This window comes from Geminicoccus harenae, assembly GCF_019800005.1.
Lineage (GTDB): Bacteria > Pseudomonadota > Alphaproteobacteria > Geminicoccales > Geminicoccaceae > Geminicoccus > Geminicoccus harenae.
Window position 1 is genome coordinate 115,179 of record NZ_JABGCL010000002.1, and the last position, 55,182, is coordinate 170,360.

Genomic DNA, 55,182 nt, shown 5'->3' on the forward strand with positions numbered 1-55,182 from the left:
GGCTTGTAGCCGCGGGCGCGGGCTTCCGGCAGGCCGGCGAACCAGTCGCGGATCGGGCCGAAGGCACCGGTATAGGTGGCCGGATTGGAGCGCGGCGTGCGGCCGATCGGCGACTGGTCGATCTCCACCACCTTGTCGAGCAGCTCGATTCCGCTCAGCTCCTCATGGGCGGCCGGCGCCTTGCGGGCGCCGTTCAGCCGGCGAGCCAGTGCTGGGTAGAGCGTGTCGATGATCAGGCTGGACTTGCCCGAGCCGGACACGCCGGTGACGCAGACGAAGGCGCCCAGCGGGAAGCTCGCCGTAGCACCCTGCAGATTGTTGGCGGTGGCGTTGACCAGGCGGAGCATTCGCTCCGGATCAACCGGCCGGCGCCGCTCCGGCACGGCGATCTGCCGCCGGCCGGACAGATACTGGCCGGTCAGGCTGGCCGGGTCGTGCATGACCGCCTCGGGCGTGCCCTGCGACACGACCATGCCGCCATTCACGCCGGCACCCGGGCCCATGTCGATCAGGTGGTCGGCCGCGCGGATCGCGTCCTCGTCATGCTCGACCACGATCACGGTGTTGCCCAGGTCGCGCAGGCCCACCAGGCTGGCGAGCAGCCGGTCGTTGTCGCGCTGGTGCAGGCCGATCGAGGGCTCGTCCAGCACGTAGAGCACGCCGGTCAGCCCGCTGCCGACCTGGGAGGCCAGGCGGATGCGCTGGCTTTCGCCGCCGGACAGGGTGCCGGAATCGCGGGCGAGCGTCAGGTAGCCCAGGCCGACATCGTTCAGGAAGCGTAGCCGGTCGCGGATCTCCTTGAGGATCCGCACGGCGATCTCGCGCTGCCGCTCGGTCAGGCGCTCGTCCAGCGCCGCGAACCAGCGATCGGCGTCCTGCACCGACTTGTCGGTGACCTGGCCGATATGATGGTCGGCGATCTTGACCGAGAGCGCCTCGGGCTTGAGCCGCCAGCCCTTGCAGGCGGTGCACGGCGCGGAGCTCAGATACTCAGACAGCTCGTCGCGCATCCAGGCGCTGTCGGTCTCGCGCCAGCGGCGCTGCAGGTTGGTGACCACGCCCTCGAATGGCTTCTTGGTCTCGTACGCGCGCAGCCCGTCGGCATAGCGCATGGTGACCGCCTCGCTGCCCGAGCCGTGCAGGACCGCGTTGCGGGCCTTTTCCGGCAGCTTCTTCCAGGGCGTGGTGAGGTCGAAGCCGTAATGGCGGGCGAGGCTGGCGAGGGTCTGCGGGTACCAGGAGGAGGAACTGTCCGCCCAAGGCTCGATGGCACCCTCAGCGAGCGACAGGTCCGGGTTCGGCACCACCAGGTCCGGGTCCATGAACATGGTGCGGCCCAGGCCGTCGCAGGCCGGGCAGGCGCCGTGCGGGCTGTTGAATGAGAACAGGCGCGGCTCGATCTCGGCGATGGTGAAGCCGGAGACCGGGCAGGCGAACTTGGCCGACAGGAGCTGGCGTTCGCCCGAATCGGCGTCCTCCACGATCAGCAGGCCGTCGGACAGCTCGACCGCGGTCTCGACGCTGTCGGCCAGCCGCGTGGCCAGGTCCGGGGCGACCACGATCCGGTCGACCACCACCTCGATGTCGTGCTTGAGCTTCTTGTCGAGGGCGGGTGCTTCCTCGATGTCGTAGAGCTCGCCGTCGATCTTGACCCGCTGGAAGCCCCGGCGCTGCAGGTCGAGCAGCTCTTTGCGGTACTCGCCCTTGCGGCCGCGCACGATCGGCGCCAGCAAATAGAGGCGGCTGCCTTCGGGCCGCTCCAGGACGCGGTCGACCATCTGCGGCACGGTCTGGCTCTCGATCGGCAGGCCGGTGGCGGGCGAATAAGGCACGCCGACCCGGGCATAGAGCAGGCGCAGATAGTCGTAGATCTCGGTGACGGTGGCGACGGTGGAGCGCGGGTTCTTCGACGTAGTCTTCTGCTCGATCGCAATCGCGGGCGAAAGCCCGCTGATCTGGTCGACGTCCGGCTTCTGCATCATCTCCAGGAACTGCCGGGCATAGGCCGAGAGCGATTCCACGTAGCGCCGCTGGCCCTCGGCATAGATCGTGTCGAAGGCGAGCGAGGACTTGCCCGAGCCGGACAGGCCGGTGATCACCACCAGCTTGTTGCGCGGAATGTCGACGTCGACGGACTTCAGGTTGTGCTCGCGCGCACCACGAATGCGGATCATGTCGTCCATGAGCTGTCCGGCCGGTGGCCTGCCCGCAACAAGGGGCAGCGATAGGGAACGAAACAAGTACACCGGTGGGCATTGATGGGCCAATGCCGTACGGCTTACAAGCGGTCACCGGGTTGCGGCTGCGTCATGCGCCGAACTGCCGATCAGTGCGCCTCGTCGGCGCAGCGATCTGCCGCTATGATCCGGCACATCATCCGAACCCCCGTCCGGCACACGGGCGGGGGCCAGTCGAGGACGGTATATGGCCGGCAGTGTCAACAAGGTGATCCTGATGGGTAATCTGGGGAGGGACCCCGAGGTCCGCTACACCCAGAACAACCAGAAGATCGTCCATCTCTCGATCGCGACCTCCGAGCGCTGGTCGGACCGGCAGAGCGGCGAGCGCAAGGAGCGGACCGAGTGGCACCGGGTCGTGATCCTGAACGAGAACCTGGCCGACATCGCGGAGAAATATCTGGCCAAGGGCCGCACCGTCTATGTCGAGGGCCAGCTCCAGACCCGGGACTGGCAGGATCAGTCCGGGCAGAAGCGCTACACCACCGAGATCGTGCTGTCCCGGTTCAAGGGCGAGCTGGTGCTGGTGGGCGGTGGCGGTGATGCCGGTGGCGGCCGGTTCGGCGGTCCGCCGGAGGATGCCTATGGCGACGAGGAGCGCGGTGGCGCCCCGGCGCGCGGCGGGGCCGGCGGCGGTGCTGGTGGCGGTGCTGGTGGCGGCGGCTTCGAACGGCAGGGGCCGCGCGGCGGCGGCAGTGGCGGGCGCCCGGCGCCGGCCAGCGACCTCGATGACGACATCCCGTTCTGAGCAGGCATCACGGTCGGTACTGGCCGCCAGTCGAGCTGGCGGCCCGTCGACTTGGCGTGATTGCTGCGACAGCCGGTGGCAGGGACGGCGCAGCGAAGTGAATGTCACAGCGGCCGCACATGAGAACCGCTTGATTCTCGCCAAGTCGCCCTTATTATCATGTCGTAGCGCCTCCCGAGCATCACGCTAATTTTGCACTGGTTCTTGTTGCGTCGCATCATTGCCCGCACGCCGGCACGCGGGACTTGATGAGGACGGGGAACCGGGGCGCGAACGGCGATTTACCTGAACCACCAGCCAAGCAGTGATCGCTTGCGGCCCAGAAGGCGGGGCCGTCCCTTCGGGTGGACGGCCGCAATGGACTGGACGGCGAGGGGGCATGTCGGCGAGCCGCATCATGGTCTCGCGATAACAGCAGGCGAAGGCGCCGCGGCGACAAGGCCCGCGGCCGGCCTGCCATCGAGCAGAAGAGGAATATGTTTCCCTACCGACGCAACGTGAAGAAGCGGGGCAAGAACGGCCCGCAGCAGCGCAAGGGCGCCCAGCACGGCGGCCAGGGCCAGCGTATTCCGGGCTCGGCGCGCGACGTGCTGCGGCTCTTGCAGCCCGCCACCAAGGCGCTGGCTCAGCTCCTGGCCGGCAACACCCGGCCGTCCGGGCAGGTCAATCATGCCCGCCATGTGCTGGACCAGGCACAGTGGCTGGTGGACGAGCGCCAGGTCGACCGGCTGGCGCCGCAAGAGCGCGAGGAGTTCCTGGAGCAGCTGGCCCGCCTGAAGCTGACCCTGGCTGACGTACGCGACCAGGAGCAGGAGCAAGACGAGGCGGACGCGATGGAGCCCCGTCCGGCCAAGCCAGCTGTGGCGCCGGAGCGGCTGCGCGAGATGGCCCTGGCCCTGGCATCGACGGGTCCGGCTGCACCGGCGGCCCATGTGCCGCCGCAGCCGGCGGTCGATGAAGTGGCGGAGGAGCAGGAGACTGCGGCGGAGCCGGCGCTGCCGGAGCCCGAGCCAGCGGCCGAGCCGGAAGAGGAGGCCCGTTCCGGCCCGCGCGGCCAGCGGCTGCGGCTGCGGCGGACTACGCCCCTGGCAGCCTCGATCGGCTGACTTTCCCCCCGGCGTTCATGCTCCTCCTTCCCCATCCCGGTAGCGACCTATGCTGCGCTCGATCCTGATCGCGTTGGACGGGGTGACCCCGGACGCCGCCGCCCTGTTCTGCGCCAGCGAGTTGGCCGGGGCACAGAACGCGGCGCTGCGGGTGGTGATCTGTCCGAACCGCGGCGACTTCGAGGGCGGCGAGGCCCATGGGATCGGCGGGAGCAGCTTTGCCCAGCGGCGCGACACCGTCCTGATCCAGCGGCTGCAGGAGCGGCTCCAGGCGGAGCGCACCGGCCTGGCCGAACTGCTGACCCAGTCCGAGATCGTGCCGGATATCGTCGAGACCACAGGCGACCCGGCGAGCGTCGTGGCCGCCGCCAGCGAATCCGCCGACCTGGTCGTGCTGCCCCACGGCCGGCCCCGGGCCCGGGCGGAGGACGCTACCGAAACGGGCTTCGCCCTGCCGGTCTCGGGCATCCTCCAGGAACTGGTGCGCCCGGCCCTGCTGGTGGCGGACAAGGCGATCGGCGAGGGGCCAGTGGTGGTCGCCTATGACGGCAGCCCGCTGCCCAGCGGGCACTGCATACCGGCCTCCTGTCCGGCATGTTCGGCCAGCGCGAGGTCGTCGTCCTGTCGGTGGGCTATGGCGCGTCCGCGGCGGAGGCCATGGCGACACCTGCGACGGAGCTGATACGGCATCACGGTCATGCGGTGCGGGTCGAGGCACTGGCCGGGCAAGGCGACACGGCGGGCGTGATTCTGGGCCGGCTCGAGGGCCTGGCGCCGGCCCTGTTCGTATCGGGCTCCTTCGGTGGGCAGGGGCTGCTGGAATGGCTGTTCGGCGGCACCACCGAGCACCTGCTGCCGGCGGTCCAGGTCCCCTGGCTGGTGCAGCGCTAGGAACGGGTTCCCGACGGAGGGCGGCTTTGCGCCTTTCCGCTCGCTTACCGCGGCAGATGGCGCATACTGGCCGTCGTAAAGGTTTCGGGCGCGCGCGAGCGGCGGCCGGATCGGCCTGTCGCAGCGCGCGGAGCAGCCCGGGCCCATGGAGGACCGAGCATGGCCGCCAACAACCACATCCGCAATCCGATCGAATGGGGCTCCGACCAGCTGAGGAATGCCAACGTGGCACTCGGCCGGACCGGCCACGCCGTCGTCGGCGACGATATCGTCCGGCATGGCGCGCCGCCGGCCGTCCGCCGGATCGGCATGGATGACCTGCGCGATGCGCTGCGCCGCGGGATCGACGATTTCGGAGCCTATCGCACCGACGTCATCTTCGTCTGCCTGATCTACCCGATTGCCGGCTTGATCCTGGCGCAGCTGGCGTTCGGCGCCGAGATGCTGCCGATCCTGTTCCCGCTCGCCTCCGGCTTCGCCTTGGTGGGCCCGGTTGCGGCGGTCGGCCTCTACGAAATGAGCCGGCGGCGGGAGCTGGGCGAGCAGGTGGGCTGGGCGGATGCGTTCGCCGTGCTGCGCTCGCCCGCGTTCGGCGCGATCCTGGTGCTCGGCATCATCCTGTTCCTGATCCTGGCGATCTGGCTCGGCACCGCCTATGCCATCTACGACGCGACCATGGGCCCGGAGCCGCCGGCCTCGCTCGGCAGCTTCATCAGCGACGTGTTCACGACGAGCGCCGGCTGGCAGATGATCGTCTGGGGGATCGGGGTGGGCTTCCTGTTCGCCCTGCTCGTCCTGACCATCAGCGTGGTGTCCTTCCCGATGCTGCTCGACCGGGATGTCGGCCTGGCGACCGCCATGGCGACTTCGGCGAAGGCGGTCTGGACCAACCCGGTGCCGATGGCGGCCTGGGGCCTGATCGTGGCCGGCGCCCTGGTGCTGGGGTCGATTCCGGCCCTGCTCGGCCTCATCTTCGTGATGCCGATCCTGGGCCACGCGACCTGGCACCTGTATCGCAAGCTGGTCGCTCCCCCGTATTGACCGTCCGCCGGTCGCGCCCGGCACAGGCCTGGGCCTCCAGCCGGGCGCGCAGCGAGCCGAAGGGCGGGCCGGCCAGCGATCAGGGATCGGTGCCGAGATAGGTCAGGCGGGTGGCGAGGGTGTAGTCCGATTCCAGCGCCATCAGCGCCACGAACACCAGCACCATCACGCCCGGCAGCAGGATGGCGTAGACTAGGGCCAGCCGTTCCCATGCCATGTGCATGAAGACTGCGATGATCAGGCCGGCCTTGAGGATCATAAACAGCAGGATCAGGGACCAGCGCAGGTAGCCCTGCAGCTGGAGATAGTCCACCGCGTAGGAACAGGCGCTGAGGATGAACAGCCAGACCCACACCACGAGGTAGAGGCGGACCGGATGCTGCTGGCCTTCGTCGTGCCCGTCCGCCATCGATGGCTGTGCCATGGCCGGTTCCTCACCACAGATAGAAGAAGGCGAAGATGAACACCCAGACCAGATCGACGAAGTGCCAGTACAGGCCGGTGATCTCGACGATCTCGTAGCGGCCGCTGCGGCTGGTGAAGAAGCCCTTGGCACCCCGGTCGAAGTCGCCGCGCCAGACCTTGCGGGCGATGATCAGCAGGAAGATCACGCCGATGGTGACGTGGGTGCCGTGAAAGCCGGTGATCATGAAGAAGGTGGCGCCGAACTGCGGAGCACCCCAGGGATTGCCCCAGGGCCGCACCCCCTCCTCGATCAGCTTGGTCCACTCGAAAGCCTGCATGCCGACGAAGCCGGCACCCAGCAGGGCGGTCACCAGCATCAGGATGGCGGTGCGCCGGCGGTCGCGCCGGTAGGCGAAGTTGACCGCCATCGCCATGGTGCCGCTGCTGGTGATCAGGACGAAGGTCATGATCGCGATCAGGATCAGCGGGATCTCGGCGCCGCCGATGGTGAGCGCGAACACCTCGCTCGGGTTCGGCCAGGGCTCCACCGTCGACATGCGCGCGGTCATGTAGGACAGGAGGAAGCAGCCGAACACGAAGGTGTCGCTCAGGAGAAACACCCACATCATCGCCTTGCCCCAGGACACGCCCTTGAAGGCGCGCTGGTCGGAGCTCCAGTCGGCGATCATGCCGCGCCAGCGGGCCTGCCGCGGGAGCGCTGTCTGGGTGGGAGCCATGGCTGCCCGGGCCATCCTTGCCTCCTTCAGCTCAGGACCTGACGGCAGATCTCGGCGAAGTCGTTGGCCCAGCCGGCCAGAAGGCCGAACAGGACCAGCCAGACCAGCAGCAGGAAATGCCAGTAGGTGGCGCACAGCTCGACCAGGACCCGCGCCCGAGCGCTGCCGGGGTCGCGCCAGGCCCGTGGCATCGTCCGGCCGAGCGCCACCAGGCCGCCCGCCACATGCAGGCCGTGCACGCCGCTCAGCACATAGAAGAAGCTCGCGGCCGGGTTGCCGGCAAGGCCGTGGCCGAGGGCCAGCAACTCATGCCAGGCCAGGATCTGGCCTAGCAGGAAGGCCAGCGCCGCGGCCCCGCCCAGCAGCAGCCCGTGCCGCATGACAGCCGGGTGGCCATGCCGTGCCGCCACCTGCGCGCCGTGCAGCCCGAGGCTGCCGACCACCAGCAGGCCGGTATTGATCCAGAGGATCCGCGGCACGGGCAGCGCCCACCAGTCGGCGGCACCCATACGCATCAGGTAGGCGCTGACGAACAGGGCGAACAGCGACCCGGCCACGGCCAGGAACACCACCAGCCCGGCCTTCGCCCGCCGCACCGGCCCGGCCTCCTCCGCAAAGGCGGAACCCGGAGCCACCGGTGCCGGCAGTCCCGGCTCCAGCCAGGGCTTGGCCATGATGCCGTGCCGGGCCAGCCACCATCCGGCCACCGCGGCGACCAGTGCCAGGAAGGCCAGGGCCGCGCTCATGTCGCCGCTTCCCTGCGCTCGGTGGGGGAGGGCGGCTGGTTCTGCGGGATGAAGTCCTCCGCGGCACCTGGCACGCTGTAGTCATAGGCCCAGCGATAGACCACCGGCAGCTCGCGGCCCCAGTTGCCATGGGCCGGGGGCGTCTGCGGGGTCTGCCATTCCAGCGTGGTGGCGCGCCAGGGATTGCCGCCGGCCGGCCGGCCATGGCGCAGGCTCCAGAACATGTTGAACAGGAACAGGAACTGGGCGGCACCCACCACCAGCGCGGTGATCGTGATGAACTCGTTCAGCGTGACGGTGGAGGCCGGGACGAAGGCGGTCTCACCCATCTCGTAGTAGCGGCGGGGGATGCCGAGCAGGCCCAGATAATGCATCGGGAAGAAGATCAGGTAGGCGCCCAGGAAGGTGACCCAGAAATGGAGCTTGGCCAGTAGGTCGTTGAACATCCGGCCGGTGATCTTCGGGTACCAGTGATAGATGGCGCCGAAGATGACCAGGATCGGCGCCACGCCCATCACCATGTGGAAGTGGGCGACCACGAACATCGTGTCCGAGAGCGGCACGTCGACCACCACGTTGCCCAGGAACATGCCGGTCAGCCCGCCGTTCAGGAAGGTGACGATGAAGCCGATCGCGAACAGCATGGGCGGGGTGAAGTGGATGTCGCCCCGCCAAAGGGTCAGCACCCAGTTATAGACCTTGATGGCCGTGGGCACGGCGATGATCAGTGTCGTGGTGGCGAAGAAGAACCCGAAATAGGGGTTCATGCCGCTGACATACATGTGGTGTGCCCACACGATGAAGCTGAGCGCGCCGATGATCACGATCGCCCAGACCATCATCCGGTAGCCGAAGATGTTCTTGCGCGCATGAGTGGCGATCAGGTCGGACACGATGCCGAACGCGGGCAGGGCCACGATGTAGACTTCGGGGTGGCCGAAGAACCAGAACAGGTGCTGGAACAGGATCGGGCTGCCGCCGCCATAGCTGAGCTGCTCGCCCATCTGGACGATCGCCGGCATGAAGAAGCTGGTGCCGAGCAGCCGGTCGAACAGCATCATCACCGCACCCACGAACAGGGCGGGGAAGGCCAGCAGCGCCATGACCGTGGCGGTGAAGATCCCCCAGATCGTGAGCGGCATGCGCATGAGCGTCATCCCGCGGGCCCGGCCCTGCAGCACGGTCACCACATAGTTCAGCCCACCCATGGTGAAGCCGATGATGAACAGGGCCAGGGAGACCAGCATCAGCACGATGCCCAGGTCCTGGCCGGGCGTGTTGGGCAGGATCGCCTGGGGCGGGTAGAGCGTCCAGCCGGCACCGGTCGGGCCGTCGGAGGTGAAGAAGCTCGCGACCAGGACCAGGACGGCCAGGAGATAGATCCAGTAGCTCAGCATGTTGGCGTAGGGGAACGCCATGTCCCTGGCCCCCAGCATCAACGGGATCAGATAGTTGCCGAAGCCGCCGAGAAAGAGGGCGGTAAGCAGGTAGACCACCATGATCATGCCGTGCATGGTGATATACTGGTAGTAGGCGTCGGCATCGATGAACTCGAGCGCGCCGGGAAAGGCCAGTTGCAGCCGCATCAGCCAGGACAGGAACAGGGCGACGAAGCCGATCGCCATGGCAGTCAGCGAGTACTGGATCGCGATGACCTTGGCGTCCTGGGAGAAGACGTAGCGGGTGATCCAGCTATGCGGGTGGTAGAGCTCGACGTCCGCCGTCTCTGCCGGCGGCACCGTTTCCGCTGGGCCATGACCATGGATCGTGGTGGCCATCAACCTGCTCCCCGCTGGCGGTTCTGGCGGGTCATGGCGCGGCGTCCGCGCGCGCAGCACCCCCGGTCAGAGATGCGAAACTGGTCTGCTGCCCGAGCCAGGCCTGGTAGTCCTGCTCGGTGTCGACCACGACATAGCCGCGCATGAAGGCATGGCCGACGCCGCAGAGCTCGGCGCAGAGGATCTCGAAGGTGCCGGTCCGGGTCGGGGTGAACCAGAAATAGGTGACCGCCCCCGGGATCATGTCCATCTTGGCGCGGAACTCCGGCACGTAGAAATCGTGCAGCACGTCCACCGAGCGCAGCACGACCTTCACCGGCCGGTCGACCGGGAGGTGGAGATCGGCTGCCTCGACAATTACGTCGTCCTGGCCGCTCGGGTCGTGCGGGCTGATCCCGAGCGGGTTCTCCGGGGTGATCAGCCTGGTATCGGCCCGCCCGAGGCGACCGTCCTCGCCGGGCAGGCGGTAGCTCCACTGCCATTGCTGGCCCACGACCTCGACCTCGGCCGCATCCTCCGGCACCTGGACGAACTGTGCCCATACCACGAGGCCGGGCGCCAGCATGGCCGCCACGCCCACGGCGGTGCCGACCGTCAGCACCAGCTCCAGCCGTCGGTTCTCGGGCTCATAGGCGGCCCGGCGACCCGGCTGGTGACGGAACCGCAGGAGGCAGTAGGCGACGAACAGCACGACCGCGGTGAACACCGCGCCGGTGATCCAGAAGGTCACGATCAGGGTCGTGTCGATATAGCCCCAGTTGGAAGCGATCGGCGTCCACCACCACGGGCTCAGGAAGTGGAACAGGAGCGAGCCCAGCACGATCAGAACCAGGACGGCGGCGATCAGCATCGCACATCGAGCCCCTGAAGGTGGTCGAGGTCAAGGTCGCGCCGATGTTCCCCCGGGTGGTCGGCTAGTATCTGCTGGTCGGAACTGGCCAGAGCACCGGCATGAAAATACCGCCCGCCCATGAGCCAAGCAGTCTACCTCCCCGTCGACTGGCGCGGCCATCCCGGATGGGCCGATATGATCTCCTGAGCAGACTTCATGGAGATCCGGATCAGCATCTTCTCTTCTGACATCTGTGCAGGCCATTGTCAACGCGACCACGCCCGTCATCGCGCGGGGGCGATGGCGGGAGACTGAGTCCCGGCAGCGGACCCGGCTCTGCTTCATGTCCACAGCAAGCTGAAAGAATTCTCCCTTGTCGAAGCCCGGCATCACTTAGCAGAATCGAAAAGATCCTAGCGGAGGCACTGCAAAATTCGACAAATGCCTCGACATGATCACGTTAAATCTGGATTATACTCGATGTTATTCTGGAATTCCGCGAGGATGAAGCTAGCAGTTGCTCGTGGAGGCTGCCGCAGGTGCGGTGGCGGCTCCGGAACAGGGCAAGCAGCGCCATGGCTTCATTGGACAGCGTCGCGCGCCGGATCATGCGCGGCACGATGATTTTCGCCGTCCTGGTCTCGGCCGGCCCCGGCATCTCCCGCCCGGCCATGGCGGACGGGGCATCGGTGCGCCTGCAGGAGCGCGTGCTGATGCAGCGCAACGGCCCGAGGGGCCTAGAATATGTCCCGACCGCCGCCGCCACCGGCAGCACGAAGGGCAAGAGCAGCCTGAAGGTCGACGTCCTGCGCAGGATCGAGCTGGATGGCGCCGCCCTCGACAACACCTATTCCAGCCTGCTGCCGCTCGACAGCGACCGGGACGGCACCTACGAGTTCGTCCACTGGAACGGCCACCAGGTGATGCGCGTCTACGGCCAGAGCGACAGGAAGCTCTGGCAGGTCACCAACAGCGGCGCGCGCAAGGTGGGGGACCGAAGCTTCATCCATCGCGACGGTGCCGCCGTCCTGGACCTGGACGGCGACGGCAAGGACGACGTGCTGCATTGCTGGCAGTCCGGCTCGACCAGGCGGCTGGTCGCCCGCGACGGCGCCACCGGCAAGGAGATCCGCCATGCCAGCCTGAGCGGCCAGAGCAATTCCACCGGCAGCCTGTGCCGGATCGCGGTGTACCGCACGGAGCCGAGCGGGGCGCCCGTGGTCCTGGTGGCGCACAGCCAGCCCGGCGGCAGTGCCATGTGCGGCAAGCGCAACTGGGTCGACAACTGGACCCGCGTGGTCGCGTTCGACACCAGGCTGAAGCGGCTCTGGCATGTCGACACCTGCGATGCCGGGCACCAGACCGCCGGCGTCGACGGGAATGGCGACGGCGAGATGGAGTATTTCTTCGCCGGGAAATACGCGATCGACTTCAAGGGCAAGATCCGCTGCACGCTGGCCGGCTGGAGCAGGACCGACCATGTGGACGCGATCCGCGTGGCCGGATTGGACGGCAATCGCTCCAGGCTGCAGGCGGTGGCGATCGGCCGTACCGGCGGCGACGCGTTCGATGCCGGCAACTGCAAGCGGCTCTGGAGCCTGCCTGCTGCCGTGAAGAACCCGCAGGAACTGGCGGTCGGCCAGTTCGAGCCGGCCCCTGCGCCGCTGGGGGTGATGGTCACCGAGCGCGGCAACACGGGCAAGTCGAGCAGCTTCGTCCTGAACAACCGCGGCAAGCTGGTCCGCACGATCAAGAACCGCCGGGTGATGGCCATGCAGAACGCCGAGCTGGACGGCAACCGCCGCACCGACGAGGTGGTGGCGATCTTCGGCGAGGTGTTCGACGGCAAGGGCCAGAAGATCCTGTCGAGGAACTGGTACTGGAACCTCAAGGGCAGCAAGGTGAAGGAAAAGAAGACCAGCAACGTCTATGATCGCTGGGTAGCCTTCCCGGTGCTGTTCGACGTGGACGGCGACGGCAGGGACGAGCTGGTGACCTGGGGACAGAGCCTGATCGTGGTCGGCCGGCCGCGCTGATCCGCGGGGTCGGGGGCCATGGCGCCAAATCGGTGCGTGATCGCCAGCGCCTTCAATTGGCCGCCGGAAAAGCGGGCACGGGCTTGCCGATAAAATTATCACACTTGTTTATCGGCGGCAGATGGCCAATTTCTGTTCATGGCAAATAAATGACCTGACCGGCAGATGAGCATCTGTGGACATGTCGTTTGTGGGCTGCCAATGGTCCGCATCCTCGCGGGCCAGTCGTGCCTATCTCGAATGGATCTTCTATGACTACCGGAACCGTCAAGTGGTTCAACCCCGACAAGGGCTTTGGTTTCATCGCCCCGGACGAAGGGGGCAATGACGCGTTCGTTCACATCAGCGCCGTCCAGCGCTCCGGCATCGGTGATCTGCGCGAGGGCCAGAAAGTCGAGTACGAACTCGTGCAGGATCGTCGGAGTGGCAAGCTCTCGGCCGAGAACCTGCGCATCGTCGGGTAGTCTTCCGTCCGGCCGGCGCCACGCCCGGCAGTGACAGGCAGCGGCCTTGGGCCGCCGCTGGTCACGGCGGGGTGCTGGCAGAGGACGGACCGCCGACCCTCGATCGAGTTGGCCCTGCGCCTGAACAAGGTTGCAGGGCTTTCGCGTTTTCTGGGGCCGGTGCAGCCCGGCCTAGAGGAAGAACAGGACGGCCAGCAGCACGAACACCGGCAGCAGGATCGCGGCCGACCAGCCGACATAGCCGAAGAAGCTGGGCATCCGGATGCCCATCTCGTCGGCAATCGCGCGCACCATGAAGTTCGGCGCGTTGCCGATATAGGTGTTCGCACCCATGAACACGGCACCTACCGAGATCGCGGTGAGCGTGGCCGCCTGGCTGGTGGTCATGACCAGCGGGTCGCCGCCGGCCAGGTTGAAGAACACCAGATAGGTCGGCGCGTTGTCCAGGAACGAGCTGAGGATGCCGGTCACCCAGAAATAGGCGGCAGGGATGGGCGCCCCGCTGGGATCGCTCACCGCCTGCACCAGCGGGGCGAACGGGCCAGAGAGGCCTGCCTTCAGCATGGCCAGCACCGGCACGATCGTCACGAAGATGGCGGCGAACAGCTTGGCCACCTCCAGGATCGGCCCCCAGCCGAACTCGTTGGCGAGCCTGGCGCTCTTCGGCGTGAGCGCCAGCGAGGCCAGCGTGATCGCGACCAGCGCCAGGTCGCGCACGAGGGCCTGCGCCCCGAGTTCGATGCCGAGGAACGAGACCACGACCGGCCCCTGCCAGATGCCACTGAACAGCACGGCGGCCACGATGGCCCCCAGCAGGAACAGGTTGGCCTTCCCCTCGAAGACCCGCTGCCCCTTGGGTGGTGGCGCGCCGTCGACGATCGCGAGCCGCCGGTCCAGGAGGTAGTAGCCGCCGAGCAGCAGGCCGGCGGCCAGCAGCATCGGCAAGAACAGGTGCACGGTCGGCCAGAAGAACGGGACGCCCTTGAGGAAGCCCAGGAACAAGGGCGGGTCGCCCATGGGCGTCAGCGAGCCGCCGATGTTCGCGACCAGGAAGATGAAGAACACCATGGTGTGGACCCGGCGGGTCCGCCAGGCGTTCGCCCGGATCAGGGGGCGCACCAGCAGCATGGCCGCCCCGGTCGTGCCGGTGAAGCTGGCCAGCAGCGTGCCCACGGCCAGCGACGCGGTGTTGGAAGCCGGGCTCCCGTCGAAATAGCCATCCAGCCGCAGGCCGCCCGCCGCTGTGAACAGGGCCAGGAGCAGGAGGATGAAGGGCAGGTATTCCAGCAGGCCGACATGGGCCAGCTCGTAGAGGCTGCCGTCCAGGCCTAGGGTCGGCAGCATCGGCAGGATCACCAGCGCCGCCCAGCCGAGCGCGATCTTGCCGTAGTGGTGGTGCCACAGGTCCGGGGCCAGCAGCGGCATCAGGGCGATCGACAGGAGCAGCCCCGCGAACGGCACCGCCCACCAGCCCGCCAGTTCCGCGCCGACGAAGCCGTGCCCGCCCACGTCCGCCGCGAACGCCGGGCTGCCGGCAGCGATGACGGCCAACAAGGCCAGGAGCGGCAGGGCGATGACCCTGCGACAGGCAGGGAGCGGACGAGACGGCATCCCGGTTCCAGCCAGGGTGGGCCGCATCGTCGCGGCGCGGCGGTGCTACAACACGGTTCCCGGAATGGCCAAGGGTGGCCAGAGGATGACGAAGCGGTGCCACGACCCCATATGCTACTCGATGCAGCCGGATGACGCCCGCATGCCGCTTCGAACAAAGCCGAATTGCAGAGGCTGCAGGGCGATTGTCCTCAGCCGGCAACGGAGGGTATGGTTCGGACGGACCGGAGCACCTCGGGTCTCCTCGGACCCCGAGCAGGTGGCATCGAACCTGAGGCGTGGGACTGTGAGACGACCATCGCGATGAGCGACAGAGACCAGGATCGGGGCATCATCGAGCGCGGCGGGGTGGCGACCAAGACCCACACCCGCACCGAGAAGCCGTCCCTCTACAAGGTGCTGCTCCTCAACGACGACTACACACCGATGGAGTTCGTCGTGCACGTGCTGGAGCGCTTCTTCCGCAAGAGCGAGGAAGAGGCGGTGCAGATCATGCTGCACGTCCACCAGAAGGGCGTCGGCGTCTGCGGCGTCTACACGTTCGAAGTGGCCGAGACGAAAGTGATGCAGGTCATCGACTTTGCCCGGCAGAACCAGCATCCTCTCCAGTGCACGATGGAAAAGGAATGATGAGCGTCATGGCGATCGACGTCCGGTCGATCGGCCAGATCCCGGCCATCCGGCCGGTGACCCGAGGGGTCATGGCATGGGCAGGCGGCCCCTCAGCCCTTCTTGCCGTCCGCCCACCCCAGCAAGGCGAGTGACCCGAACATGCTGTCGCGCAATCTCGAAAAGTCGCTGAGGCGGGCACTGGCTCTGGCCAATGCCAAGCAGCACGAATATGCCACGCTCGAGCACCTGCTCATGGCGCTCACCGAGGACCCGGACGCGATGGCGGTCATGAAGGCCTGCGCCGTCGACCTCGACCGCCTGCGCCTCGTGCTCAGCCAGTATCTCGAGCACGAAATGAGCGGGCTGATCGTGGAGGCCGGCACCGACGCCAAGCCCACGGCCGGCCTGCAGCGTGTGATCCAGCGCGCGGCGATCCACGTCCAGTCGTCCGGCCGGCACGAGGTGACGGGCGCGAACGTGCTGGTGGCGCTGTTCTCCGAGCGTGAATGCCACGCCGTGTTCTTCCTGCAGGAGCAGAACTGCTCGCGGCTGGACGCGGTCAACTACATCAGCCACGGTATCTCGAAGAAGCCCGGCATGTCCGAGGATCGTCGCCCGCGCGGTGCGGACGAACGGGATGAGGAGGGTGCTCCCACGGCACAGAAGAAGGACGAGAAGGACGCGCTGTCCCAGTACTGCGTCCACCTGAACAAGAAGGCCGCGGAAGGCAAGATCGACATCTTGATCGGCCGCGACAACGAGATCGAGCGCACGATCCAGATCCTGTGCCGGCGCTCGAAGAACAACCCGTTGTTCGTGGGCGATCCGGGCGTGGGCAAGACGGCCATCGCCGAGGGCCTGGCACTGCGGATCGTCCAGGGCAACGTGCCGGAAATCCTGAAGAACTGCGTGATCTACTCGCTCGACATGGGGGCGCTGCTGGCCGGCACGCGCTACCGTGGCGATTTCGAGGAGCGGCTCAAGAGCGTCATCAGCGAGCTCGAGAACGACAGCCGCGCGATCCTGTTCATCGACGAGATCCACACCGTTATCGGTGCGGGCGCCACGTCCGGCGGCTCGCTGGATGCTTCCAACCTCCTCAAGCCGGCTTTGGCTTCCGGTGGGCTGCGCTGCATCGGCAGCACGACCTACAAGGAGTTCCGCAACTATTTCGAGAAGGACCGGGCGCTGGTCCGGCGCTTCCAGAAGATCGACATCCCGGAGCCGACCGAGGACGAGAGCGTCAAGATCCTGCATGGCCTGAAGCCGAGCTTCGAGGAGCACCACCAGGTCAAGTACACCAACAACGCCATCAAGGCGGCGGTGAAGCTGGCGGTGCGCTACATCCACGACCGCAAGCTGCCCGACAAGGCGATCGACATCATCGACGAGGTCGGTGCGGCGCAGATGATCAAGCCGGAAGGCCAGCGCAAGAAGACCATCGGTGCCAAGGAGGTCGAGGAGATCGTGGCCCGGATCGCCCGGGTGCCGATCAAGGCGGTCTCGGCGCGCGACAAGGAATCGCTCAAGCACCTGGATGCCGACCTCAAGGGCGCGGTCTATGGCCAGGACAGCGCGATCTCGGCCCTTTCCTCGGCGATCAAGCTCAGCCGTGCCGGCCTGCGCGATCCGATGAAGCCGATCGGCTGCTACCTGTTCAGCGGCCCCACCGGAGTCGGCAAGACCGAGGCGGCCCGCCAGCTCGCCAAGACCATGGGCATCGAGCTGATCCGCTTCGACATGTCGGAATACATGGAGCGCCATGCCGTAAGCCGCCTGATCGGCGCACCTCCCGGCTATGTCGGCTTCGACCAGGGCGGCCTGCTGACCGACAGCATCGACCAGCACCCGCACGCCGTCCTCCTGCTGGACGAGATCGAGAAGGCGCACCCCGACGTCTTCAACATCCTCCTGCAGGTGATGGACTACGGCAAGCTCACCGACAACAACGGCAAGACCGTCGACTTCCGCAACGTGGTCCTGATCATGACCACCAACGCGGGCGCCGCGGACATGGCGAAGCCCGCCATGGGCTTCGGCAGCTCGGTGCGCGAGAACGAGGACAAGGAAGCGATCAACCGCCTCTTCACGCCTGAGTTCCGCAACCGGCTGGACGCGGTCATCCCGTTCGCGGGCCTGACCCCGGCGATCGTGCGCAACGTGGTCGACAAGTTCGTCAAGGAGCTGGGCGCGCAGCTCGCCGACCGGCGGGTCTCGATCGAGGTCGACGAGCTGGCGCGCGACTGGCTGGCGGAGAAGGGCTACGAGCCGCTGTTCGGCGCCCGGCCGCTGGCCCGGCTGATCCAGGAGAAGATCAAGCGGCCGCTGGCCGACGAGCTCCTGTTCGGCCGGCTGGTCAAGGGCGGCAAGGTCGTGGTGACGATCGAGGAGGGCGAGCCCGCCTTCCAGATCACGCCCACCGGCGGCGGCCCGGCGCTCCTGCCCAAGCCGGGCCCTGCTGCAGACGATGACGAGGAGGAAGAGGACGACCAGCAGCTGACGGTCGACGCCTGATCCTTCAAGGCTGATCCCCGGGGTCCGATCCGAAGGGCCTCGGGGATCAGGCCGCCGGCTCCGGCCGCGTGGCATAGGGCAGGGCGGCTTCCAGCTCTGCCCGCTCCGCCTGGATCGCCCGCCGCTCCCTGGCCAGAAACCGGGCTATCGCGTCACGCAGGCCCGGATGGGTGATCCGGTGTGCGCTGTAGGTCAGGACTGGGGCATAACCGCGCTGGACCTTGTGCACGCCCTGCGCACCCGCCTCGACCCGGGGCAGGCCCTGCGCGATCGCCCATTCGATCGCCCGGTAGTAGCAGAGCTCGAAATGGAGGAAGCGATACTCCTCCAGGCTGCCCCAGATCCGGCCATAGAGCGCGTCCTGGCCCACCAGGTTCAGGGCCACCGCCACCGTCCGCCTGCCGTCCCGCGCCCGCATTAGCACGACCCGGTCCGCCATGGTTCGGCCGAGCCGGCGGAACAGGTCGCGGGTGAGGTAGGCATTGCCCCAGCGCTTCTCGACCGTGGCCAGGTAGAACGGCCAGAAGTCGTCCAGCACGGTTTCGCCCAGCTCGGCTCCGGTCAGGGTCTCGATCACCAGCCCGGAACTGGCCACCGCTTCACGCTCCTTGCGGATCATCTTGCGCTTGGAGCTGCGCAGCGTGCCCAGGAAGTCCTGGAAGTCGCGATAGCCGGGGTTGCTCAGGTGGTATTGCAGGCCCAGCCGCTGGAGGAAGCCGGCCTGGCCCAGCGCCGTCCATTCCGCCTCGCTGCAGAAGGTGACGTGGAGGGAGGACAGGCCGGTCGCCTGGAGCATGTCGTCCAGCCCGCGCACCAGCAGGTCCCGCGCCTCCGCTGAAGCCGCCGGGAGGCGGCTGCCAGGCACCGGGGTGAACGGCACGGTCACCTGGAGCTTGGGATAGTAGCTGCCGCCGGCGCGCTCGAATGCGTCCGCCCAGCCATGGTCGAACACATACTCGCCCCAGCTATGGCTCTTGGCATAGACGGGGGCCGCAGCCAGCAGCGTGTCGCCGTCCTCGACTACGGCCGCCAGCGGCTGCCAGCCCGTATCGGTGGCAGCCGAGCCGGACTGCTCCATGGCCGAGAGATAGGCATGGCTCATGAACGGGTCGCCCGAGCCGGCCAGCCGGTTCCAGGCACCAGCATCTAGCGAGGCGACGCCGTCGCTTACCCGAAAGCGCAAGGGCAGCTCAGTCGATCAGGAACACGGCGTCGACCTCGACCGCGCAGTTCAGCGGCAGGGACGGCGAGCCGATGGCGCAGCGCGCATGGCGGCCGACCTCGCCCAGGACCTGGACGAACAGGTCCGAAGCACCGTTGATGACCTTGGGATGCTCGAAGAAGTCCGGGGTGCAGGCCACCCAGCCGGTCACCTTCAGCGTCGCCTTGATCCGGCCGAGATCGCCATCGAGTGCGGCCTTGGCCTGGGCCAGCACGTTCAGTGCGCACTGGCGGGCCGCCTTCTGGCCGTCCTCCACCGACACGCCGCCGCCGAGCTTGCCCTCGACCAGGATCCGCCCGTCGCGGAACGGCACCTGCCCGGCGATCCAGAGCGTCCCAGCACCGAGCCGCGCGGGAATATAGTTGAACTGCACCGCCGGTGGGGTCGGCAGCTCGATGCCGAGCTCCTTCAGCCGTGCCTCGATCGCCGCGCTCTGGCTCATGTCCCTGGTTCTCCGCTGGGCGTTCCTCGCAGGCGCAACCTAGGCGTCCGGCAGGCTTTGGGCCAGGGGGCGGGGCGCCGTTGCGCACCGCGATGACATCGGGCACGATCCGCGCAGTGGGGATTGCCGGGTTGGGAAATTCATTGAGCACGCCGCGCGACGATGGCTTCTTCATGCCGGCGGAATGGGCGCCGCACCGCCGCTGCTGGATGGCGTGGCCCTGCAATGCGCAGGTCTGGGGCGACCGGCTGCAGGCGGCACGTGACATCTATGCCGAGATCGCCGATGCCATCGCCCAGTTCGAGCCGGTCACCATGATCGTGCGGCCGGACCTGATGACCACCGCCTCGCTGGTCACCTCCAAGAACATCTCGATCCTGCCGATGGCGCAGTCCGACAGCTGGACCCGCGACACCTGCCCGAGCTTCCTGATCGACGGCAAGGGCAACGCTGCGGGCGTCGCCTGGCGGTTCAACGGCTGGGGCGGCGTGCACCAGGATTTCGAGGAGGATGCGGCGATGGCGGCGCGGGTGCTGGAGCACCTGAACCTGCCGGCCTACCAGAGCGAGCTGGTGGCCGAGGGCGGCGCCATCCACGTGGACGGCGAGGGCACCTGCCTGCTCTGCGAGACGGCCATCCTGGACCCCGCGCGCAATCCCGGCCTCGGGCGCGAGGAGGTCGAGGCCGAGCTGCGCGCCATGCTGGGCGTCAGCAGCTTCATCTGGCTGGAGGCGGGGCTCACTGATGACGAGACCAACGGCCATGTCGACAACATCGCCTGCTTCGCCCGGCCGGGCGTGGTCATCACCATGCAGTGCGACGATGTCGACGACCCGGACTACGTGATCCTGCGCCGCAACCTCGAGACGCTGCGGGCGGCGCGCGACGCCAAGGACCGGGCACTGGAGATCGTCACCCTGCCCAAGCCGAAGACCCGGCTGAAGGATGACGGGACCCGGCTGACCCTGTCCTATGTGAACTTCTACATCGCCAATGGCGGGATCATCATGCCGGGCTTCGGCGATTCCGCCGACAAGGTCGCGTACCGGACCCTGGAGGCGGCGTTCCCGGACCGGGAGGTGGTGCAGATCCCGTGCCTCGACCTGCTGCATGGGGGCGGCGGCATCCACTGCATCACCCAGCAGCAGCCCGCGGCCGAGCCGCCCGCCTGATGGCGGCGGCCGCCGTCAGCCGACGGCGAGGAGATCGCGGAAGGCGTCGCCCAGCGTCGCATTGGCCGCCATCACCGTGCCTTCTTCCCAAGGCCGGTCGTCGCCCTCCAGCCGGGCGGCCTTGCCGCCGGCCTCGCGGACCAGCAGCATCCCGGCCGCATAGTCCCAGGGCTTGATGCCGTATTCCCAGTAGGCATCGAGCCGCCCGCAGGCGACATAGGCGAGGTCCAGCGAGGCGGCACCCATGCGGCGCAGGCCCGCCACCTTGTCGGCCACCCTCTCATACTGGCCGGGGAAGCTCTTGCGCCCCTTCCAGTCACGTACCGGCAGGCCGCAGCCGACCAGGGCGCGGTCGAGATCGGCGGTGCGCGAGACGCGGATCCGCTGGTCGTTCATGTAGGCGCCGTTGCCCTTGTCGGCGGCGAACAGCTCGTTGCGCACCGGGTCGTAGATGCAGCCGGCGGTCACCTCGCCATGCTGCTCCAGCGCCACCGAGATCGCCCAGTGGGGCATGGCGTGCAGATAGTTGGTGGTGCCGTCGAGCGGGTCGATGATGAAGCGGTGCTCGGGGAACCGGCCCTCACGCAGCCCGCCTTCCTCGGTCAGGATCGAGAAGTCGGGGCGGGCGCGGTGCAGGTCCTGGACCAGGATCTGCTCGGCCCGGCGATCCGCCGCGGAAACGAAGTCGGCCGGCCCCTTGACCGACCATTGCAGTTGCTCGACCTCGCCGTAATCGCGCGCCAGCCCGCGGGCGGCGTGCACGACGGCACGGACCATGACTTCGAGATGAGGCGAACGACGGGGCACGGATCGGAACTCGCTTAAAGGACGGCGTCCGGGTCGGCCGCGGCGACCGCCTGGTCGAGATCGCTGAGCAGGCGGATCGGGTCGGCCGACTGCCAGCAGGACGGCCCCGGCAGCGCGAAGGCGATCTTCGCGCTTACCAGGGTAGCCATGTGGGACGGCTCGATAAGCCCGGTGACGCCACAAGGCAAGACGAACAGTTCGGTCCACCAGGCGGCCAGCTCGATCGCGCGCTCCGGCTCCCGGTCTGCCCGGCCGAACAGGAGCCAGTCGGCGCCCGCCTCCCCGACCTCCATCGCCTCGTGGCGGTCCAGGCTGCACAGGACGCCCAGCACCTTGTCCGGGGGCAGGGCGGCGCGCATCTCGGCCGTCCGCTCCGGCTCGGTCAGCAGGAGCCCGTCCAGCGCGCGCGCCTGCTGCAGGTCGTCGCGCGCGAACACCGCGACCCCGTGCGCCTGGCCGAGCCGGCGGGCCGGCGCCGGGTCCGCCCCGGGCGGCAGCAGGAGGGCAGCCACCCGCCCGCCGGCCAGCACCGGTGCCAGCGCCGCCGTCTCGCCGTCCCGGGCCAGGGGGATGATCAGCCGGAGCCGATCATCCTCGATGCCGTCGCCCGCCTGGGTCCCGTCCGGCTGGCTCACGCGTCGCCACGATAGACGTCGACGATCCGGCCGAGCAGTTCCAGCGCCTCGGCCTTGGGCCGCTGGAAGGCGTTGCGGCCGACGATCGAGCCGGAGCCGCCGCCCGCCTTGATCTGCCGGATCTCCTCGACCAGGGCATCGGCACCCTTGGCCTCGCCGCCCGAGAACACCACGAGACGGCGGCCGTTGAAGCTCGCCTGCATGACGTGGGTGATCCGCTCGGACAGGGTCGCGCGCGGGATCTGCTTTTCCTCGTAGACCTTCTTGGCGGCTTCCAGGTCGAGCGCGTCGGTGGGCGGCTTCACCTTGATGATGTTGGCGCCCATCAGGGCCGCCATGTGCGCGGCATAGGCCACGATGTCGATCGCGGTCTCGCCGGCCTTGGTGACCATGCCGCCGCGCGGGTAGGACCAGACCACGGTCGCCAGGCCGCTGGCCTTGGCCTCGAGGGTCAGCTCGCGCAGCTCCTCCATCATCCCGTAATTGTAGTCGGAGCCGGGATACATGGTGAAGCCGATGGCGACGCAGCCCAGACGCAGCGCGTCGCGCACGCTGCCGGTGACCGCCTGGTCGCCGATGCCCTTGGCCAGCGAGTTGGCGCTGTTGACCTTGAGGATCAGCGGCAGCTCGCCGGCGAACGTGTCCGCACCGGCCTCGAGTGAGCCGAGCGGTGCTGCATAGCCGGACAGGCCGGCTTCCAGGGCCAGCTCGAACAGGTAGTGCGGGTCATAGGCGGCAGGGTTGGCGGCGAAGCTGCGGGCGGGCCCGTGCTCGTAGCCCTGGTCGACCGGCAGGATCACGAGCTTCCCGGTGCCCGCCAGCTTGCCCTGCATCATCAGCCGGGCCAGGTTCGACTTCACCCCGGGATTCTCGCTCTCGTAGTACGAGAGGATCTTTCTTACCGCCGGCGTAACGCGCATCGTCAGCATCCTTCTTTGCCTTTGGACCCCGTGCTCGGACCGCACGCGGGTTAAGAACACGGCATAGGTCGCGCCGTCAAACGGGCTGGGAGGCTCCCGGTGCCGCACGACGCCAGGCCCGGCAGCGCGCGGCCAGATCATCGGCCGAATCGATGGCGAGGAGGGGCAGGCCGATCTCCTGGCGCAGCTCGCCACCCAGTGCCCGCGCGATCGCCGCCAGCCGTTCGTGGCGCTCCGCCGGGCCGCCATGGCGCAGGAGGCGCAGGCCGCTGCGCAGGCAGGCCAGCACGTCGCCGGCGCGCTCCCCGCAATCTGCCAGGATCCGGCGCCCGTGCAGGCGCTCCAGCTCGGCGAAGAAGCCGGGCCCGGCATAGGCCACCGCACCCGGCGGGCTCACCGGCAGGATGGCCAGCTTCAGCGCGCACTCCACCGCCGCCACGGCCGCCAGATGCCGGCCGTGATGGACGGTGACGGCCAGTGCGGTCAGCGTGCCAGGGCCGCCACGCCCGGCAGGTCCTTGCCCTCGATGAACTCGAGGAAGGCGCCGCCGGCGGTCGAGACGTAGGAGAATTCCTCCAGCACCCCGGCATGGGCCAACGCCGCCACCGTGTCGCCGCCACCGGCGACCGACTGGAGCCTGCCCTCCCGGGTAAGCTTGGCCGCGGCCTTGGCCACCGCATTGGTCCCTTCGTCGAATGGCGCCACCTCGAAGGCGCCCATCGGCCCGTTCCACAGAAGTGTCTTGCAGCCGGCCAGTGCTTCCTCCACGGCGGCGACACTCATGGGCCCCACATCCAGGATCATCTCCTCGGGCCTGACCTTATCCAGCCCTGTCACCCGGTGCGGCGCGTTCGCCTCGAACTGCGTCGCGACCACCGCGTCGACCGGCAGGACGATCCGGACGTTCCTGGCCTTGGCCTTGGCGGCGATCTCCCGGGCGTTGCCGGCCAGGTCCTTCTCGCACAGCGACTTGCCGATCTCGACGCCGTCCGCGAACAGGAAGGTGTTGGCCATGCCGCCGCCGATGACCAGCACGTCGACCTTGTCAAGCAGGTGGCCCAGCACGTCGAGCTTGGTCGAGACCTTGGCACCGCCGATGAGCGCCGCTACCGGCCGGTCGGCGTCGCCGACCGCAGCACCCAGCGCCTTCAACTCGGCCTCCATCAGCCTGCCGGCAAAAGCCGGCAGGCGCTCGGCCAGCCCGGTCACCGAGGCGTGCGCCCGGTGCGAGGCGGAAAACGCGTCGTTCACGTAGACGTCGCCCAGGGCCGCCAGGGCGTCGGCGAAGTCCTTATGGTTCTTCTCCTCGCCGGCGTGGAAGCGCAGGTTCTCGAGCAGCGCGATCCCGCCTTCCTCGACCTTCGCGACCGCGGCTTCGGCCTCCGGACCCACGCAGTCCTTGCCGAACACCACGTCTACCCCGCCCAGTGCCTGGCCCAGCGCCCGGGCGATCGGCTCCAGCGACATGGCCGGCTCGACCTTGCCCTTCGGCCGGCCGAAATGGGACAGGGCGATGACTCTGGCACCCTTGCCCATCAGCTCCTTCAGCGTCACCGCAGCCCGCTCGATCCGGGTCGCGTCGGTGATCTCGCCGTCCTGCATCGGCACGTTGAAATCGACGCGGACGAGCACCCGCTTCCCCTTCGGGTCGAACTGGTCGATGGATTCGAAGCGGGCCATGGGATCCTCCCTCCGTGCTGCGGGTTCGAGGAGCTAGCACGGGTCATCACGGGCATGAACCCTAGGCACGCGGTCGAGGAGGCGACATGAACACGGGCGATCTCATCGGGCAGATCCTTCAGTCCGGCATGGCGCGCGGCGCCCATACACGGATGCAGCGAGGTGCCGGCAGCCAGCCCGGCCTGGGCGGGCTGCTGGGTGGCTTGCTCGGCGGCGGTGGCGGCGGCCTGGGCGACCTGCTGGGCGGCCGGAGCGGCAGTCACGGCAGCAGCGGCGGGGGCCTGGGCGGCCTTCTCGGCGGCAGTCGCGGCAGCAGCGGCGGCGGCCTGGGTGGCCTCGCCGGGATGGCGAGCGACTATCTGTCCGGTGGCGGGCGCGGCCGTTCCTCCCATCCGCAGGGTGGCGGCATGTATGGCGGCGGCAGCCTGGGCGGCCTGGTCGGCTCGATGCTGGGCGGCAGGCGCTCCAGCGGGATGCTGGGCGGTGCCGCCATGGGCGTGATCGGCATGATCGCCATGAACGCGCTGCGCAATTTCGGCCAGTCCCAGGCGGCAACGCCAGCCGCCCAGGCGCCCCAGGCAGCATCGGCGGTCCAGCCCGGTCAGGCGGCAGCGGCAGAGGTGAGCCCAGACGACATCCCGGCGCCCAGCGAGTCCACCCAGCGGCTCATGCTGATGGCGATGATCTCGGCTGCCAAGGCGGACGGCCATGTCGACGATGCCGAGATGAACAACATCGTCGGCAAGCTGAAGGAGAACGGCGCGGACGCGGAGGAGCGCGACTGGGTGCTGCGCGAGCTGGCCAAGCCCATGGACCTGGACGTGCTGGTGGCCGCCGTGCCGAGCATCGAGGTGGCTGCCCAGGTCTATGCCGCCTCCGCCCTGGCGATCACGCCGGACACGCCGCAGGAGCAGGACTATCTGAACCAGCTCTCGGCCAAGCTGGGCCTGCAACCGGCAGTGCGCGCCTATATCCATCAGGCGCTGGGCCTGCCGGCACCGGCGTGAGCCAGCGTGAGGCCACGCGGCCGGTCAGAAGCGCATGATCTCGGCGTAGCGGTCGGCCGGCGGGCGATGCTCCAACCGGCCACGCCCTGCCGCCGCCAGGGCCCGAAGATGGTGCGCGACCTCCGGCCCGGGCGGAGCGCCTAGCGCAAAGCTGGTGGCGGGCGAGGCCATTGCCCTCCAGGCAATGAGTGCCTGGAGGAGATGCAGAATCAGGTGAAGACGATCTGTCGGCCGCCGGAAGGCGGTTTCAGGACCGGACGATCTGGGTGCCGAAGCCGCCTTCGGTGAACAGTTCCAGGATGATCGCGTGCGCGACCCGGCCGTCCAGGATTACCGCGGCGTCCACGCCCTGCGCCACGGCGGCCAGGCAGGTCTCGACCTTGGGGATCATGCCGCCGGCGATTACGCCGTCCTGGACGAGCTGGCGGGCATGGTCGGCGGACAGGCTCGGGATCAGCTCCTTCTGCTTGTCCAGCACGCCGCGCACGTCGGTCAGCATCAGCAGCTTGCGTGCGGCGAGCGCACCCGCCACCGCGCCCGCGGCGGTATCGGCGTTGATGTTGTAGGTCTCGCCCTCGGCACCCACCCCGATCGGGGCGATCACCGGGATGATGTCGGTGCCCATGAACACGTCGAGCACGGTCCGGTCGACGAAGCTGGGCTCGCCGACAAAGCCCAGGTCCAGCACCTGCTCGATCTGGCTGTCCGGGTCGCGCCGGGTGCGGGTCAGCCTGGTCGCCTGAATCAGCCGGCCGTCCTTGCCGGACAGGCCAACCGCCCGGCCGCCGGCCGCCTGGATCGCGTTCACGATCTCCTTGTTGATCTTGCCGGCCAGGACCATCTCGACGACCTCGACCGTGGCGGCATCGGTCACCCGGAGCCCGTCCACGAACTCCGAGCGGATCGCCAGGCGGTCGAGCATCGCCTTGATCTGCGGGCCGCCGCCATGGACCACGACCGGATTGATGCCCACCTGCTTGAGCAGCACCACGTCGCGGGCGAAGTCCCGCGCCGCCGCCGTGTCGCCCATGGCATGGCCGCCATATTTGATGACCATGACCGCATCCTGGTAGCGCCGCATATAGGGCAGCGCCTCGATCAGCGTGGCGGCGAGCTGGTGGATGTCGGTCGTCATCGGCTCAACGTCTCCGGGTGCCGCGGCTCGGCAGGCGGGCGGGCGAGGGCGGCCAGTTCGGCGCGCAGCTCAGGGATGCCGGTGCCGTCCTGGGAGCTGGTCAGGAGCGGGGTGGGCAGGGCACCGATCCGGCGTGCCAGGGCATCGGTGACCTCGGCCAGCCGGTCGGTGACCATGGAGCCACGGATCTGGTCGGCCTTGGTGAGCACCACCTGGTAGGGGACCGCCGCCTTGGCGAGGGTCTCCATGGTGGCCGTGTCCACGTCCTTCAGGCCATGGCGGCTGTCGACCAGCACGCAGACCCTGGCCAGCGGTGCCCGCCCGGCCAGGAACCGGGTCACCAGCCGCTTCCACGCATCCACGGTGCGCTTGGGCGCTGCGGCATAGCCGTAGCCCGGCAGGTCCACCAGCACGAGCCGCCCGGCCAGGTCGAAGAAGTTCAGCTCCTGGGTACGGCCGGGCGTGTTGGAGGCCCGGGCGATGTCCTTGCGGTTGACCAGCGCGTTGATCAGGCTGGACTTGCCGACATTGGAGCGGCCGGCGAACGCGACCTCGGGCAGGTCGGCCGGCGGGAGCTGGGCGAGGTCGGCCACCCCGCGCATGAAGGTGATCGGCTGGGCGAACAGCAGGCGGCCCGCCTCCAGGCGGGCCGCTGCTTCGTCGTCGGGGCCGGTGGCGCCGCTCATGTCTTGGCGGGCGCCGGGCTCGGCTTGCCGTGGCGCTTCATGATGTACCACTGCTGCAGGACCGACAGCGTGTTGTTCCACGCCCAGTAGATCACCAGGCCCGCCGGGAAGGTGGCGAACATGAAGATGAAGATCAGCGGCAGGTACTGCATCAGCTTGGCCTGCAGCGGGTCGGGCGGCTGCGGGTTCAGCTTCTGCTGGATGAACATCGTGGCACCCATGATGAGCGGCCAGATGCCGATCATCAGGAAAGCCGGGGGATCCCACGGGATCAGGCCGAACAGGTTGAAGATCGTGGTCGGGTCGGGCGCGGACAGGTCCCGGATCCAGCCGAAGAACGGCGCGTGGCGCATCTCGATCGAGACGAACAGCACCTTGTAGAGCGCGAAGAAGACCGGGATCTGCACCAGGATCGGCAGGCAGCCCGACACCGGGTTGACCTTCTCGCGCTTGTAGAGCGCCATCAGCTCGACCTGCATCTTCTGCCGGTCGTCGGAAAAGCGCTCGCGCAGCTTCTCCATCTCGGGCTGGAGCGCCTTCATGGCGCTCATCGACTTGTACGACTTGTTGGCCAGCGGGAAGAGGACGATCTTGACCAGCAGGGTCAGGCCCAGGATCGCGATGCCGTAATTGCCGGTCGCGTGGAAGAGCCAGTTCAGGATATGGAAGAACGGCTTGGTCAGGAAGTAGAACCAGCCGAAGTCCACGGCCCGGTCGAACAGCGGGATGTTCAGCTCCTCGCTGTAGCGATCGAGGAGATTGACCTCCTTGGCGCCGACGAACAGGTGCTCGGTCATCTCGAAGGTCTGGCCGGGCTGGATCGTGACCGGCTCGCCCAGATAGTCGGCCTGGTACTTGTCGAGCCCGTTGTCCTGCACGTGGCGGAACGTGGCCTTCACCGGCTTGTCCTGCGCCGGCACCAGCGAGGTCAGCCAGTACTTGTCGGTGAAGCCCAGCCAGCCGCCCGTGGTGTCGTACTGGTGCGCCTCCTCGACGACATCTGAGTAGTTCGGCTCCTCCAGGCGCTCCTGGAAGACCCCGATCGGCCCCTCGTGGAGGATGTAGTAGCCGAGCGTTTGCGGCGTGCCCCAGCGGCCGATCAGGCCGTAGGGATGCAGCGTCACCGGCTGGTCGGTGTCGTTGCGCACCGACCGGCCGACCTTGAACATGAAGTCGTTGTCGAGGGCCAGCGTCTTGCCGAAGGTCAGGCCCTGGCCGTTGTCCCAGGTCATGGTGACCGGCTTGCCGGCACCCACCGCCTCGCCATCGGCCCGCCACATCGTCTCGGCACCGGGCACGGCGACCGGATTGGCCTGGTCGGGGACCCAGCCGAACTCGGCGAAATAGGCGCCGGGGCCGCGCACGGGATCCAATAGGCGGATCTCGGGCGAGGTCGGCTCCACCGTTTCCCGGTAGTCGGCGAGCTGGATGTCGTCGATCCGGCCGCCCCTCAGCGACAGGCTGCCGTCGATCCGGCCATTGTCGATCTGGACGCGCGGCGCATCCTCGGCCACGGCGCCGGCCGTGGGTGCAGCACCGGGTGCGGCCTGGTTGGCCGGCTGGTTCCTCGCCAGTTCCTCGACGCTCTGTGCGGCCTGCTGCTGCTCCTGTGCCTGGCGCAGGCGCGGCAGCTCGTAGAAATACTGGAAGCCCAGGATGATCGCGACCGAGAAGACGATGGCCACGATGAGATTACGCTGGTCGCCCATATGAGCTCGATCTCCAGGCGATCAGACTTTCTGCCCGGCCGAACAGGCCGGGCGCTGCCGCCGAGGCGGGACGGGGTCGAAGCCGAAGCCACCCCAGGGATGGCACCGGCACAGGCGCACGACGCCCAGGCGCAGGCCGCGCAGCGGCCCATGGGTGTCGATCGCCTGCTGCATGTAGCGCGAGCAACTGGGCTCGAAGCGGCAGGCAGGCCCAAGTAGGGGCGAAACCAGCAACCGCCAAGCGCCGAACAGCGAAGCCGTGACGATCCGCGCCGCCCTCACTGCCGGGCGTTCCCGGTAGTACCGGCCCGGATCTTGGCCAGGGCCTGCGTCAGGTCCTCGCGGAGCACGCCAAAGGGCAGCGTCGGGGTCTGCGGCCGGGCGATCAGGACCAGGTCGAGACCGGCGGGAGCCATCGTGGGAACCAACTCCCGCACCAAGGCGCGCAGGCGCCGCTTGGCGCGGTTGCGGACCACCGCACCGCCGACCTTGCGGCTGGCGGTGAAGCCGATGCCGGTACGCTCGTCGGGCACGACCCGCGCCGCATACTGCACGACCATGCCGCTGCCGTGCCACCGCCGGCCCTTGGCGACCCGCAGGAAATCGGGCCGCTTCTTCAGGATCTCGGTCGCTGCCACGCCGCCTCCGGGCTCAGGCCGACAGGCGCTTCCTGCCGCGGGCGCGACGACGCGCGATCACCTTGCGGCCGCCGACCGTCTCCATGCGGGCACGGAAGCCATGGCGGCGCTTCCGCACGATCTTGCTGGGCTGATAAGTCCGCTTCACGAGCGTTACTCGACATCTGAGAGGGGTGACAGGCGCCGCATCGAATTCGACGCAACCAGCGTCGTCGGCAGCCGCCGGCGACGTCGGGGCTGCTGATAGGGGTGTTGGCGCGCATTTGTCAAATGTGCGTGTCACCTTTAGACGTCGGCGGGGATGTGTTTCGGCCGGCCGGCCTTGCGTCCGCACACAGTGGGCCTATCCTGTCGGGCTGGCCGGTCCGGGCGGGTGCGCCGCCGTAGCGGACGCGATCGGAAGAAGCAGATTGTACGACGCGGCAAAGCAGTTGCAGCCGGCCAGGCGCAGCCTGAAGACCAAGATCATCGTCCTGGTGATCGCGATCCTGGTCTGCGTCGAGCTGGCCGTGCTCACCTGGTCGGTGGCGACCTACCGCTATGAGCGGCTGGAACGCCAGATGACCCAGGACATGCTGGTGGCCGACGCGATCGCGATCATGCGCCCGTTCGCGCCCGACGGCACCGACACTTCCACGCCGGACGAGATCCTGAACCTGATGCGCAGCCTGCGCAGCAACGGGCTGATCGTCCGCTCGGACAACACGGAGTGGCGGGTCGGCACGATCTTCGAGCGCAGCGAGATCGACGGCGTGTTCGATCTCGACCAGCCGCCGGGCATCGCCACCAAGATCGCGCAGGCCTTCGACCTGCTGCTGTTCGGCGGCGGGCGGGAGATCGTGCTGGTGCAGCGCTCGCCCGTCCAGGTGGGCTCGCTGGTCGAGGTGTTCACCAGCGACGACGAGTTGCGCGCCCAGACGCTCCGCCACGCCCTGGACATGGCGCTGGTGTCGCTGCTGGTGACCCTGGCCCTGGGCTGGGCGCTGGTCGTGACCCTGGACCGCTGGATCGTGGCGCCGATCATCCGGATCTCGCAGGAGGTGATGGCGTTCCACGCCAATCCCGAGGACGAGAGCCTGGATCATCCGCCGAGCGGGCGGGACGACGAGATCGGTGGGCTGGAGCGGGTGGTCGACGAGATGCGGACCGAGGTGCGCGCGGCCCTGCGCCAGCAGACCCGGCTGGCGACGCTGGGCGCTGCGGTCAGCCGGGTGAACCACGACCTGCGCAACATGCTCTCCACCGCCGTCCTCTTGTCCGACACGCTCGAGCGCAGCCAGGACCCCGAGGTGCGCCGGATCGCCCCCCGGCTGATCGACAGCCTGGAGCGGGCGACCCGCCTGTGCACCGACGTGCTGCGCTTTGCCCGGGACGAGAAGCCACGCCTGGTCGAGACCGACTTCGCCCTGATCCGGCTGGCCGAGGAGGTGGACGACGCCACGCCGCCGCTCAGCGCCTCGCCGGTGCGCCTGAGCATCGACATGGCCGAGGATCTCATCGTCCATGCCGACCGGGACCAGATGTTCCGGGCGCTGCAGAATCTGGTGCGCAACGCATACGAGGCGCTCGCCGGCCGGACCGACGGACAGGTCGCGATCCGGGCCGGCCGCGCCGAGGGTCATGTCTGGATCGACGTCGCCGACAACGGCCCGGGCGTCTCCGAGGGCACGCTGCAATGGCTGTTCCACCCGTTCCGGGCCAAGGAGAAGCTGGGCGGCAGCGGCCTGGGCCTGGCGATCGTGCGCGAGATCATGCGTGGCCATGGCGGCGAGATCGAGCTGGCGGAAACCGGCCCCGCCGGCACGACGTTTCGTCTGCGCCTGCCGCAGCGCCGCCAGTCGGCCCCGCGCCCGGCGGCCAGGGAGACGGCGCTATGAACCGCGAGTTCCACTCTTCTCATCGCCGCCGGGCCGGCAGGGCGTGCAAGGTTTTGGGCCTGGGCCTGGCGCTCCTGCTCATGGGCTGCGCGGCCGCACGGGACCTCGGACCCTATACCGACCTGCGCTGGAAGATCGAGAGCTACTATCGCGACCATGCCTGGGAGGAGGGTGCACGCTGCGTCCTGCCCCGCATGTCGATCACCCAGTGGGAGGTCCTGGAGGAGACGCCGGACAAGCTGGTGATCGGCGTCCGCTATGCCTGGGCGGACGACCGCAACTCCGGCTTCGACCCGGAGCTCGGCCGCAGCCAGGCCGGCACCTGCCAGGGCTTCAATTCCCGGGTGTTCACGGTCGTGCGCGGCCCGGCCGGCATGCAGGTGGAGTCGATGACGGGCGAGCAACGACGGCGATGAGATGGTGACGACGAGGTGGACGTGCGGCCTGGCCTCCCTGGCGGGTCTCCTGCTGATAGGCTGTGCCACGGGCGGCCCGCTGCCCGACCATCCGGGGCTGGCGGTGGCACTGGAGCGCTATTACGCGCGGCACGGCATCGAGGAGGACGGGCGCTGCCCGCTGCCCGAGATGCGGCTGACGGATGCCGAGATCACCGGCGAGCAGGGCGGCCGGATGACGGTGGTGGCCGACTATCGCTGGGTGGACCGGCGCCGCGGCGGCGGGGTAGCGCAGTCCTGCCTGGGCACCGGCACCCGCACCTTCATGCTCTACCAGGGACGGGTGATGTCGATGAGCGGCGAGCAGCGCTGACCGGTGCCGACGGGCCGGCTCAAAGCTCGGAGAACGCCTCGTCACCGATCCGCTGGAGCTGGTCGGTCAGGTAGCTGAGCACGGTGCGGCGCCCGACCTCGATCTCGACGTCGACCAGCATGCCCGGCTGGATCCTGGGGCCGTGCGCCGCCGCCTCCGCTGCCGTCACCACCGTCACCGCATAGACCGGCGGCCCGTCCGGCCGCTCGCGCCTGGCATCCGGCGCGATCTTGTCCAGCCGGCCGTCCAGCGCGCCGTAGCGCACGAAGTCGAAGGCGTGGACCTTCACCCGGGCGGTCATGCCTTCCTTCAGGTGGCCGATATCCTCGTTGCGGATCCGCGCCGCCACGACCAGCCCCTCGCCGGACGGGACCAGCTTCATGATCGGCTGGTTCGCCGCGACCGACTGGCCGGTGGCGCTCACCTGGATGTCCTGGACGAAGCCCGCCACCGGTGCGGTCACCGCCAGGCCGCGCAGCAGCGCCTCCTGGTTCTGCAGCTGCCGGGCCAGGCGGTCGCGCTCGGCCACCACCGTGGCCAGCTCGCCCAGCGTGCGCGAGCGCCGCTCGCTGTCGATCGAGCCCGCGCGGTTGCGGGTCTCCTCCAGCTCGGCGCGGGCGCTGACGAGCTGCTGCTCGGCCTTGGCTAGCTCGCCCGCCAGCTCGGCCACCTGCTGCTCGACCGCCACCAGCTTCATGCGCGGGTAGAGCTCGCGCGCCGCCAGCTCGCGCACCGCATCGAGCTGCTGGCGTTGCAGGGCCAGGCTGTCGCGCAGCCGGGCGATCTCCGCGGCCGCGGCCCGGGTCTCGGCAGTTTTGGCCCGGACCTGCTCGGCCAGGACCTGCTTTTCCCCCGCCAGCGCCTCGATGCGGGCGCGGGCCAGCCGGAGCTGGTCCTGGAGCAGGGCCGGATCGGCACTGCCGGCAAGGCCGGTGAAATCCGGCTCCCGCCCGTCCGCTTCGGCCTGCAGCCGGATTGCCGCCGCGGTCGCCTCGGCCAGCCGCGCTGCCACGTCCAGCCATTCGCCGTTGCGGATCTCCGGGTCGAAGCGGACCAGCACCGCACCCGCCTCGACGTGCTGGCCCTCCTCCACCAGGATCTCGGCGATCCGACCGCCACTCGGGTGGTTGATCACCTTGGCCCGCCCGACCGGCTCGACCTGCCCCTCGGCCCGGACCACCTGCTCGACCTGCGCCCAGGCCATCCAGCCGACCAGAGTGGCGAACAGGGCGGAGATCGTCACCACCAGCACCCGCGCCAGCGGCGAGGCGCGCCGCTCGATCAGGCCCTGGGCATCGGGGAGGAAGTCGGCCCAGCTCGTGAGCAGCGCCATGGGAGCCTCCGGCAGGTCAGGAAACGGCGTGGAGGTTGGCGCGCTGGGCGCGGCCGGAGAGCTGGGCCACCATCTCGGCAGCGGGGCCCTGGCGGATGATCTTGCCATGCCCCAGCACCACCACCTGGTCGCACATGGCGAGCGCGGCGATCCGGTGGGTCACCAGCACGACCGTCCGCCCGGCCGCGGCCCGGCGCAGATTGGCGAGGAACAGTTCCTCGGTGGCGGCATCCAGGGCGCTGGTGGCCTCGTCCAGCACCAGGATGCGCGGGTTGCGCACCAGGGCCCGGGCGATCGCGACGAGCTGGCGCTGGCCGGTGGAGAGGCCGGTGCCACGCTCGCCCAGGCGCGTGTCGTACCCCTCGGCCATGCGCTGGACCGCCTCGTGCAGGCCCACGAAGCGGGCGGCCGCGATCACCCGGGCAAAGCTCTTGTCGGGTGCGCCCAGCGTGATGTTCTCCGCGATCGTCCCGGCGAACAGCTGCACGTCCTGCGGGACCACGCCGATCTGGGAGCGGTAGACGGCGGGGCTCAGCCGGCGCACGTCGAAATCGTCGATCAGCACCCGCCCAGCCGTCGGCTGTTCCACGCCCAGGAGCAGCTTGACCAGCGTGCTCTTGCCCGAGCCCGGCGCCCCGGTGATGCCGACGATCCGGCCGGGCTCGACGGTGAGCGTCACGTCGTCCACCGCGGCGCGGCCGTCACCGTGATAGCCGAAGCTCACCCCGTCGAGCTGCAGGCGGCCCTCCAGCCGGACATCGCCCTGGCCGCGCGCCTCGCTGCCCTCGATCGGCTCACCCATCAGCGTGTCCAGCCGCGCGAACGCCTCGCGGACCGTCTGCAGCTCCCGCCAAGCACCGAAGATCTGGCGCAGCGGGGCGAGCGCGCGAGCCCCCAGGATGCTGGCGGCGACCAGCGCGCCGATGGTGAGCTCGCCCGCCACGATCAGGCGGGCGCCGACATAGACCAGGGCCAGTGCCGCCGCCTGCTGCAGGCCGAGGCCCAGGGCCGCCGCCAGGCCGGACAGCTCGCCGGCGCGAAACCCGGTCCAGGCGCTCTCGGCCAGCCGCTTCTCGAACCGGCGCTCCATCTCCGGCTCCAGGCCCAGATATTTGACGGTGAGCGCGTTCAGCACGGTCTCCCCCATGGCGGCGGCCTTGGCGGCCTGGGCGCGGAAATGGGCGCGCAGCAGCCGGCCCTGGCCCCGGTGCGTCCACCAGGAAATCAGGAAGAAGGGCGGGATCGCCAGCAGCACGGTCAGCCCGAGCCGCAGGTCGAGTGCCATCACCGCGCCCAGGAACAGGAGGGAGAAGGCCAGGTCCACCAGGACCAACGGCATCTGCGAGGTGAAGAAGCTGCGGATCGGCTCGAGCTGGCGCAGCCGCTCCACCATCTGGCCGGCCGACATCTGCTCGAACACGCGAAACGGCAGGCGCACGATATGGTGCATGACCTCGGCGCCCAGCGCGGCATCGAGGCGGGCGCCGGCATGGGCGGCGATGTGGGCGCGCACCGCGCGCAGCACCAGCTCGAACAGGACGAGGCTGACCATGCCCACGGTGAGCACGTCGAGCGTGCCGAGCGCCGCCTGGCCCACGACCTTGTTGTAGACCACCATCATGAACAAGGGTGCGGCCAGTGCTATCAGGTTGACCACCACCGAGGCCAGGACCAGCTCGGCCAGCACCGGGCGTAGCCGGCCGAGCAGGACGCTGCGCCAGGAGCCGGCCTCGCCTGCGTCACGCTCGGCCGGCCGGAGCAGGAGGATTTCCGCTGCGATCTCTGGCAACTGGGCCAGGTCCACGGTCCGCGGCTGCCCGCCCTGGCCATCCGTCAGCACCACGCCGGCAGCGCTTGCCCCGGTGGCGATCCAGGCTTGGCCCGGATCCCTGCCCAGCACGAGGAAGGGGGTCGGCAGGCCCGGGACGCGCCGGGGCCTGGGTGCGGTCACCGCCACGTCGAAGCCCAGCCGGTGGGCGAGGCGGGCCAGGTGGCGGCGGTCCACCGGCCCATCGGGGGAGGGAGCGGTCGCCAGGATCTCGGCCATGGCAACCGGCCGCTCGAGCAGCACGGTGAGCCGTGCGAAGGCGCTCAGGAGCGGGTCGGTGCCGCCAGGATCCTTCTCGACCGCAGGAGCACGTAGCTTGCTCGTGGACATGGCGGGCAATCACCCATCAGGAGCATGGCAAGACGCCATATCACCAGATAGAAGATAAGCCCGACATTTTGCAACACTGACGGTTGCAATAGATCCCGATCAGTCCAGCGCCCAGACCAGGAACTTCAGGTACACGGTCTCGACCAGGGCCGGGTGGATCGGGTGGTCGACATTGGCGCCGGCGCGATGGACGACGCGGCCGCCGCGCCCGGCTTCCCGGATGCCCGCCCAGATCTCGCTCAGGAACGCCTCGGTATCGACATTGTGCGAGCAGCAGGACACCAGGAAAAAGCCCTGCTCGGCGGTGAGCGCCGCCGCGGCGCGCGCCAGCTTGCGATAGCCCTTGAGCCCGGCCTTCAGGTCCTTGCGCGACTTCACAAAGGCGGGCGGGTCGCACATCACTAGGCCGAACCGGCGCCCTTCCTTGCCCAGCCGGTCCATGGCGTCGAACGCGTCGGCACGCTGGAAGCTGCAGCGGCCAGCGACGCCCTGCAGTTCGGCGCTGGCGGCAGCCAGGTCGAGTGCCGCCTGCGAACGGTCGACCATCAGCACCGAGGCAGCACCGCCAGCGGCGGCCGCCAGGCCGAAGCCACCGCCATAGCTGTAGACATCCAGCACCTCGCGCCCGGCTGCCAGACGTGCGGCGAAGGCGTGGTTGGCGCGCTGGTCGTAGAACCAGCCGGTCTTCTGGCCGCCCACGGGGTCGACCTGGAAGCGGCGGCCGTCCTCCTCGACGAAGGTCGGGGCCTCGGGGTCGCCCTTGACCACCCGCACGTCCTCGGCGAGGCCCTCCAGCGCCCGGACCGGGGCATCGCCGCGGAACACGATCCGTGCGGGCTTGAGCAGCCGGTCCAGTGCCTGGAGCCAGTCTTCCTGCGCCCGGTCCATGCCGGCGGTGTTGACCTGCGCCGCCACCGTGTCGCCGTAGCGGTCCACGATCAGGCCGGGCAGGCCATCCGCCTCGCCATGGGCCAGCCGGTAATAGGGCTGGTCGAACAGCATTTCACGCAAGGCCAGGGCCCGGGCCAGGCGCCGCTCGAAAAAGGCCGGGCCGATCTCCACGTCGCGCGAGCGGGTGAGGATGCGCGCGGCGATCAGGGAGTGCGGGTTGTAGTGGGCCAGGCCATAGGCCTTGCCATCGGCGAAGGCCACCTTGACCAGCGAGCCCGGCTCCAGGCTGCGCAGCGCCGCCTCCGGGCGGATCTCGTTGCTGTAGAGCCAGGGCGAGCCACTGCGCAGGCGGCGCTCGTGGTCGGGCAGGACATGGATGATCGGCAGGGACATGGACGGCTCGGTCGGCAGGACGGTGGGACGGGTCGGGGTGGCGGCTGGTCAGTGCGGCTCGGGCAGTGCGGCCGGCATGGCGCCGCCGATGCGCACCGGCTCGATCCGGCGGGCGAGGCCGGTCGCGTCGTCGGTCTCGATCAGCACGGCGCACAAGGTGGCCTCGCCCTGGGCCGGCTCCATCTTCTTGCCCGGCAAGGGCGAGCGCCACCGCTCCAGCGAGGCCTGCTTGTCCATGCCGATCACGCTGTCATAGTCGCCGGTCATGCCCACATCGGTGATGAAGGCAGTGCCGCCGGCGAGCACGCGATGATCGGCGGTGGGCACATGGGTGTGGGTTCCGACCACGGCGCTCACCCGCCCATCGAAGCCATGGCCATGCGCCAGCTTCTCGCTGGTGGCCTCGGCATGGACGTCGATCAGGATGGCATCCACCGTGCCGGGCAGCGACAGGCTGGCGAGCTCGGCCTCCACGGCGCGCATCGGGTCATCGGCCAGCCCCATGAACAGCCGGCCCAGCACCTGGAGCACGACGAACCGCCGCCCGTCGGGCAGGCGCAGCTCGCCGATCCCGCGGCCGGGCGTGCCCGGCATCATGTTGAGCGGGCGGACGATGCGCGGCTCGTTCTCGATATGGGTCAAAAGCTCGCGCTGGTCCCAGGCATGGTTGCCGAGCGTGATCAGGTCGGTGCCGAGCTCGAACAGGCGCTGCGCGATCTTGGCGGTCAGCCCGTAGCCGCCCGCCGCGTTCTCGGCATTGACCACCACCACATCCAGCGCCAGCCGACGGCGCAGGTCCGGCAGGTGCCGCTCGATGGCCGCCCGGCCGGAGCGGCCGACCACATCGCCCACGAACAAGATGCGCAAAGCGGAATACTCCAGAAGGTCGGCGCCAGCCGGTCAGCCAATATGCCTATAGCCGGTCTCGGTCACCACCATGTCGAGCGGTTCGTCGAACGGCTCGGTCGGTACTTGGCCCACTTCCTGGCAGGCGAAAGCATAGCCGACGCAAAGCGGCCGGTGCCCGGCCTGGCGAAGCCTGGCGATGGTCCGGTCGTAGAAGCCGCCACCCCAGCCGAGCCGGAAGCCCCGGGCATCGAAGGCCAGGAGCGGCGTGAGGATGACCGCGGGCACGAGCTCGGGCGCGTCGGCGGGGGGTTCCTCCACGCGGAACGGCCCGGTCACCAGCGGCTCGCCCGGATGCCAGCGGTGAAAGCGCAAGGGCTCCGAGCGGCCGGTGATGCGGGGCAGGGCAGTGGGCACCCCCAGCTCATGGAGTGCGCGCAGCAGCGGCCTCGTATCGATCTCGTCCTGGAGCGGCCAGAACAGCGCCACCGCATGCATCTGGCTGGGTTCCACCGCACGCAGGAAATGCAGCCCGGCCATGCGGCTCGCGGCCTGGGCGTCCGCCACTGCCAAGGCCGCGCGCGCCGCCAGCACCTGGTTGCGCAGCAGCGCCTTTTCGGCGGGAGCGGATGGAGCAACGGCCAACGCGGCTAGCCTTCACGGCACCGCGAAGCGCCGCGGGCGCGGGAGGAGGTTGAAAGCGGCGGACGCCACCCTGGCCGTCGTGATCCGACTGTTCCTGGGACCTGCTACGCAGGTGGGTGCCATGTAACGTGACCACGGTCACATCAGGGACAGCTCCCGATTGGAACGAAGGCCCAGGCGCATATGATGGACACTAACGAACCGGGCAGCGCCGCCATGCAGAATCTAGGTGCGGGGTGCCGGTTCGGCAAGGTGACAGGCGTCCGCCAGGCGCTCGATCTGCTCGGCGACCCGCTGCAGCTCCTCGCTGAGCCGCTGTTCGCCCGTCTTGCTGGTCTCGGCGAGCGAGGCGCGCAGCCGCTTGATCTCGTCATAGGCGTCCGACAGCTCGTCGGCGATGATCAGGCTGGTCAGCACCAGGAGGCGCAGGTCGCCGATCTGGCCATTGGCTCCGCCCAGCTCGCGCACCCGTCCGTCCACATACTGGGCCAGGCGCCGCAGCCGGGTTTCCTGGCCGTCGTCGCACTGTACCGTGTGGGTACGGCCATTGACCGTGACATCGACCATGCCCATCGGGGTCAGCCTTCCATCAGACGCTCGACGCGCAGGATCGCGTCGTTCAGGCGCCGGCCCAGCTCGTCGGCGGTGTGTGCCAGATCGGCCATGCGCTGCTCGGCGGCTTCGAGACGTGCTGCGAGCCCGTCGCGCTCCTGGCGCAGCGCCTGATACTCGCGCAGCAGCGCGTCATAGTCTGCCCGCTCCACGAACTCGACCTGCCGGGTGGCCTGCGCGGAACTGGCGGCCACGCCCTCGGTCAGTCGTGCCAGCGCGTGATCCAGTCTCGCCCTGGCGGCATCAAGTGAGGTCATGTGCCGCGCGCCGGCCCCCATCGCAAATCGGGCAACGCCATGGTCTTGCCCAGGCCCGGGCGCGGCGTCAACGGCCAGGGCGCCACGGTCGGCGCCAAGAAGGTGTTGATTTTTCGGGATCGACAGGGGATGCCCACCGCGCAGGACGGAGTTTCCGTCACCGCCAGCCACCTCCACCTGACGACTGCCGCTGATGACCGACGTTGCTACCCTCGATCTCGCCAATGCGATCCGGTTCCTTGCGGTGGATGCCGTCGAGCAGGCGAATTCCGGCCATCCCGGCATGCCGATGGGCATGGCGGAGGTGGCCACCGTGCTGTTCACCCGGCACATGAAGTTCGACGCGCGCGACCCGAGATGGCCGGACCGCGACCGGTTCGTGCTCTCGGCCGGCCACGGCTCGATGCTGCTCTATGCCCTGCTCTACCTGACGGGCGTCGAGGACGTGGAGATCGAGGACATCCGCAACTTCCGCCAGTACGGTGCGCGGACGGCGGGCCATCCGGAATACGGCCACGCGCCGGGCATCGAGACCACCACCGGCCCGCTGGGTCAGGGCTTTGCCAACGCGGTGGGCATGGCGATCGCCGAGGCGCATCTGGCCGCCCGGTTCGGCAAGGAGCTGGTGGACCACCACACCTATGTGATCGCCGGTGATGGCTGCCTGATGGAAGGCATCAGCCACGAGGCGGGCGCCCTGGCCGGCCATCTGAAGCTGAACAAGCTGATCGTGCTCTGGGACGACAACGGCATCTCGATCGACGGCAAGGTGTCGATGGCGTCGTCCGAGGACGTGGCCGCGCGCTTTGCCGCTTATGGCTGGGCGACCGACGCGGTGGACGGCCACGACCCGGACGCGGTGGATGCCGCCATCCGGCGGGCCAAGACCAATGACCGGCCGACGCTGATCGCCTGCCGCACCATTATCGGCAAGGGTGCCCCCACCAAGGCCGGCGGCCATGGCGTCCATGGCTCGCCGCTGGGCAAGGACGAGGCCCAGGCGACCAGGCTGGCGCTGAATTGGGCGCACCAGCCGTTCGAGCTGCCCGAGGCGACGCTTTCCGCCTGGCGCGAGGTCGGCAAGAAGGGGGCGCGCCTCCATGCCGAGTGGCGCGAGCGGCTGGCGGCCTCCAGCCATGGCGAGGCCTTCCGCACCGCCATGGCGGCCAAGCCCTCCGACGCGGCCCGGCTGGCGATGCAGGCCTACAAGGCCAAGCTGGTGGAGGAGCAGCCGAACTGGGCGACGCGCAAGTCGTCCGAGGAGGCGCTCAAAGTCCTGACCGCCCAGATCCCGGAGCTGATCGGCGGCTCGGCCGATCTCACCGGCTCGAACAACACCAAGACGCCGTCTACCGTCTCGATCACACCCGACGACCTGTCCGGCCGCTACATCCATTACGGCGTGCGCGAGCACGGCATGATGGCGGCGATGAACGGCATCGCCCTCCATGGCGGGCTGATCCCCTATGGCGGCACCTTCCTGGTGTTCACCGACTATTGCCGCCCGTCGATCCGGCTGGCCGCGCTGATGGGCATCCGCTCGATCATGGTCGGCACTCACGATTCCATCGGTCTCGGCGAGGACGGGCCGACCCACCAGCCGGTCGAGCATCTGGCAGCGCTCCGGGCGATCCCGAACCTGCTGGTGCTGCGCCCGGCGGATGCGGTCGAGACCGCGGAATGCTGGGAGATCGCGATCGAGACGGTGAACAAGCCGTCGGTGCTGGCTCTGTCCCGGCAGAACCTGCCGGCGGTCCGCACCAGCGACAGTGCCCAGAACCTGTGCGCCAAGGGCGCCTATGTGCTGGCCGAGGCGTCGGGCGAGCGGGCGGTCACCATCCTCGCGACCGGCTCGGAAGTGCATGTGGCCCTCGAAGCGCGCCGGCGCCTGGAAGAGGCCGGCACGCCGGCCTCCGTGGTTTCAATGCCGTCCTGGGAACTCTTCGCCCAGCAGAACGCTGCTTATCGAGGGCTGGTGCTGGGCACCGCGCCGCGCGTGGCGATCGAGGCGGCATCGCCATTCGGCTGGACCCGCTTCGTGGAAAGCGAGGACGATGTCGTCGGCATGCGTGGCTTCGGCGCGTCGGGGCCGGCGCCGACCCTCTACCGGGAGTTCGGCATCACCGCGGAGGCGGTCGTAGCCCTGGTCGAGCGCAAGCTCGCCGCCTGAGCGCGGCTCGACGGCTTGCCAGCAAGTGGCCGGTGCTCTCCTGCACCGGCATTCATGATCGGATGGGAGCAACCATGGTCGTCAGGATCGGCATCAACGGGTTCGGGCGGATCGGGCGCAACATCTTGCGCGCGATCGCCGAGAGCGGCCGCCAGGACGTCCAGGTCGTCGCGATCAACGACCTGGCGCCCGCCGCCACCAACGCGCATCTGCTGCGCTACGACAGCGTGCACGGCAAGTTCCCGGGCAAGGTCACGCTGGAGGGCGACACGCTCGACATCGGCAACGGGCCGATCCGGGTGAGCGCCGAACGCGACCTGGCCAAGCTGGCCTGGGGCGATGTCGGCGTCGACATCGTGATGGAGTGCACGGGCATCTTCACCTCGAAGGAGAAGGCGTCCGGCCATCTCCAGGCGGGGGCGAAGAAGGTCATCATCTCGGCACCCGGAGACGGCGCCGACCTCACCGTGGTCTATGGGGTGAACCACCAGGACCTGAAGGCCGATCACACGGTGATCAGCAACGCGTCCTGCACCACCAACTGCCTGGCGCCGGTCGCCAAGGTGCTGCACGAGGCGGTCGGGATCGTGCGCGGGCACATGACCACCATCCACGCCTTCACCAACGACCAGAACCTTCTGGACGTGTTCCACAAGGACCTCTACCGGGCCCGCTCCGCCACCGAATCGATGATCCCGACCTCGACCGGTGCCGCCAAGGCGGTGGGGCTGGTGCTGCCCGAGCTGAAGGGCAAGCTGGACGGCGTGGCGATCCGGGTGCCGACCAAGAACGTCTCGCTGGTAGACCTGACCTTCCTGCCGTCGCGCGATACCTCGGTCGAGGAGATCAACGACGCGCTCAAGGCCGCAGCGGCCAGCGGCCCGCTCAAGGGCATCCTGAACGTCATCACCGAACCGCTGGTCTCGATCGACTTCAACCACGACCCGCACAGCTCGACGGTCGACCTGAAGGCCACCAAGGTGCTGGAAGGCAAGATGGTGCGCGTTGCCTCCTGGTATGACAACGAGTGGGGCTTCTCCAACCGGATGAACGACACGGCAGCCTATCTCGGCACGCTGTGAAGCTCCGCGCCTAACTCGTTGAAAACGGCCGCCGCTTGGGCGGCCGTTTTATTTTCTGGGTCAGACCCGGACCGGCCAGCCGGCCATGCGGTAGGCGCTGTCCCAGAACATCCACTCGTACTGGGCGCAGCGGTGATAGGCCCGGCGCATCCGCGCACGGGTCGCCTCGCCGGCGGCCTCGGCCATGCCGTCCACCGCCGCCTCGGCGGCCAGCACCGCGTCGCCAAACTCCTGGTCGGAATAATTGTCGATCCAGGCGGCGTAGGGATTGTCCGGCACGGTCACCTTCGCGATCCGGCAGCCGACGTCCCAGTAGATCCGAAAGCAGGGCAGGATTGCGGCAGCGCCGACCTCCAGCCCGTCGCGGGCAACGCTGGCCTGGAGGAAATCGGTATAGGCCAGGCAGGTGGGCGAGGGCTCGGCCGCGGCCACCTGCTCCGCCGTGATCCCGAACTTCTCGAAATAGCTGGCATGCAGTGCACGCTCGACCAGGATCGCACCTTCGGCCGACTTGGCGAACAGGGCCACCGTGTCGGCATCGGGCGCCACCGCGGCGATCCGGGCGAGCACCCTTCCATATTCCAGCAGGTAGATCGCGTCCTGGATGACGTAGTTCTGGAAGCGTGCCGTCTCCAGGCTGCCGTCGGCCAGCTCGCGGTTGAACGGCAGGTGGAGGATCCGCTCCAGCAGGTCGGCGGTTTCCGCACGCATCCGGGCGGAGAAAGGCTGGCTCATTGCTGGCTCCAAACGGCGTGGTAGTGGTGGATCGGCCCGTGGCCCTGGCCGACCTCGAGCTGGTCGGCCCTGCCGATCGCACCGCTCAGCCAGGCCTTGGCGGCACGCACCGCCTCCAGCGGGTCGTCATGACGGGGCAGCAGGGCGGCGATCGCCGAGGAGTAGGAGCAGCCCGTGCCGTGGGTGTTCTTGGTGGCGATGCGCCGCCCCGGCAGCTCCACGACCCGCTGGCCGTCGGCGAACAGGTCCGGCGCGTCGTCCGTGCCCAGATGGCCACCCTTCAGCACCACCGCCTTCGCTCCAAGCGCCAGCAGGTCGGGCAGCATGGCGTGCATCCCGGCGAGGTCGGTCGGTTCCGGGCAGCCAGTGAGATCGGCGGCTTCCGGCAGGTTCGGCATGAGCAGGTCCGAGAGCGGCGCCAGTTCCTGGCGCACGGCCGTCACCGCCGCCTCGGCCAGCAGCCGGTCACCGCTTTTCGCGACCATCACCGGGTCCAGCACTACCCGCTTCGCCTGGTGGTTGCGCAGGCAGGAAGCGACCGCGCCGGCGATCTCGGCGGTGGCCACCATGCCGACCTTGACCGCGTCGATCCGCACGTCGGCGAACAGCGTGTCGATCTGCAGGGCCACGAAGTCCGGCGGGACGGGATGCACGCCGGTAACCTGCCTAGTGTTCTGCGCGGTCAGTGCCGTGAGCACCGCGCAGCCATAGGTGCCGAGCGCCCCGAACGTCTTGAGGTCGGCCTGAATCCCGGCACCGCCGCTGGGGTCGGAGCCGGCGATCGTCAGGATGTTGTGGATCATCGATTTCTTCCAGATTCGCGAAGGGCGCGGTCGATCTCGGCCAGGAGTGCCCGGGCAGCCGCGGCGGGATCGGCTGCCCGGGCCACCGCGCTGACCACAGCGACCCCATCGGCGCCGGCCCCGATCGCCTGGGCGGCGTTGGCCTGGCCGATCCCGCCGATCGCCACCACCGGCAGGGCCAGAAGGCGCCGGATCGCTGCGAACCGTTCCGGACCCAGAGCCGGGGCGGCATCGGGCTTGGTGCCGGTCGGGAAGATCGGGCCCAGCCCGACATGGTCGACCAGGGCGGGATCGACCGCTTCAACCTCGGCCTCGCCGGTGACCGACAGGCCGATGATGGCCTCCCGCCCCAGGATCGCGCGGGCGAACGCCACCGGCAGGTCGTCCTGGCCCAGATGCACGCCATCGGCACCCGCCGCGAGGGTCAGATCGGCCCGGTCATTGACGATCACCGGCACGTTCCGGCCATGCAGCCGGGCGCGGACCGCCTGGGCCAGGGCGATCAGGCTGCGGGCACCGGAGCGCTTGTCGCGCAGCTGGATCGCCGTAGCGCCGCCCGAAACGGCGGCTTCAGCCAGGTCGGCGAACGCGGCAGGCGGGGTGGTGGCCTCGTCCAGCACGACGTAGAGGCGCAGATCGATCCCGCGGCTCACGACAGTCTCGCCTGGCGCTCGAGCGTGGTGGCGTCGAGGTCGGCCAGGCGATCCAGGATCGCGACCTGCAAGGAACCCGGCCCTTCGGTTGCCGCCGCCGCGAGCTCGCCGGCCACGCCCAGGATCACGCAGGCGGACAGTGCCGCAACGGCCGGCTCCGCGGCGAGGCAGGCGGCACTCAATGCGCTGAGCGTGCAGCCGAGCCCGGTCACGCGCGTCATCCGCACGTCGCCATTGGCGCACGACCAGACCTCGGCCCCGTCGGTGACCCGGTCAACCGGCCCGGTGACCGCCACGATGCTGCCGGTCGCCGCCGCCAGCGCCTTGGCCGCGTCGAGGGAAGCCGCCTCGCCTGCGGTACTTTCCACGCCGCGGGTGGCGCCGATCCCGCCGGCCAGCGCCACGATCTCCGAGCCGTTGCCGCGGATCAGGGTCGGCCGGTGCTCGAGCAGGGCGAACGCGGTGTCGGTGCGCAGCCGCGTAGCCCCCGTACCCACCGGGTCCAGCACCCACGGCTTGCCGAACGTCCGGGCCTTGGCCGCGGCCAGGTGCATCGCCGTGATCCAGGGCGGGGACAGGGTGCCGATATTGATCACCAGCGCATCGGCGATGCCGGTGAACTCCTCGACCTCCGCCTCGGCATGCACCATGGCGGGGGAGGCACCCACCGCCAGCAGCGCGTTGGCGGTCGTGTTCATCACGACATAGTTGGTGATGTTGTGGACGAGCGGCCGACGCGCGCGGATTGCGTCGAGCACCCGCCCGATCGCTGCGGACGGAATGGTCATTGGCCTCCCTTCGCTGGCATGACCCAGAGCAGGTTCGACGGGTTTGATCTCAGTTCGCGCCGTGGCGAACACCCCTTGGCAGGGCAGAGGATGGGGGCTCCTGCATGGAAGTCAACATCCGGCGAGGTAGACCTGGAGCGCGGCGCGTGCTGAACCTCGCATGGAGGAACGACCAGCGGAGTGTGATCGGCGTGAATGTCCTAGTCTTCCTCCACGACAGCGCGCTCGAGCACGACACCGGCCCGGGCCACCCGGAATGTGCGGATCGCTATGCGGCGGTGCGGGCCGGGCTCGACCGGATCAAGGAGGGCTGGCTGCTGCGCGAAGCGGCACCCGAGGCCGAGCTGTCAGCCATCCGGGCAGTCCATACCGAGCCCTATATACGCGCGGTGCTGGATGCGATCCCGAGCCGTGGTCTGGCCCGGCTCGACCCGGACACGGTGGTCTCGCCCGGCAGCCGGGGAGCAGCGCTGCGCGCGCCCGGAGGTGCCGTGGCGGCGGTCGATGCGGTGCTGGCGGACCAGGTCCAGCGCGCCTTCGTGGCGATGCGGCCGCCCGGCCACCATGCGGAGAGCAGCCGTGCCATGGGCTTCTGCCTGTTCAACAGCATCGCGGTGGCCGCGGCCCATGCCAAGGCCGCCCATGGCGTGGGCCGCATCGCCATCGTCGATTTCGACGTCCACCACGGCAACGGCACCCAGGAGATCTTCTGGGACGACCCGCAGACCCTGTTCGTCTCGACCCACCAGTGGCCGCTCTACCCCGGCACCGGTGCCGCAGGGGAGCGAGGTGCCCACGGCAACATCCTGAACCTGCCGCTGCCGCCCGGCACGGACGGGCTGGCCTATCGCCAGCGCTTCAGTGCCGATGTCCTGCCGGCCTTGGAGCGGTTTGCGCCCGAGCTGCTGCTGGTCTCGGCCGGCTTCGACGCCCATCGCGACGATCCGCTGGCCGGCCTGTGCCTGGTCGAGGACGATTTCGCCTGGATCACCCGGGAGCTGGTGGCGGTCGCCGAGCGTCATGCCAAGGGGCGGGTGGTATCCGTGCTCGAAGGGGGCTACGACACGGGCGCGCTCAGCAGGAGCGTGACCGCGCATCTTCGGGCTCTCGCCGGCGAGGATGGCGCATGACGGGGGAAGGCCGGCCGGTGACCGACACCAGCATGCAGGAACTGAGCTTCGAGGCGGCGCTGGGCGAGCTCGAGAAGCTCGTCCAGGAGCTGGAGCGCGGCCAGCTCGACCTGGACGAGGCGATCTCTGCCTATGAGCGGGGCACCGCGCTGAAGGAGCTGTGCCGGCAGAAGCTGGCCGATGCCCAGATGCGGGTGGAGAAATTGTCGGTGAACGCTTCGGGCGAAGCGCGCGTAGAACCGTTCGACCCCACCCGCTGACCTTCGCGCCGCCAAGCTGGCCCGTTAAGCTGGATCGCCGCCTTGCTCAGGCCCTTCCTGGAAGAAACCGCCGCCATCGTCGAGAGCGAGATCGACCGCCTCCTGGGTGATCCCGCCCAGCAGGCGGCGCCGCGTCTAGCCGAAGCGATGCGCTATGCCGCGCTCGGCGGCGGCAAGCGGCTGCGGGCGGCCCTGGTGCGCGCGGTGGCCCAGGCATTGGCCAGGGGTGCGGCCGATCCGCCCTGGGAGACCACCGCCGCCGCGGTCGAGCTGCTGCACGCCTATTCGCTGGTGCATGACGACCTGCCCGCCATGGACGACGCCCAGCTCCGGCGCGGCCGCCCGGCCTGCCACCGCGCGTTCGACGAGGCGACCGCGATCCTGGCGGGCGACGCCCTCCAGGCAGCGGCGTTCGGCTGGATCGCCGGCGACCCCTATCTCAGCGCCGATGCACGGGTCAGCCTCCTGGCCGGCCTGGCCGAGGCCGCGGGGCTTGCGGGCATGTGCGGTGGCCAGATGCTCGACCTGGAAGGCGAGCGCCAGCCCCCCGACCTGGCCGGGCTGGAGCGGATGGAGCAGCTCAAGACCGGGGCGATGATCGCGTTCGCCGCCGAGGCCGGGGCGATCGTGGCCGATGCGAGCCCCACCGAGCGCCAGCGCGTGCTGGCCTGGGCGCGCCATCTGGGCCTGGCGTTCCAGATTACCGACGACCTCCTGGACGTCGAGGGCGACGGCACGCTCACCGGCAAGGATGCCGGCCTGGATGCCGCCCGCGGCAAGACTACCTTCGTTACCTTGATCGGCGTGGACGCCGCACGGGCGCGGCTGTCCGAGCTGGCGCGCTCGGCGGAGGCGGAAGTGCGCCAGCTCGCGGGCGACACCAGCCTGCTCGACGCGCTATTCCACCACGTCGTGACCCGCGACCGCTAGAGCAGCATGGCTCCTGGAGCAGACGGCGACATGGCCGATACCGACTTGCTCGACCAGATCGAGACCCCACAGGACCTGCGCCGGCTGCCGAAGGCGCAGATGCGCCAGGTGGCGGACGAGCTGCGCCGGGAAACGATCGACGCCGTCTCGGTGACCGGCGGGCATCTGGGCGCCGGCCTGGGTGTCGTCGAGCTGACCGTGGCGCTGCACTACGTGTTCGACACGCCCAGCGACATCGTCATCTGGGACGTCGGCCATCAGGCCTACCCGCACAAGATCCTGACCGGCCGGCGCGATCGGATCCGCACCCTGCGCAAGCCGGGCGGCCTGTCGGGCTTCACCCGGCGCAGCGAGAGCCCCTACGACCCGTTCGGCGCCGCGCACAGCTCGACCTCGATCTCGGCGGGCCTGGGCTTTGCCGAGGCGATCCGCCTGAACGGGCAGCAGCGCAACGTCGTGGCGGTGATCGGCGACGGCGCCTTTTCCGCGGGTATGGCCTACGAGGCCATGAACAATGCCGGGACCTCGAACGCCCGGCTGATCGTGATCCTGAACGACAACGACATGTCGATCGCCCCGCCGACCGGGGCGATGAGCGGTTATCTCTCCCGCGTGCTCGCCAGCCACGAGTTCCGCGAGCTGCGCGACGTCGCCAAGCGGGTGGTCAAACGCCTGCCGCGCCCGCTCCAGACCGCGGCACGCCGGGCGGACGAGTATGCCCGCGGCATGGCGACCGGCGGCACGCTGTTCGAGGAACTGGGCTTCTACTATGTGGGCCCGGTCGACGGGCACGACGTCGACCAGCTCATGGCGATCCTGGAGGCCCTGCGCGACGACGCGGCCAAGGGGCCGGTGCTGCTGCACGTCAAGACCCAGAAGGGCAAGGGCTACCCGCCGGCCGAGCGCTCCGCCGACAAGTATCACGGCGTGGCAAAGTTCGATGTCGCCACCGGCGCGCAGGTGAAGTCCGGCGGCAACCTGCCGTCCTACACGTCCGTGTTCGCGCGCAGCCTGATCCAGGAGGCCGAGGCCGACCCGGCGATCGTGGCGGTCACCGCGGCCATGCCGTCCGGCACCGGGCTCGACCTGTTCGGGCGGCGCTTTGCCGACCGCGTCTATGACGTCGGCATCGCCGAGCAGCATGCGGTGACCTTCGCGGCGGGCCTGGCCTGCGAGGGCATGCGGCCGTTCTGCGCGATCTACTCGACCTTCCTCCAGCGCGCCTATGACCAGGTCATCCACGACGTGGCGATCCAGAAGCTGCCGGTGCGCTTTGCGATCGACCGCGCGGGCCTGGTGGGTGCGGACGGCGCCACCCATGCCGGCAGCTTCGACGTAGCCTATCTCGGCTGCCTGCCGGGCATGGTGGTGATGGCTGCCGGCGACGAGCTGGAGCTCATGCACATGGTGCGCACGGCCGCCGCCTATGACGAGGGGCCGATCGCGTTCCGCTACCCGCGCGGGGAGGGCGTGGGCCTGGAGCTGCCGGTGCGCGGCCGGGTCCTGGAAATCGGCAAGGGCAGGGTGGTCCGCGAGGGCTCGCGCGCAGCACTGCTGTCGTTCGGCACGCGGCTCGCCGAATGCCAGAAGGCGGCCGACGAGCTGGCGGCCCGCGGGATCAGCGTGACCGTGGCCGATGCGCGCTTCGCCAAGCCGCTGGACGAGGAACTGGTGCGCCAGCTCCTTTCCCATCACGAGCTGGTGGTGACGGTCGAGGAAGGGTCGATTGGCGGGTTCGGCAGCCAGGTGCAGCAGTTCGCCCTGGATCAGGGCCTGCTCGACGGGGGCAGCGTCCGGCTGCGCTCGATGATCCTGCCGGACCGCTTCATCGACCACGGCACGCCGGCCGGCCAATATGCCGAGGCGGGGCTGGACGCCGCCGCCATCGGACGCCGGGTCCTGCAGGCCCTGGGCGTGCGCACCGAGCCGCTCAGGGTCGTGCAGGGATGACGCAAGGCAGGCAGCGGCTCGACCAGATCCTGGTCGATCGCGGGCTTGCCGAGACCCGGAGCAAGGCTCAGGCGATCATCATGTCGGGCCTGGTGTTCTCGGGCGAGCGCAAGCTCGACAAGGCGGGCGAGCAGCTCAAGGCCGATGTCCCGATCGAGGTGCGGCAGAGCGGGCCGGGCTGGGTCAGCCGGGGTGCGCTCAAGCTGATCGAGGGGCTGGACCGCTTCGCGATCGACCCGAGCGGCCTGGTCTGCCTGGACGTGGGCGCGTCCACCGGCGGGTTCACCGAGGTGCTGCTGAGCCGGGGGGCTGCGCGGGTCTATGCCGTCGATGTCGGCTATGGCCAACTCGCCCAGAAGCTGCGCGACGACCCGCGGGTGGTCAACCTGGAGCGGACCAATGCGCGCCACCTGACGGCCGAACAGGTGCCGGAGCCGGTGGAACTGCTGGTCTGCGACGCGAGCTTCATCGGCCTGTCCACGGTGCTGCCGGCACCCCTGACGCTGTGCGCACCCGATGCCTCGCTGGTGGTGCTGATCAAGCCGCAGTTCGAGGTGGGGCCGGGCAGGGTCGGCAAGGGCGGGGTGGTGCGCGATCCGGCCTTGCACGAGGAGGTCTGCGCCCATTATCGGAACTGGTTCACGGCGCAGGGCTGGCAGGTAGCGGGGATCGTCCGCAGTCCGATCACCGGGCCTGCGGGCAATGTCGAGTTCCTGTTGGCAGCCCGCCGGTCGGTGGGTTCTGCTTCCATCGATCCGGAGCATGGGCGTGGCGAAACAGTATCAGAAGATCGAGCCTAGGATCCGGGCGTTCATCGAGCGTCAGCGCATCTTCTTCACCGGGACTGCCGCGGACGGCGCCCGGGTGAACATCTCGCCCCGTGGCACCGATCTGTTCCGTATCCTGGACGAGAACCGGGTGGCCTATCTGGACCTGACCGGCAGCGGCAGCGAGACGGCAGCGCATCTGAAGGCGGATGGCCGGATGACCATCATGTTCTGCGCCTTCGAGGGGCCGCCGCAGATCCTGCGGCTCTTTGGCCGTGGTACCTGCCATTTTCGCGGCAGTGCCGCCTATGCGGAGCTGCTGGCCGAGTGGTTCGGCAACGAGCAGCCGCTGGGTGCGCGGCAGATCGTGGTGCAGGACATCGACCTGGTGCAGACCTCCTGCGGCTTCGGCGTGCCGCTGTTCGACTACCACGGCGAGCGCGACAGCATGGAGCGCTGGGCGCTGGGCCAGGGCGGCGAGGAAGGCTTGCGGGCCTACCGCCTCCGGGAGAATGTCCAAAGCATCGACGGGCTGCCGACCGGGATGCCCCTGGATCAGTGATCATAGGGCGGGTGCCGCGGAAAGCGCAGCAGCTCGTCCTTGGTATCGAACCAGTCGATCCGCTCGTCGAACCAGCCATGCAGGCGCGGGCGCACCCCGTCCGGCTCGTCCAGCGATGCGATCGGCACGCCCACCGACTGCTGCTTCTCGTCGATCATGAAGAGCTGGCTGCCGCAGGTCGGGCAGAAGGAGCGCCGTGCCGCGGGCGAGGAGGCGAAGCCGTGCGGCTCGCCGCGCGTCACCTGGAACCGGGCGCTGCTGACCTGCACCCAGGCGACCACCGGCGCACCGCTGGCCCGTCGGCATTCCCGGCAGTGGCAGTAGTCGGCGAGATCGTCCTCCTCCAGCTCGATCGCGTAGCGCACGGCCCCGCACAGGCAGCCGCCCTCCATCCTCCTGGTCATGCCGCCGCCCCCAGCCGCGCGAAGCCGGCCTCGAGATCGGCGATCAGGTCCTCGATCGCCTCCAGGCCGACATGGATGCGCAGGCAGGGGCCTTCCGTCTGCCATTCGGTGGCGCTGCGCGTCGTCTGCGGGAAGGTCGGGATCAGCAGGCTCTCATAGCCGCCCCACGACCAGCCCATGCCGAACAGCTTCATGCCGTTCAGCATGGCGGCCACGGCATCTCGGCTGGCCGGCTTCAGGACCAGGCCGAACAGGCCGGAAGCACCCTTGAAGTCGCGCTTCCACAGGGCGTGACCGGGATCCTCCGGCAGGGCCGGATGCAGCACCCGCGCCACTTCCGGGCGCTCCTGCAGCCACCGGGCGATGCGGATGCCGCTTTCCATGTGCCGCTGGAGCCGGACCTCCAGGGTGCGGAGTGCCCGGAGCACCAGCCAGCAGTCCTCAGGGCTGGTCGACATGCCGAGATCCTGCACGCCCTGGCGCAGCCGGGGGTGGATCTCCGGCGTGGAGGTGACGATCCCCATCATCAGGTCGGAATGGCCGCCCAGATACTTGGTGGCGGCATGGACGGTCACGTCGACCCCATGCTCGTAGGGCTTGAAGAACAAGGGCGTGGCCCAGGTGTTGTCGAACACCACCAGGGCACCACGGGCATGGGCGATCTCGGCCACCCGCTTCACGTCGGTGACCTCGAAGGTGAGGGAGCCCGGGCTCTCCAGGTAGACGATGCGCGTCTCCGGCCGCATCCCCGCCTCGACCTGCTCGGGCTGGAGCGGATCGAAATAGTCGACCGCCACGCCCATGCGCTTCAGCAGGTGGTCGGCGGTATGCCGGGTCGGCTGGTACACGTTGTCCGCGATCAGCACATGATCGCCTGCCTGCAGGAGGGCCAGGAGCGTCGCCACGATCGCACCCTTGCCCGAGCCCACCGTCACCGCCCCGCCGGCACCCTCCAGCGTCGCCACCGCCTCCTCCAGCGCGAAGGTCGTGGGCGTGCCGTAGCGGCCGTAATTGACGACGCCAGGGCCCGGCCTCGCGGCGAGCAGGGCGTCCATCGTCGGGAACAGGATGGTCGAGGCCCGCTGGATCGGCGGATTGACGATCCCGTCATTCTGCTCGGGATCGCGGCCGAGCGTGGTCACTAGGGTCGCGTCGCGCATCCGTTCCTCCGAAAACCGCATGCGCGGGCTAGCACGGGAAGGCGGCCTGGCGAAGCCGGGGCGTGACGTCCACTCGGGTGATTCCTGACCGGTGGCGGTTGGCAGCCTGAAATTTGCGTGCCATGCCTGTTACCGGATCGGGAGTGTAGGGTTACACTTCCATGAACGGCGGCCGGATCGGCCGAGAACCGAGGGAGAGCCTATCATGCGTCTTTCGAGTCTGCTGGGCGCCTGCGCGCTGGTCGCGCTCGGAGCCACGGCGGCACAGGCGGGGCCCACCCTGGATGCGGTGAAGCAGAAGGGGTTCGTACAGTGCGGCACCAACGTGTCGGGCCTGCCGGGTTTCGCCTCGGTGAATAACGAGAACCAGTGGTCCGGCCTCGACATCGATCTGTGCAAGGCCGTGGCCGTGGCCCTGTTCAACGATCCCAATGCCGTGAAGTACACGCCGCTGAACGCCAAGGAGCGGTTCACCGCGCTGCAGTCCGGGCAGATCGACATCCTGTCGCGCAACACGACCAACACGCTGTCGCGTGACACGGCACTCGGCCTCGACTTCCCGGTGATCAACTATTACGACGGCCAGGGCTTCATGGCCAAGAAGGCGCTGGGCGTTCAGTCGGCGCTGGAGCTGGATGGCGCCTCGGTCTGCGTCCAGGCCGGCACCACGACCGAATTGAACCTCGCCGACTTCTTCCGCGCCAACAACATGAACTACCAGGGCGTGGTGTTCGAGAACAACGACGAGGTCCTGGCCGCTTACGATTCCGGCCGCTGCGACGTGCTGACCACGGACGCCTCGGGCCTCTACTCGACCCGCACCAAGCTGCAGAACCCGGACGACCACATGGTTCTGCCCGAAATCATCAGCAAGGAACCGCTGGGTCCGGCCGTGCGCCATGGCGACAACGAGTGGGCCGACATCGTCCGCTGGTCGTTCTACGCCATGGTGCAGGCCGAGGAGTTCGGGATCACCAGCGAGAATGTCGAGCAGATCGCGGAGGAGACCCAGAACCCCGACATCCAGCGCTTCCTCGGCAAGCTCGACGAGCTCGGCGCGGGCGTAGGCCTGCCCAACGATTTCGCCGTGCAGATCGTCAAGCAGATCGGCAATTACGGCGAGAGCTTCGAGCGCAATGTCGGCATGGGCTCCACGCTCAAGATCGAGCGCGGCCTGAACGCGCTGTGGACCGATGGCGGGCTGCAGTACGCCATGCCGTTCCGCTGACCGATCCGGCGAGGGCTGCCGCATGCAGCCCTCGCTGTCTTCGCGCTGTGCCCGCTGACCGCAGGGCTCAGCGAGCTACCAGGAGCGATCATGGCGCAGTCAGCACCAAGGCCGCCGGCCCGGCCACCGTTCTGGAACGACCCGCTCGTCCGCTCGATCATCTATCAGGTGCTGGCCATCGGATTGGTCTGCGCGGTCGGCTGGTACTTGATCCACAACACGATCACCAATCTCCAGCGCCTGGGCGTCTCCACCGGCTTCGGCTTCCTCGACCGGCCGTCCGGCTTCGACATCTCGCAGGTCCTGATCGACTACAACTCCACCTACAGTTTCGGCCGGGCCTTCCTGGTGGGCCTCTTGAACACGGCACTGGTGGCGGTCTGCGGCATCGTGCTGGCCACGATCATCGGCTTCCTGGTCGGGATCGGCCGGCTGTCGCGCAACTGGCTGATCGCGCGCCTGTGCACCACCTATGTCGAGATCCTGCGCAACATCCCGATCCTCCTGCAGCTCATCTTCGTCTACACGCTGCTGGTCTCGGTGCTGCCGGCCCCGCGGGAAAGCCTGGCCATCGGCGAGACCGTGTTCCTGAACACGAGCGGCCTGTTCGTGCCACGGGTGATCCCGCTGGCCGGGGCAGGGCTGTTCTTCCTGTCGATCCCGATCGCCGTGGTCCTGGCCTGGCTGTTCGCGCGCTGGGCGCGCATCCGGCGCGAGCTCACCGGGCAGAGCCTGCCGCGCAACTGGATCACGCTCCTGATCCTGGTCGGCCTGCCGCTCCTGACCTTCCTCGCGACCGGCCGGCCGGTGGAACTGGAATATACCACGATCGGCCGCTTCCGGCCGCAGGGCGGATTCGCTCTGCAGCCGGAGTTCGTGGCGCTGGTGGTGGGCCTGTCGATCTATACGGCCTCCTACATCGCCGAGATCGTCCGCTCGGGCATCCTGGCGATCGGCAAGGGCCAGATC

The 55,182-nt window shown here is 69.0% G+C and carries 58 protein-coding genes, 1 other RNA gene and 1 riboswitch (2 of these 60 running past the window's edge); of the genes, 24 read left to right on the forward strand and 35 right to left on the reverse strand.

Annotation, left to right across the window (positions count from 1 at the left end):
* On the reverse strand, window positions 1-2,183 hold the 5' portion of the coding sequence (uvrA, locus tag HLA95_RS01855) for an excinuclease ABC subunit UvrA (RefSeq protein ID WP_222182215.1). 706 nt of this gene lie to the left of the window's left edge; the window shows 2,183 of its 2,889 coding nt (coding positions 1-2,183); its start codon is at window positions 2,181-2,183; its stop codon lies off the left edge, out of view.
* Window positions 2,184-2,424: 241 nt separating this feature from the next.
* On the opposite strand from uvrA, the gene ssb reads away from it, so the two are divergent.
* The 5 genes from ssb (at window position 2,425) to HLA95_RS01880 (ending at window position 6,023) form a co-directional block, all read left to right on the forward strand.
* The gene (ssb, locus tag HLA95_RS01860) at window positions 2,425-2,985 is read left to right on the forward strand and encodes a single-stranded DNA-binding protein (RefSeq protein ID WP_222182217.1); all 561 of its coding nucleotides are present in this window, start codon (window positions 2,425-2,427) and stop codon (window positions 2,983-2,985) included.
* A 476-nt stretch (window positions 2,986-3,461) separates the two neighbouring features.
* Window positions 3,462-4,091: a hypothetical protein gene (locus HLA95_RS01865; protein WP_222182219.1), complete on the forward strand. Its 630-nt coding sequence runs from the start codon at window positions 3,462-3,464 to the stop codon at window positions 4,089-4,091.
* 49 nt (window positions 4,092-4,140) lie between these two features.
* Window positions 4,141-4,773 carry a universal stress protein gene (locus HLA95_RS01870; protein WP_191062484.1) on the forward strand — a complete coding sequence of 211 codons (633 nt, stop codon included), beginning with the start codon at window positions 4,141-4,143 and terminating at the stop codon, window positions 4,771-4,773.
* The gene (locus tag HLA95_RS01875) at window positions 4,749-4,982 is read left to right on the forward strand and encodes a universal stress protein (RefSeq protein ID WP_191062483.1); all 234 of its coding nucleotides are present in this window, start codon (window positions 4,749-4,751) and stop codon (window positions 4,980-4,982) included. Before HLA95_RS01870 ends, HLA95_RS01875 begins: the two co-directional genes overlap by 25 nt.
* Window positions 4,983-5,141: 159 nt before the next feature.
* Complete coding sequence (locus HLA95_RS01880; protein ID WP_191057966.1) at window positions 5,142-6,023, forward strand: DUF2189 domain-containing protein; 882 nt, start codon at window positions 5,142-5,144, stop codon at window positions 6,021-6,023.
* 79 nt (window positions 6,024-6,102) lie between these two features.
* Here the strand turns inward: HLA95_RS01880 and HLA95_RS01885 are convergent, their stop codons facing one another.
* From HLA95_RS01885 to coxB, 5 genes are read right to left on the reverse strand one after another with little or no spacing between them, the layout of a single operon-like run.
* Complete coding sequence (locus tag HLA95_RS01885) at window positions 6,103-6,447, reverse strand: cytochrome C oxidase subunit IV family protein (protein ID WP_223861364.1); 345 nt, start codon at window positions 6,445-6,447, stop codon at window positions 6,103-6,105.
* 10 nt (window positions 6,448-6,457) lie between these two features.
* A complete protein-coding gene (locus tag HLA95_RS01890) occupies window positions 6,458-7,180 on the reverse strand; it encodes a heme-copper oxidase subunit III family protein (RefSeq protein WP_191057965.1) in 723 nt (240 codons plus the stop codon).
* A gap of 11 nt (window positions 7,181-7,191) precedes the next feature.
* A complete protein-coding gene (locus HLA95_RS01895) occupies window positions 7,192-7,911 on the reverse strand; it encodes a cytochrome c oxidase subunit 3 (protein ID WP_191057964.1) in 720 nt (239 codons plus the stop codon).
* Window positions 7,908-9,689 carry a cytochrome c oxidase subunit I gene (locus HLA95_RS01900; RefSeq protein WP_191057963.1) on the reverse strand — a complete coding sequence of 594 codons (1,782 nt, stop codon included), beginning with the start codon at window positions 9,687-9,689 and terminating at the stop codon, window positions 7,908-7,910. Before HLA95_RS01900 ends, HLA95_RS01895 begins: the two co-directional genes overlap by 4 nt.
* 31 nt (window positions 9,690-9,720) lie before the next feature.
* Entirely contained in the window at window positions 9,721-10,539 is an 819-nt protein-coding gene (coxB, locus tag HLA95_RS01905; protein WP_191057962.1) for a cytochrome c oxidase subunit II, read from the reverse strand.
* A 557-nt stretch (window positions 10,540-11,096) separates the two neighbouring features.
* On the opposite strand from coxB, the gene HLA95_RS01910 reads away from it, so the two are divergent.
* The gene (locus tag HLA95_RS01910; RefSeq protein WP_191057961.1) at window positions 11,097-12,557 is read left to right on the forward strand and encodes a hypothetical protein; all 1,461 of its coding nucleotides are present in this window, start codon (window positions 11,097-11,099) and stop codon (window positions 12,555-12,557) included.
* 251 nt (window positions 12,558-12,808) lie between these two features.
* Window positions 12,809-13,021, forward strand: a complete 213-nt coding sequence (locus HLA95_RS01915; RefSeq protein WP_159709656.1) for a cold-shock protein — start codon at window positions 12,809-12,811, stop codon at window positions 13,019-13,021.
* Between the two features lie 171 nt (window positions 13,022-13,192).
* Here the strand turns inward: HLA95_RS01915 and HLA95_RS01920 are convergent, their stop codons facing one another.
* On the reverse strand, window positions 13,193-14,632 hold the full coding sequence (locus tag HLA95_RS01920; protein ID WP_191057960.1) for a sodium:proton antiporter: 1,440 nt from the start codon (window positions 14,630-14,632) through the stop codon (window positions 13,193-13,195).
* A 303-nt stretch (window positions 14,633-14,935) separates the two neighbouring features.
* Between HLA95_RS01920 and clpS the strand changes: the two genes are divergently transcribed.
* Together clpS and clpA are read left to right on the forward strand one after the other, a co-directional pair.
* Window positions 14,936-15,262 (forward strand): ATP-dependent Clp protease adapter ClpS, encoded by a 327-nt coding sequence (gene clpS / locus HLA95_RS01925; RefSeq protein ID WP_159709660.1) that lies wholly within the window; start codon window positions 14,936-14,938, stop codon window positions 15,260-15,262.
* Window positions 15,263-15,403: 141 nt separating this feature from the next.
* On the forward strand, window positions 15,404-17,758 hold the full coding sequence (gene clpA / locus HLA95_RS01930; RefSeq protein ID WP_191057959.1) for an ATP-dependent Clp protease ATP-binding subunit ClpA: 2,355 nt from the start codon (window positions 15,404-15,406) through the stop codon (window positions 17,756-17,758).
* 46 nt (window positions 17,759-17,804) lie between these two features.
* On the opposite strand, the gene HLA95_RS01935 is transcribed toward clpA, so the two are convergent.
* On the reverse strand, window positions 17,805-18,941 hold the full coding sequence (locus HLA95_RS01935; RefSeq protein ID WP_223861363.1) for a GNAT family N-acetyltransferase: 1,137 nt from the start codon (window positions 18,939-18,941) through the stop codon (window positions 17,805-17,807).
* A 7-nt stretch (window positions 18,942-18,948) separates the two neighbouring features.
* On the reverse strand, window positions 18,949-19,422 hold the full coding sequence (locus HLA95_RS01940) for a RidA family protein (protein WP_191057958.1): 474 nt from the start codon (window positions 19,420-19,422) through the stop codon (window positions 18,949-18,951).
* A gap of 143 nt (window positions 19,423-19,565) precedes the next feature.
* On the opposite strand from HLA95_RS01940, the gene HLA95_RS01945 reads away from it, so the two are divergent.
* The gene (locus HLA95_RS01945) at window positions 19,566-20,594 is read left to right on the forward strand and encodes an agmatine deiminase family protein (RefSeq protein ID WP_223861362.1); all 1,029 of its coding nucleotides are present in this window, start codon (window positions 19,566-19,568) and stop codon (window positions 20,592-20,594) included.
* A gap of 15 nt (window positions 20,595-20,609) precedes the next feature.
* On the opposite strand, the gene HLA95_RS01950 is transcribed toward HLA95_RS01945, so the two are convergent.
* The 5 genes from HLA95_RS01950 to HLA95_RS01970 all read right to left on the reverse strand — a co-directional run bounded on the left by HLA95_RS01950 (window position 20,610) and on the right by HLA95_RS01970 (window position 24,636).
* The gene (locus tag HLA95_RS01950) at window positions 20,610-21,371 is read right to left on the reverse strand and encodes an inositol monophosphatase family protein (protein ID WP_223861361.1); all 762 of its coding nucleotides are present in this window, start codon (window positions 21,369-21,371) and stop codon (window positions 20,610-20,612) included.
* Window positions 21,372-21,415: 44 nt separating this feature from the next.
* Window positions 21,416-22,036 carry a thiamine phosphate synthase gene (locus HLA95_RS01955; protein WP_222182221.1) on the reverse strand — a complete coding sequence of 207 codons (621 nt, stop codon included), beginning with the start codon at window positions 22,034-22,036 and terminating at the stop codon, window positions 21,416-21,418.
* The gene (locus HLA95_RS01960) at window positions 22,033-22,956 is read right to left on the reverse strand and encodes a class I fructose-bisphosphate aldolase (RefSeq protein WP_191062490.1); all 924 of its coding nucleotides are present in this window, start codon (window positions 22,954-22,956) and stop codon (window positions 22,033-22,035) included. The genes HLA95_RS01955 and HLA95_RS01960 overlap by 4 nt, the downstream gene beginning before the upstream one ends.
* 76 nt (window positions 22,957-23,032) lie before the next feature.
* The gene (locus HLA95_RS01965; protein WP_222182224.1) at window positions 23,033-23,395 is read right to left on the reverse strand and encodes a hypothetical protein; all 363 of its coding nucleotides are present in this window, start codon (window positions 23,393-23,395) and stop codon (window positions 23,033-23,035) included.
* 44 nt (window positions 23,396-23,439) lie between these two features.
* Complete coding sequence (locus HLA95_RS01970; protein WP_191062291.1) at window positions 23,440-24,636, reverse strand: phosphoglycerate kinase; 1,197 nt, start codon at window positions 24,634-24,636, stop codon at window positions 23,440-23,442.
* An 86-nt stretch (window positions 24,637-24,722) separates the two neighbouring features.
* Between HLA95_RS01970 and HLA95_RS01975 the strand changes: the two genes are divergently transcribed.
* Window positions 24,723-25,643, forward strand: a complete 921-nt coding sequence (locus tag HLA95_RS01975; protein ID WP_222182226.1) for a tellurite resistance TerB family protein — start codon at window positions 24,723-24,725, stop codon at window positions 25,641-25,643.
* Between the two features lie 24 nt (window positions 25,644-25,667).
* Here the strand turns inward: HLA95_RS01975 and HLA95_RS01980 are convergent, their stop codons facing one another.
* The 7 genes from HLA95_RS01980 to rpmH form a co-directional block, all read right to left on the reverse strand.
* The gene (locus tag HLA95_RS01980; protein WP_191061790.1) at window positions 25,668-25,814 is read right to left on the reverse strand and encodes a hypothetical protein; all 147 of its coding nucleotides are present in this window, start codon (window positions 25,812-25,814) and stop codon (window positions 25,668-25,670) included.
* Between the two features lie 76 nt (window positions 25,815-25,890).
* Window positions 25,891-26,778 carry an acetylglutamate kinase gene (gene argB, locus HLA95_RS01985; protein WP_191061789.1) on the reverse strand — a complete coding sequence of 296 codons (888 nt, stop codon included), beginning with the start codon at window positions 26,776-26,778 and terminating at the stop codon, window positions 25,891-25,893.
* The gene (gene yihA / locus HLA95_RS01990; RefSeq protein WP_222182228.1) at window positions 26,775-27,464 is read right to left on the reverse strand and encodes a ribosome biogenesis GTP-binding protein YihA/YsxC; all 690 of its coding nucleotides are present in this window, start codon (window positions 27,462-27,464) and stop codon (window positions 26,775-26,777) included. Before yihA ends, argB begins: the two co-directional genes overlap by 4 nt.
* A complete protein-coding gene (gene yidC, locus HLA95_RS01995; RefSeq protein WP_191060630.1) occupies window positions 27,461-29,173 on the reverse strand; it encodes a membrane protein insertase YidC in 1,713 nt (570 codons plus the stop codon). Before yidC ends, yihA begins: the two co-directional genes overlap by 4 nt.
* A 21-nt stretch (window positions 29,174-29,194) precedes the next feature.
* Entirely contained in the window at window positions 29,195-29,455 is a 261-nt protein-coding gene (gene yidD, locus HLA95_RS02000) for a membrane protein insertion efficiency factor YidD (RefSeq protein WP_191060629.1), read from the reverse strand.
* Window positions 29,452-29,811 carry a ribonuclease P protein component gene (gene rnpA, locus HLA95_RS02005; protein ID WP_191060628.1) on the reverse strand — a complete coding sequence of 120 codons (360 nt, stop codon included), beginning with the start codon at window positions 29,809-29,811 and terminating at the stop codon, window positions 29,452-29,454. Before rnpA ends, yidD begins: the two co-directional genes overlap by 4 nt.
* Window positions 29,812-29,824: 13 nt before the next feature.
* Window positions 29,825-29,959 (reverse strand): 50S ribosomal protein L34, encoded by a 135-nt coding sequence (gene rpmH, locus HLA95_RS02010; protein WP_027135962.1) that lies wholly within the window; start codon window positions 29,957-29,959, stop codon window positions 29,825-29,827.
* Window positions 29,960-30,221: 262 nt separating this feature from the next.
* On the opposite strand from rpmH, the gene HLA95_RS02015 reads away from it, so the two are divergent.
* From HLA95_RS02015 to HLA95_RS02025, 3 genes are read left to right on the forward strand one after another with little or no spacing between them, the layout of a single operon-like run.
* Complete coding sequence (locus HLA95_RS02015) at window positions 30,222-31,688, forward strand: sensor histidine kinase (protein WP_191060627.1); 1,467 nt, start codon at window positions 30,222-30,224, stop codon at window positions 31,686-31,688.
* Window positions 31,685-32,104 (forward strand): hypothetical protein, encoded by a 420-nt coding sequence (locus tag HLA95_RS02020; protein WP_191060626.1) that lies wholly within the window; start codon window positions 31,685-31,687, stop codon window positions 32,102-32,104. The genes HLA95_RS02015 and HLA95_RS02020 overlap by 4 nt, the downstream gene beginning before the upstream one ends.
* A gap of 1 nt (window position 32,105) precedes the next feature.
* Complete coding sequence (locus tag HLA95_RS02025; RefSeq protein ID WP_191060625.1) at window positions 32,106-32,456, forward strand: hypothetical protein; 351 nt, start codon at window positions 32,106-32,108, stop codon at window positions 32,454-32,456.
* Between the two features lie 19 nt (window positions 32,457-32,475).
* Here HLA95_RS02025 and HLA95_RS02030 read toward each other — a convergent pair whose 3' ends face one another.
* From HLA95_RS02030 to HLA95_RS02065, 8 genes are all read right to left on the reverse strand, one after another.
* Entirely contained in the window at window positions 32,476-33,789 is a 1,314-nt protein-coding gene (locus HLA95_RS02030; protein WP_222182231.1) for an HlyD family type I secretion periplasmic adaptor subunit, read from the reverse strand.
* 16 nt (window positions 33,790-33,805) lie between these two features.
* Entirely contained in the window at window positions 33,806-35,947 is a 2,142-nt protein-coding gene (locus HLA95_RS02035) for a peptidase domain-containing ABC transporter (RefSeq protein ID WP_222182233.1), read from the reverse strand.
* 99 nt (window positions 35,948-36,046) lie between these two features.
* Window positions 36,047-37,231 carry a class I SAM-dependent rRNA methyltransferase gene (locus tag HLA95_RS02040; protein WP_191058737.1) on the reverse strand — a complete coding sequence of 395 codons (1,185 nt, stop codon included), beginning with the start codon at window positions 37,229-37,231 and terminating at the stop codon, window positions 36,047-36,049.
* Window positions 37,232-37,279: 48 nt separating this feature from the next.
* Entirely contained in the window at window positions 37,280-38,098 is an 819-nt protein-coding gene (locus HLA95_RS02045) for a TIGR00282 family metallophosphoesterase (RefSeq protein ID WP_191058738.1), read from the reverse strand.
* A gap of 33 nt (window positions 38,099-38,131) precedes the next feature.
* A complete protein-coding gene (locus HLA95_RS02050; protein WP_191058739.1) occupies window positions 38,132-38,722 on the reverse strand; it encodes a 5-formyltetrahydrofolate cyclo-ligase in 591 nt (196 codons plus the stop codon).
* 58 nt (window positions 38,723-38,780) lie between these two features.
* A non-coding RNA gene (gene ssrS, locus HLA95_RS02055) (6S RNA) lies at window positions 38,781-38,937 on the reverse strand.
* Window positions 38,938-38,947: 10 nt separating this feature from the next.
* Window positions 38,948-39,295: a cell division protein ZapA gene (locus tag HLA95_RS02060; RefSeq protein ID WP_191058740.1), complete on the reverse strand. Its 348-nt coding sequence runs from the start codon at window positions 39,293-39,295 to the stop codon at window positions 38,948-38,950.
* Between the two features lie 5 nt (window positions 39,296-39,300).
* Window positions 39,301-39,591: a DUF4164 family protein gene (locus HLA95_RS02065; RefSeq protein WP_191058741.1), complete on the reverse strand. Its 291-nt coding sequence runs from the start codon at window positions 39,589-39,591 to the stop codon at window positions 39,301-39,303.
* A gap of 193 nt (window positions 39,592-39,784) precedes the next feature.
* Between HLA95_RS02065 and tkt the strand changes: the two genes are divergently transcribed.
* Window positions 39,785-41,761, forward strand: a complete 1,977-nt coding sequence (gene tkt, locus HLA95_RS02070) for a transketolase (protein WP_191058742.1) — start codon at window positions 39,785-39,787, stop codon at window positions 41,759-41,761.
* 74 nt (window positions 41,762-41,835) lie between these two features.
* Entirely contained in the window at window positions 41,836-42,843 is a 1,008-nt protein-coding gene (gene gap / locus HLA95_RS02075; RefSeq protein WP_191058743.1) for a type I glyceraldehyde-3-phosphate dehydrogenase, read from the forward strand.
* 60 nt (window positions 42,844-42,903) lie between these two features.
* Here gap and HLA95_RS02080 read toward each other — a convergent pair whose 3' ends face one another.
* From HLA95_RS02080 to thiM, 4 genes are all read right to left on the reverse strand, one after another.
* Window positions 42,904-43,578, reverse strand: coding sequence for a TenA family protein (locus HLA95_RS02080; protein ID WP_191058744.1), 675 nt, complete (start codon window positions 43,576-43,578; stop codon window positions 42,904-42,906).
* A complete protein-coding gene (thiD, locus tag HLA95_RS02085) occupies window positions 43,575-44,381 on the reverse strand; it encodes a bifunctional hydroxymethylpyrimidine kinase/phosphomethylpyrimidine kinase (protein ID WP_191058745.1) in 807 nt (268 codons plus the stop codon). Before thiD ends, HLA95_RS02080 begins: the two co-directional genes overlap by 4 nt.
* Window positions 44,378-45,034 (reverse strand): thiamine phosphate synthase, encoded by a 657-nt coding sequence (thiE, locus tag HLA95_RS02090; protein WP_191058746.1) that lies wholly within the window; start codon window positions 45,032-45,034, stop codon window positions 44,378-44,380. Before thiE ends, thiD begins: the two co-directional genes overlap by 4 nt.
* On the reverse strand, window positions 45,031-45,822 hold the full coding sequence (gene thiM, locus HLA95_RS02095; protein ID WP_191058747.1) for a hydroxyethylthiazole kinase: 792 nt from the start codon (window positions 45,820-45,822) through the stop codon (window positions 45,031-45,033). Before thiM ends, thiE begins: the two co-directional genes overlap by 4 nt.
* Window positions 45,811-45,908: riboswitch (TPP riboswitch) on the reverse strand. It overlaps the preceding gene by 12 nt.
* 105 nt (window positions 45,909-46,013) lie before the next feature.
* On the opposite strand from thiM, the gene HLA95_RS02100 reads away from it, so the two are divergent.
* The 6 genes from HLA95_RS02100 to HLA95_RS02125 are packed head-to-tail and all read left to right on the forward strand — an operon-like array spanning window position 46,014 to window position 51,421.
* A complete protein-coding gene (locus HLA95_RS02100; RefSeq protein WP_222182315.1) occupies window positions 46,014-46,952 on the forward strand; it encodes a histone deacetylase family protein in 939 nt (312 codons plus the stop codon).
* Entirely contained in the window at window positions 46,949-47,212 is a 264-nt protein-coding gene (locus HLA95_RS02105) for an exodeoxyribonuclease VII small subunit (RefSeq protein ID WP_222182235.1), read from the forward strand. The genes HLA95_RS02100 and HLA95_RS02105 overlap by 4 nt, the downstream gene beginning before the upstream one ends.
* A gap of 42 nt (window positions 47,213-47,254) precedes the next feature.
* Window positions 47,255-48,142, forward strand: coding sequence for a polyprenyl synthetase family protein (locus HLA95_RS02110; RefSeq protein WP_222182238.1), 888 nt, complete (start codon window positions 47,255-47,257; stop codon window positions 48,140-48,142).
* A 30-nt stretch (window positions 48,143-48,172) separates the two neighbouring features.
* Complete coding sequence (dxs, locus tag HLA95_RS02115) at window positions 48,173-50,092, forward strand: 1-deoxy-D-xylulose-5-phosphate synthase (RefSeq protein ID WP_191058924.1); 1,920 nt, start codon at window positions 48,173-48,175, stop codon at window positions 50,090-50,092.
* The gene (locus HLA95_RS02120) at window positions 50,089-50,892 is read left to right on the forward strand and encodes a TlyA family RNA methyltransferase (protein ID WP_191058923.1); all 804 of its coding nucleotides are present in this window, start codon (window positions 50,089-50,091) and stop codon (window positions 50,890-50,892) included. The genes dxs and HLA95_RS02120 overlap by 4 nt, the downstream gene beginning before the upstream one ends.
* Window positions 50,861-51,421, forward strand: coding sequence for a pyridoxamine 5'-phosphate oxidase family protein (locus tag HLA95_RS02125; protein ID WP_191058922.1), 561 nt, complete (start codon window positions 50,861-50,863; stop codon window positions 51,419-51,421). Before HLA95_RS02120 ends, HLA95_RS02125 begins: the two co-directional genes overlap by 32 nt.
* Here HLA95_RS02125 and HLA95_RS02130 read toward each other — a convergent pair.
* Window positions 51,415-51,825 (reverse strand): GFA family protein, encoded by a 411-nt coding sequence (locus tag HLA95_RS02130; protein ID WP_191058921.1) that lies wholly within the window; start codon window positions 51,823-51,825, stop codon window positions 51,415-51,417. The two genes, HLA95_RS02125 and HLA95_RS02130, sit on opposite strands and share 7 nt — an antisense overlap.
* Complete coding sequence (gene metC, locus HLA95_RS02135) at window positions 51,822-52,985, reverse strand: cystathionine beta-lyase (RefSeq protein WP_191058920.1); 1,164 nt, start codon at window positions 52,983-52,985, stop codon at window positions 51,822-51,824. Before metC ends, HLA95_RS02130 begins: the two co-directional genes overlap by 4 nt.
* A gap of 205 nt (window positions 52,986-53,190) precedes the next feature.
* On the opposite strand from metC, the gene HLA95_RS02140 reads away from it, so the two are divergent.
* Both HLA95_RS02140 and HLA95_RS02145 read left to right on the forward strand, forming a co-directional pair.
* Window positions 53,191-54,213, forward strand: coding sequence for an amino acid ABC transporter substrate-binding protein (locus HLA95_RS02140; RefSeq protein ID WP_191058919.1), 1,023 nt, complete (start codon window positions 53,191-53,193; stop codon window positions 54,211-54,213).
* A gap of 90 nt (window positions 54,214-54,303) precedes the next feature.
* Window positions 54,304-55,182, forward strand: the 5' portion of a protein-coding gene (locus HLA95_RS02145) for an amino acid ABC transporter permease (protein ID WP_191058918.1). The gene runs 303 nt beyond the window's last position; 879 of the gene's 1,182 nt are visible here — the first part of the coding sequence; the start codon lies at window positions 54,304-54,306; its stop codon lies beyond the right edge, outside the window.

Bases quoted from the DNA above. Each gene is read 5' to 3' on its own strand.
- ssb (WP_222182217.1), top strand. From the start codon at position 2,425: ATGGCCGGCAGTGTCAACAAGGTGATCCTGATGGGTAATCTGGGGAGG.
- HLA95_RS01865 (WP_222182219.1), top strand. From the start codon at position 3,462: ATGTTTCCCTACCGACGCAACGTGAAGAAGCGGGGCAAGAACGGCCCG.
- HLA95_RS01870 (WP_191062484.1), top strand. From the start codon at position 4,141: ATGCTGCGCTCGATCCTGATCGCGTTGGACGGGGTGACCCCGGACGCC.
- HLA95_RS01875 (WP_191062483.1), top strand. From the start codon at position 4,749: ATGGCGACACCTGCGACGGAGCTGATACGGCATCACGGTCATGCGGTG.
- HLA95_RS01880 (WP_191057966.1), top strand. From the start codon at position 5,142: ATGGCCGCCAACAACCACATCCGCAATCCGATCGAATGGGGCTCCGAC.
- HLA95_RS01885 (WP_223861364.1), bottom strand. From the start codon at position 6,447: ATGGCACAGCCATCGATGGCGGACGGGCACGACGAAGGCCAGCAGCAT.
- HLA95_RS01890 (WP_191057965.1), bottom strand. From the start codon at position 7,180: ATGGCCCGGGCAGCCATGGCTCCCACCCAGACAGCGCTCCCGCGGCAG.
- HLA95_RS01895 (WP_191057964.1), bottom strand. From the start codon at position 7,911: ATGAGCGCGGCCCTGGCCTTCCTGGCACTGGTCGCCGCGGTGGCCGGA.
- HLA95_RS01900 (WP_191057963.1), bottom strand. From the start codon at position 9,689: ATGGCCACCACGATCCATGGTCATGGCCCAGCGGAAACGGTGCCGCCG.
- coxB (WP_191057962.1), bottom strand. From the start codon at position 10,539: ATGCTGATCGCCGCCGTCCTGGTTCTGATCGTGCTGGGCTCGCTCCTG.
- HLA95_RS01910 (WP_191057961.1), top strand. From the start codon at position 11,097: ATGGCTTCATTGGACAGCGTCGCGCGCCGGATCATGCGCGGCACGATG.
- HLA95_RS01915 (WP_159709656.1), top strand. From the start codon at position 12,809: ATGACTACCGGAACCGTCAAGTGGTTCAACCCCGACAAGGGCTTTGGT.
- HLA95_RS01920 (WP_191057960.1), bottom strand. From the start codon at position 14,632: ATGCCGTCTCGTCCGCTCCCTGCCTGTCGCAGGGTCATCGCCCTGCCG.
- clpS (WP_159709660.1), top strand. From the start codon at position 14,936: ATGAGCGACAGAGACCAGGATCGGGGCATCATCGAGCGCGGCGGGGTG.
- clpA (WP_191057959.1), top strand. From the start codon at position 15,404: ATGCTGTCGCGCAATCTCGAAAAGTCGCTGAGGCGGGCACTGGCTCTG.
- HLA95_RS01940 (WP_191057958.1), bottom strand. From the start codon at position 19,422: ATGAGCCAGAGCGCGGCGATCGAGGCACGGCTGAAGGAGCTCGGCATC.
- HLA95_RS01950 (WP_223861361.1), bottom strand. From the start codon at position 21,371: ATGGTCCGTGCCGTCGTGCACGCCGCCCGCGGGCTGGCGCGCGATTAC.
- HLA95_RS01960 (WP_191062490.1), bottom strand. From the start codon at position 22,956: ATGCGCGTTACGCCGGCGGTAAGAAAGATCCTCTCGTACTACGAGAGC.
- HLA95_RS01970 (WP_191062291.1), bottom strand. From the start codon at position 24,636: ATGGCCCGCTTCGAATCCATCGACCAGTTCGACCCGAAGGGGAAGCGG.
- HLA95_RS01975 (WP_222182226.1), top strand. From the start codon at position 24,723: ATGAACACGGGCGATCTCATCGGGCAGATCCTTCAGTCCGGCATGGCG.
- HLA95_RS01980 (WP_191061790.1), bottom strand. From the start codon at position 25,814: ATGGCCTCGCCCGCCACCAGCTTTGCGCTAGGCGCTCCGCCCGGGCCG.
- argB (WP_191061789.1), bottom strand. From the start codon at position 26,778: ATGACGACCGACATCCACCAGCTCGCCGCCACGCTGATCGAGGCGCTG.
- yihA (WP_222182228.1), bottom strand. From the start codon at position 27,464: ATGAGCGGCGCCACCGGCCCCGACGACGAAGCAGCGGCCCGCCTGGAG.
- yidC (WP_191060630.1), bottom strand. From the start codon at position 29,173: ATGGGCGACCAGCGTAATCTCATCGTGGCCATCGTCTTCTCGGTCGCG.
- HLA95_RS02020 (WP_191060626.1), top strand. From the start codon at position 31,685: ATGAACCGCGAGTTCCACTCTTCTCATCGCCGCCGGGCCGGCAGGGCG.
- HLA95_RS02025 (WP_191060625.1), top strand. From the start codon at position 32,106: ATGGTGACGACGAGGTGGACGTGCGGCCTGGCCTCCCTGGCGGGTCTC.
- HLA95_RS02030 (WP_222182231.1), bottom strand. From the start codon at position 33,789: ATGGCGCTGCTCACGAGCTGGGCCGACTTCCTCCCCGATGCCCAGGGC.
- HLA95_RS02035 (WP_222182233.1), bottom strand. From the start codon at position 35,947: ATGTCCACGAGCAAGCTACGTGCTCCTGCGGTCGAGAAGGATCCTGGC.
- HLA95_RS02040 (WP_191058737.1), bottom strand. From the start codon at position 37,231: ATGTCCCTGCCGATCATCCATGTCCTGCCCGACCACGAGCGCCGCCTG.
- HLA95_RS02060 (WP_191058740.1), bottom strand. From the start codon at position 39,295: ATGGGCATGGTCGATGTCACGGTCAATGGCCGTACCCACACGGTACAG.
- HLA95_RS02065 (WP_191058741.1), bottom strand. From the start codon at position 39,591: ATGACCTCACTTGATGCCGCCAGGGCGAGACTGGATCACGCGCTGGCA.
- tkt (WP_191058742.1), top strand. From the start codon at position 39,785: ATGACCGACGTTGCTACCCTCGATCTCGCCAATGCGATCCGGTTCCTT.
- gap (WP_191058743.1), top strand. From the start codon at position 41,836: ATGGTCGTCAGGATCGGCATCAACGGGTTCGGGCGGATCGGGCGCAAC.
- HLA95_RS02080 (WP_191058744.1), bottom strand. From the start codon at position 43,578: ATGAGCCAGCCTTTCTCCGCCCGGATGCGTGCGGAAACCGCCGACCTG.
- thiD (WP_191058745.1), bottom strand. From the start codon at position 44,381: ATGATCCACAACATCCTGACGATCGCCGGCTCCGACCCCAGCGGCGGT.
- thiM (WP_191058747.1), bottom strand. From the start codon at position 45,822: ATGACCATTCCGTCCGCAGCGATCGGGCGGGTGCTCGACGCAATCCGC.
- HLA95_RS02105 (WP_222182235.1), top strand. From the start codon at position 46,949: ATGACGGGGGAAGGCCGGCCGGTGACCGACACCAGCATGCAGGAACTG.
- dxs (WP_191058924.1), top strand. From the start codon at position 48,173: ATGGCCGATACCGACTTGCTCGACCAGATCGAGACCCCACAGGACCTG.
- HLA95_RS02120 (WP_191058923.1), top strand. From the start codon at position 50,089: ATGACGCAAGGCAGGCAGCGGCTCGACCAGATCCTGGTCGATCGCGGG.
- HLA95_RS02130 (WP_191058921.1), bottom strand. From the start codon at position 51,825: ATGACCAGGAGGATGGAGGGCGGCTGCCTGTGCGGGGCCGTGCGCTAC.
- metC (WP_191058920.1), bottom strand. From the start codon at position 52,985: ATGCGCGACGCGACCCTAGTGACCACGCTCGGCCGCGATCCCGAGCAG.
- HLA95_RS02140 (WP_191058919.1), top strand. From the start codon at position 53,191: ATGCGTCTTTCGAGTCTGCTGGGCGCCTGCGCGCTGGTCGCGCTCGGA.